We start from the raw sequence: 57063 nt of genomic DNA on the forward strand, positions 1-57063 counted from the left end.
CTGCCTCCACCTCGAGGCCGTGGCGTTGCAGATGGGCAATGACCCGATCGATATCGCCGACTCGAAAAGCGAGATGGCGCAGGCCGCAGGCTTCAGGTTGAGAAGGGCGGGCGGGGGGATTCGGGAAACTGAACAGCTCCAGCTGGCTGCCATCCGGCAGGGCCAGATCCAGCTTCCAGGATTGGCGGGCTTCGCGCAGGGTTTCGCAGATGATGGGCAGCCCCAGCACCTGGTGATAAAAGTGGCGCGAGCGCTCGTAATCGCTGGCGATGATGGCCACATGGTGGATGGCCTCAAACAGTGGCAAGGTCATGGTGACTCCTTGTCTGCGGGAATAAATAATCAACGGGCAGCCTGCGCTGCCCGTCTCGTCCTGTTAGTTGAAGAAACCACCGAACCACTCGTCCAGCGTGCTGCGCGGTGAGGGGCTGCTGGCGCAGCTGATCGGGGTGCCCAGAGTGGCGGTTTTGGCCGGCACCTGCAGGATGCCCGGGCAGTTACTGGCAACATGGGCGCCGCTGGCACGGGAGAAGTTGGCCCAGCTTACCCCTTCCGGCGTCTTCAGCCCCAGGCTGTTGACGCCGCGCTGGCTCATATAGCCACTGAACAGCTGCAGGGCACCGCTGGAGCCGGTCAGTCCCGCCGGAGTGTTGTCGTCGCGACCGACCCAGACGCTCACCAGCTCGTTGTTGTCCAGCCCGGCAAACCAGGAGTCGCGCAGCTCGTTGGTGGTACCTGTCTTGCCCGCCATGGTGGCACCGGGGAACCGGGCGCTGAGGGCCCGTGCCGTACCCTGGCTCACCGTCTTGGTCATGGCAAACAGGGTCAGCCAGCTTGCCTGGGGATCCGTCACCTGCTTGGCCCCCTCGTCATGGCGATAAATCAGGGTGCCATCCCCCTTCACCACGGCGCGGATGGCCGACAGCGGCTGGGTCAGCCCGCGGTTGGCGATGGGCAGGTACATCTGGTTCACCTCCAGCGGTGACAGGGCGACTGCCCCCAGCACCAGGGACGGATAGGGCTGGATCTCCTGCTCGACTCCCATCTTGTGCAGGGTATCCACCACTTTCTCCAGTCCCACCTGCAGACCGAGATTGACGGTCGGCACGTTGAGGGAGCTGGCCAGCGCATCCATCAGCGGCACGCTTTGGCGGAACTTGCGATCGTAGTTCTGCGGTGTCCACAGCTGGCCATCCTGGCCGCGAATGCGGATCGGCTGATCCTTGAGCGGGGTCGCCAGGGTCAGTCCGTTGGAGAGACCGGTCAGGTAGACCGCCGGCTTGACCAGAGAGCCTATCTGACGGCGGGCATCCAGCGCCCGGTTGAAGCCGGCGTAGCGGGGATCCCGGCCACCCACCAGTGCGACTACCTCGCCTTTATGCCAGTCGGAGACCACCATGGCCGCCTCCAGCTTCTTCTTGCCCCGCTGTTTCTCGATCTGGGCCAGGCCCGATTCGACCGCCCGCTCGGCGGCGTGCTGGGCGATGGGATCCAGACTGGTGAAGATCTTGAGGCCGGACTGCTTGAGCAGATCTGAGCCGAAGCGGCTCTGGATCTCCCGCTTGAGCAGGCCCATGAAGGCCGGGGTGCGGCCATAGCTCATCTGGCCCCGGGCGATGATACCAAGGGGCTGCTTGCTGGCCAGTTCATACTCGGCCTGGGTCAGGCTGCCGTGATCCATCAGCAGCTTCAGCACCAGGTCGCGGCGCGCCTTGGCCCGCTCCGGGAAACGCCAGGGATCGTAATAGGAGGGGCCCTTCACCAGGCCCACCAGCAGGGCGACCTGATCGATATCCAGCTCGTTGACCGGAATGCCGAAGTAGAAGTAGGAGGCGAGCCCGAAGCCGTAGACCCCTTGCGAGAAGTTCTGCCCCAGATAGACCTCGTTGAGGTAGGACTCCAGGATCTCGTCCTTGCTGTAGCGATAGTCGATCAGCACTGCCATGTAGGCTTCCTGCAGCTTGCGCCACAGGCTGCGCTCGCGGGTCAGGAAGAAGTTCTTGGCCAGCTGCTGGGTCAGGGTACTGCCCCCCTGCACGGTGCGACCCGCGACCAGGTTGGCAAACATGGCGCGCATGATGGCCACCGGCGAGACGCCGCCATGCTGGTAGAACTCTCGATCTTCCGTGGTGAGCAGGGTCACCAGCAGACTGTCAGGCACCTCGGAGAGGCGTACCAGCAGGCGATCCTCCCGATCCTCGGTGTTGAGGCGATCGAGCAGCACCGGGTCCATCTGGGCGTAGCCGAGCTGGCGCTGGTTCTCCAGCGACTGGATCTGCTCCAGACGGGGGCCGTTGAAGGAGAGGCGCAGGCCGCGGGCGCCGTCGGCGCCGTCATAAAACTCGAACGGGCGACGCACCAGCTCGATGCGATTGCCGTTGATGGTGTACTCGCCCGGGGTATGGGGCTGACGCACCCGCTTGTAGCTCAGCATGTTGAGCTCGCGCACCATCTGATCCCGCGACAGGCGCTGCCCCGGGTAGAGCTCCAGCGGTCGGCTGTAGACCATTACCGGCAGCTGCCACTTCTCGCCGTCAAACCGCTCGCGCACCTTGGTATCGAGATAGATACCGAAGACCACCATAAAGGCGGCCCCCACCAGGGAGAGCTTGAAGCCAAGCCAGAACAGCTTGCGCCAGATGGTGCGCTTGGGAGCCGCCGCCTTCTTGGGCGTGCGTTTGCGTCGTTGGGTTGCCATGAATCCTCTTTTACTTGTTATGTCGCCATTGCGGGGTCATGCCTCGCCGGCCTCTGTGGCCAAGCGGGCATGCTCCCTGCCATGAACTGATCCTGCTCGCCGGGGTAACACTGACTGCCCCGGCGCGTGGCCTGTCATCAGGCCGACATTCGCGGGCTACTCCTGCAGCCCCATCTTTTTCTTGGTGACCCTGGTCGGCATCGCTTCCAGCGGATTGTCCGGCCAGTAGTGGCGGGGGTAGCGTCCCTTCATCTCTTTTTTCACCTGCTCGTAGGAGCCGGCCCAGAAGGCGGCGAGATCGGCGGTGATCTGCAGCGGTCGCTGGGCGGGGGAGAGCAGCTCCACCACCAGGGGCACCCGGCCATCGGCCACGCAGGGGGTGGCCGCTTGACCGAACATCTCCTGAATGCGCACCGGGATCACTGGGGCCTGACCCGGTTGATAGCGGATCCGCACCCGGCTGCCGGTCGGCGCCCTGAAGTGGCTTGGCAGCGCCTCGTCCAGCCGTCTGGGCAGCGGCCAGGGCAGGGACTGGCGCAGGATCTCGGTCAGGTTGAGCTTTTTGAGCTGCTCCAGCCGGGTCATGCCGCTTACCGCCGGCAGCAGCCACTGCTCAAGGGTCGCCAGCAGACTCTCCTCGTCCATGGCGGGCCAGGCTTCATCCGGCAGCCAGTCGCGGGCGCAGCGCAGACGAGCCAGCAGCCCTTCGCTCCCCTCGTCCCAGGGCAGCACGTGCAGCCCCTTGCGCCGGATCCCCTGCAGCAGGCAGCGCCCCTTCTGCTCATCGGAGAGCTCGGTGAGCGGCCGCTGGCTAAGCACCAGTTCGCCGATCACCTGCTGGCGTTCGGCCCGCACCCGCTCTTCCCGCTCGTCCCAGTCAAACCACTGGCGCTCGCTCACCAGTTCCGGCAACTGGCGCACCAACTCCTCCAGCTCGACGGGTTCGGCGATGAAAATGCGGCTGCCGCGCTCGTTCTGCCCCATCTCGATGGCGATGAGTGCCCCTTGCCCCTGGCATGGATGACCTTCTACCAGATCGCAGCTCACCCCACCACTGAGTTGATAACGACTGGCGCTGCGCAGCTTGCCGATGCGATCCGGCCAGGCGAGGGCGCAGAGCAGCCCCAACCACTGGCCTTGCGCCTGTGAGGGCCTCGCGCCAAGCCGCTCGAACCAGCGAGCAGCGCCTTGTCGCAGGGCCCCCTGACGGCGATGGAACAGCACGGAGAGGCGCTCCGATCCTCGCAGATCCTCTTCCAGCAGCGCCACCAGGAAAGCGGCATCGGCGACAATCCCTGTCAGACCCTCGCGCTCCAGCTCGCGGGCCCGCAGCAACATGCGGGCGAGGCGCGGGTGCGTACCGAATGCAGCCATGGCGCGGCCGGCCGGGGTGAGTTGCTGCTCGCCTTCCGCCTTCATGGCGCCGAGGGATACCAGCAGCCGCTGGGCGCTGGCCACGGCGGCGGCCGGGGGCTTGTCCAGCAGCGGCAGATCGTCAACCTTGGCGCCCCACTGGGCGGCATCCAACAACAGACCGGTCAGCTCCTGGGTGAGGATGTCGGGCGGACTCTGTTCGGCGAGCCGCTCCTGCACCTCGCTGCTCCAGAGCCGGTAGCAGACGCCCGGGCCAAGACGCCCGGCCCGGCCGGCCCGCTGGGTGGCGGAGGATCTGGCGATCGGCCGGGTCTCCAGCCGGGTGATGCCGCTTTTCAGATCGAACGAGGCCCGTCGCTCCAGCCCGCTGTCGATGACCACCGAGATCCCCTCGATGGTGAGGGAGGTCTCCGCCACGTTGGTGGTGAGCACCAGCTTGCGGCGACCCGCCGGTGCCGGTGCGATGGCCGCCTGCTGCGTCGCCATGTCGAGGCGACCGTAGAGGGGGGCGAGCAGCACCTCTTCCGGCAGGCGTTCGGCCAGCCATTGCGCCAGTCGCTCGATTTCACCCTGCCCGGGCAGGAACACCAGCAGGCTGCCATCGTGAGCCGCCAGTGCCTCCAGCACCACGGCGCCCACCTGGGGTTCCAGCCACTGCTGGCGATTGGCGGGGCGGTAGTGGTAGTCGATGGGAAAGCCGCGCCCCTCGGAACGAACGACGGGGGCATCCGGCAGCAGGGTCTCGAGGGCCATGCCATCCAGGGTGGCGGACATCACCAGCAGCTTGAGATCGCCGCGCAACCCCTGCTGGCTCTCGATGGCAAAGGCCAGGGCGGTATCGGCATGGAGGCTGCGCTCGTGAAACTCGTCGAAGATGACCAGGGAGACGCCACTGAGCTCGGGATCCTGCTGCAGCATCCGGGTCAGTACCCCCTCGGTCACGATTTCGAGCCGGGTGGCGGCACTGGTGCGGCTCTCGCCACGCACCCGCAGGCCGATGCGCTCGCCCACCTTCTCGCCGAGCTGGCGGGCGAGAAAGCTGGCGATATTGCGCGCTGCAAGGCGTCTGGGTTCCAGCATGATGATGCGACCTGGCAGCCGGTGCTGGCGTACCAGCTCCAGCGGCAGCAGGGTCGATTTGCCCGCGCCCGGGGGCGCCTGCAGGATCACGGAGGCATGCTGGTCGATGGCGGCAAACAGTGCGGGCAGCACCGACTCGATGGGAAGCTGGGACAAAGCGATGAAAACCTTCTGTAGCACCTTCAAAACGGCGCCTATTCTGCCACAACCCCGGCCACTACCGTGAGCGCCTGTCGCCGGGACGGACATAGCTCGGCCGGACGCCGAGACAGGCGCCGCCCCGCTGCCATAGAATGGCCCCTCCATGAACGAGAAAAAGGCATCTATCCGCGCAATGGCCAAACTCTTCTTTGCCCTGCCCGTCGAGGGACTTGCTTCCGAACTCATCGCCTGGCGTGACCGGCTGCCCTGGCCAGGCCAACCGGTTCCCGGGGAGAACCTTCACCTGACCCTGGCGTTTCTGGGGGAGGCGGACGAGGTGACCACCCGTCGCCTCATCGCCGCCGTGGATCGCCAGCACTGTCCGCCGCTTGCCATTCACCTGAACGAGACCGGCTGGTTTGGCCGGGCCAAGGCGGCCTGGATCGGCCCCAAAGAGTGGCCCAACGATCTCAACGTGCTGGCCCGGGCACTGCGCCGTCACGGCGAGAAGCTGCGCCTTGGCAATGGCGAGCAGGGTTATCGGCCCCATGTCACCCTGTCGCGCAAAGCGAGCGAGGCGCCGTCCACCCTGCCGGCGCCGGATTTTGTGCTGCAGGCCGATCGCTTCTGCCTCTACCAGTCGGTTTCTACCCCGGATGGCGTGCGTTACGAGCCGCTCGCCTGCTGGCCGCTGCGCGCCCGGGTTAAAGAAGAAGAGAGAGGATGACCCCATGATATTTGAACCACCGCTGCAATCGGGCCAGCTGGTCGCCCGCTACAAGCGTTTCCTCACCGATGTCGCGCTGGATAACGGCGAGCAGATCACCATCCACTGTGCCAACACCGGCGCCATGACCGGCTGCGCCGAACCGGGCACCCGGGTCTGGTACTCCACTTCCGATAACCCCAAGCGCAAGTTGCCCCACAGCTGGGAAATTGCCGAGAGCCCGGCGGGACACTTCATCTGCGTCAACACGGCCCGCGCCAACCAGATCGCCCGCGAGCTTATCGAGCAGGGGGCCATAGCGCCGCTGGCCGGCTATGCCCGCCTGCGCACTGAGGTGAAATATGGCGAGGAGAACAGCCGTATCGATCTGTTGCTGGAAGATGATGAAAGGCCCAGTTGTTACATCGAGGTGAAGTCAGTGACCCTGCTGGACGAGCGGGAAGAGGCCGGCATGGGGTACTTCCCCGATGCGGTGACCGCCCGCGGCGCCAAGCACTTGCGTGAATTGATGGCCATGAAGGCGGCGGGGCACAGGGCCGTGCTGCTGTTTATGGTGTTGCACTCGGGAATAACCAGAATGAGGCCTGCAGCCCATATAGATCCGCACTATAGTCTGCTAATTGAGCAGTCAATTGCGGCAGGGGTTGAAATTTTATGCTATCGGCCCCATGTTGGGGTGCAAGGCATGGTGGCTCAAGGATTTATCCCGTTTGAAGCCAGCCACCTGCTACCCGAGGGGAGTTCATAAATATTGGAGTGGGTAACATAATTGGTACGGCTCGTTTGCTTACCCGTTACCCTTCTGCTATAGATGTCGCCCTCAATTTATGGATGGCACGGGTAGCGTGCTGAATTAGGAGACAGGGCATGCCAACAGGCGAAAACAGGAAATCTCTGGGCCCCCTGGCCATTGCGGGTGTCGCCCCTTACCAGGAAAAACCGGGTGAGGAGTACATGAATGACCAACAGAAGGCGCATTTTCGCAAGATCCTGGGTGCCTGGCGCAACCAACTGATGCAGGAAGTTGACCGCACCGTTGATCATATGAAGGACGAGGCTGCCAACTTCCCGGATCCCGTGGATCGTGCCGCGCAAGAGGAAGAGTTCGCTCTCGAATTGCGTACTCGCGATCGTGAACGCAAGCTGATCAAGAAGATCGAGAAGACCTTGCAGCTGCTTGAAGACGATGATTTCGGTTACTGCGAGCACTGCGGCATCGAGATCGGCATCCGTCGTCTGGAAGCCCGTCCGACCGCCGACCTCTGTGTCGACTGCAAGACGCTGGCCGAGATCAAGGAAAAGCAGATGGCCGGTTGATGGTGTCCGTCTGAACGATGAAAGGGAGCTTGCAGGCTCCCTTTTTTATTGAGCTTTTGGGTGGCGCCATCCAGAATGCAGCCTCAATGAGTTGTTTACCCGAATCGCCATGCCAGTGAATGCCCCTTTGTCATCCCAAACGCGCCCCTATGTCGGCCGCTTCGCCCCCTCTCCGTCGGGGCCGCTCCATTTTGGCTCCCTGATTGCGGCCCTCGGCAGCTTTCTGCAGGCTAGGGCCCGGGGCGGGCGCTGGCTGGTGCGCATCGAAGACATAGATCCGCCGCGAGAGATGACGGGAGCTGCCGACCTTATCCTGCAGACCCTTGAAGCGTATGGCCTTGAGTGGGATGGGGAAGTGATGTACCAGAGCCGGCGCCATGCCCACTATGACGAGATCATCGACCAGCTTTATCGGGTCGGCGATCTCTACTGGTGCCGCTGTACCCGGCGCGAGATCATGGCCAGCGGCGGTTTTTACAACGGCCACTGCCGCGAGCTTGGCCTTTCGGTGACAGGGGGGGCGCAAGGCTTCGCCGCCCGCCTGCGCCAGCATCACCCGGTCTATCACTTCGAGGATGGGTTGCAGGGACACATAGAGGTGCCTGCTGCTCTGGCGGAGGAGGATTTCATCGTCCGGCGCCGGGATGGGCTTTATGCCTACAACCTGGCGGTGGTGGTGGATGACATGGACTGCGGCATTACCGAGATAGTGCGCGGTGCCGATCTGCTGGAGCCCACGGTGCGCCAGATTGCCCTCTACCAGACTCTGGGGGCCAGGGTGCCCGACTGGGTGCATCTGCCACTGGCGGTGCTGGCGGATGGCAACAAGCTCTCCAAGCAGAACCATGCCCCGGCGCTGGCACAAGACGAGGTGCGTCCGGCCCTGTGGCGGGCCCTGCATTTTCTCGGCCAGTGCCCGCCGCCCGAGCTGATGGCGAGTCCGGTGGCGGAGATGATCCGCTGGGCCGTGGCCAACTGGCGGCTCGCACGCGTCCCCTCCTGCCAGAAGATCCCGCTGGAGACTGGCTGAGCGGGCCATTCGGTTTTTCATTTGATAAGTGCTGAGCTATGATAGGCCGCTATTTTTTGGCCTCCCGTCAATTTAGAAGTCATGAAGAGGTGTACCATTTTTTCCCAGATCGCAAACTTTTGCCGCAAGGTGCTCGGCAAGGAAGACGGCGAGCAGTCGGTGGAGTCCCCCATTCCGGCCCGTGTCGCCGGTCAACGTCGTACCTTGAGCCGTGATCAGCACCCGATTTCGCGCAAAGAGATCAGCGAAAATGCACTCAAGGTGCTCTATCGCCTGAACAAGGGAGGCTATGACGCCTACCTGGTCGGCGGCGGAGTCCGGGATCTGCTGCTCGGGAAGACGCCAAAGGATTTCGACATCGCCACCAATGCGACGCCGGAGCAGATCAAGGCACTGTTCAGCAACTGCCGCCTGATTGGCCGTCGCTTCCGCCTGGCCCACATCGTCTTTGGTCGTGACGTGATCGAAGTGGCCACCTTCCGGGGTCACCACCATCAGGTCAATACCAGCAAACATGTGTCGGCCCAGTCTGATGAAGGCATGCTGCTGCGCGACAACGTCTACGGCACCATCGAAGAAGATGCCGAGCGCCGCGACTTCACCGTCAACGCCCTCTACTACAGCGTCAAGGATTTCACCCTGCACGATTTCGAGGGCGGGCTGGAAGACCTGGCGGAGCGCAAGCTGGAACTGATCGGCGATCCCGAGACCCGCTACCGCGAGGATCCGGTGCGGATGCTGCGCGCCGTGCGCTTTGCCGCCAAGCTGGACATGACCATCAGCCCGCGCACCGCTGCCCCCATCAAGGAGTTGGCGCCGTTGCTGCAGGATATTCCGGCCGCGCGTCTGTTCGAGGAGACCCTCAAGCTGTTCCTGGCCGGCGATGCGTTGGCGACCTACAAGCTGCTGCGCGAGTACGGCCTGTTCCAGCAACTGTTCCCGCAGGTGGCCGCGCTCTTTACCCCGCACGGCAACTCCCCTTATGAGCAGTTTATCGAGCAGGCGCTGATCGATACCGATACCCGGGTGCGTGAAGAGAAGCGGGTTACACCCGCCTTCCTGTATGCCACCCTGCTGTGGGGCTGTGTCGAGGCCCGTGGTCGGGTGCTGGAGAACGAGAGCGGCCTGCCCTGGTATGACGCCTTCATGCTGGCGGTCAACGAGGTGCTGGACACCCAGGTGCGGATCATCGCCGTGCCCCGTCGTTTCACCACGGACGTGCGCGACATCTGGGCGCTGCAGCAGCGACTGACCCGCCGTCAGGGCCGCCACCCCGAGCGCACCATGGAGCACCCCAAGTTCCGTGCGGCGTTTGACTTCCTGTTGCTGCGCAACCGGGTCGAGCGGGGCCTCGGCGAGCTCTCCAGCTGGTGGGAGCGCTATGTGGCCTCCAATCCGGACGTGCGCCCGCAATTGCAGCGGGAAGCGACCCGCCGCCCGGCAAGCGGTGAGCGCGGTCAGAGCGGTGCAGCCCGTGGCGGTGATGGTGAGAAACGCAGCAGCAACAGCCGCAACCGCCGCCGTCCCCGCCGTCGCAAGCCGAAAGCCGCCGCCGAGTGACCACGGTCATGATGAGCGAGGTCTTCGTCGCCATCGGCTCCAACCTGGCTGACCCGCTCGGCCAGGCTCGCCGCGCCGTCTCTGCTCTGGCGGCATTGCCGGAGACTGAGTTGCAGCAGGCCTCGTCGTTTTACAGCAGCCGCCCCATGGGGCCGGCTGATCAGCCGGACTATGTCAATGCCGTGGCCCGGCTCACTACCCGGCTGGCGCCCCTGGCACTGCTGGACCAACTACAAAAAATCGAGCTGGAACAAGGACGTGTGCGCAAAGATGAGCGGTGGGGGCCAAGAACCCTGGATCTCGATCTGCTGCTCTACGGCGATCGGGTGATCAATCACGAGCGCCTCATCGTTCCCCATTACGGCATGCAGGAGCGGGAGTTCGTGCTCTTGCCTCTGGCCGAGATCGCACCCGCTCTGGTGCTGCCCTGCGGCACCCCGCTCGCCCAACTGGTTGCCCGCTGCCCGCGCAATGGTCTCGCCATCATTGCCTCCGGCGCAGACGAACAGGAGCCTTTATGAGCAAGATCACCACCGCCAGCCTGCTGAAGATGAAGCAGGATGGCCAGAAGTTCACCGCCATTACCGCCTATGATGCCACCTTCGCCAGGCTGTTCGATGACGAAGGGGCGCACGTCCTGCTCATCGGTGATTCGCTGGGCATGGTGCTGCAAGGGGGGCAGGATACCCTGGCGGTCAACATGGACGAGATGGTCTATCACACCCGCTGTGTCGCCCGTGGCGCCAGCCAGGCGCTGGTGGTGGCTGACATGCCGTTCATGAGCTATGCCACCCCGGAGCAGACCTACCAGAACGCCGCCCGCCTGATGGCAGCCGGTGCCCGCATGGTGAAGATGGAAGGGGGTGACTGGTTGTGTGACACCATTCGCCACCTGACCCGCAACGGGGTGCCGGTGTGCGGCCACCTGGGTCTTACCCCGCAATCCGTCCATGTATTTGGTGGCTTCAAGGTACAGGGGCGTGACGAGTTCCAGGCCCAGGAGATCTACCGTCAGGCCCTCGAGTTGCAGGCGGCCGGCATCCAGCTGCTGGTGCTTGAGTGCGTGCCCACTGCGCTCGCCGAGCGCATCACCAAGGCGCTGCGTATTCCGGTGATCGGCATCGGTGCGGGCCCGGCTACCGACGGCCAGATCCTAGTGATGCACGACGCCTTTGGCATCACCTCCGGCTATGTGCCCAAGTTCACCAAGAACTTCCTGGCCGAGACTGGGGATGTGCGTGCCGCCGTCCGTCTCTATGTGCAGCAGGTGAGCGAGGGGAGCTTTCCCGGTCCGGAGCACTGCTTCAACTGACCGGATATCGTATTGCCATGAGCGGGGGCCTGTGCCCCCGTTTCGCCATCTCTCTTTGGCTGATGTAACTCGTCTCTCTCTTTTGATTTGGAAGGTGAACTGCTGATGTTGGTCGTTAACAATCCCGTCGTTTTGCGTGAACAGATTAGCCAATGGCGTCGTGAAGGGCGTGCCATTGCATTCGTGCCCACCATGGGCAACCTGCACCAGGGCCATCTGACCCTGGTGAAGGAGGCACACGGCCACGCCGAGAAGGTGGTGGTCAGCATCTTCGTCAACCCGATGCAGTTCGACAAGGCCGAGGATCTCGCCAACTACCCGCGCACCCTGGAGCAGGACTGCGCCGCCCTGGAGGCCGCCGGTGTCGACATGGTGTTCACGCCGACCCCGGAGATCATGTACCCGCAGGGGCTGGCGAGTCAGACCTTCGTCGAGGTGCCGGGTCTCTCCACCCTACTGGAAGGTGCGCTGCGCCCGGGCCACTTCCGCGGCGTCAGCACTGTGGTCACCAAGCTGTTCAACCTGGTACAGCCGGACGTGGCCTGCTTCGGCCAGAAGGATTACCAGCAGCTGGCGCTCATTCGCAAGATGGTGGCCGACATGGCGATGCCCATCGAGATCGTCGGCGTGCCCACGGTGCGAGCCGAAGACGGGCTGGCGCTCTCTTCGCGCAACGGTTATCTGACCGCCGCCGAGCGCGCCATCGCCCCCGAGCTGGCGCGCACCATGAACTGGATTGCCGAGCAGATCGAGGCGGGAGATAGCTATCTGCCCTCCCTGGTGGCCCAGGCCAGCCAGCGACTCGACAACGCCGGTTTTCGCACCGATGCCATCGATATCGTCGATGCCGACACTCTGGAGTCCGCCACCGATCAGAGCCGCCAGATGGTGATCCTGATGGCGGCCTATCTCGGCAAGGCTCGCCTCATCGACAACCGTGTCGTCACGGTCAACTCCTGATCCCCTGACTTGAGCAAACCGGATATATAAAGAAGCCCGCAACTGCGGGCTTCTTTCATTCGGGGGCGAGGAGCTTATTCGGCGGAGACGGGGTAGCCGGCCCCTTTCCAGGCGAAGATACCGCCGGGTACCCGGTAGACTTGCTGATAGCCCTGGGTCACCGCCCAGGCGGCGGCGTTGTGGCTGCGGCCACATTTGACGAAGCCGCAGTAGATCACCACGGGGCGGGACTTGTCTTCACCCAGCAGGGCCTGGAACTGTTCGGGAGTGCCGTTGCCTTCCACGATTTCGCTCCAGTCGTCGCCGGACTTGGCTTCCTTCACGAAGACGAAGTTCTTGGCACCCGGGATGTGCTCCTTCTTGAAGGAGTCTTCATAGGGCATGGTATCGATGATCACCAGCTCTTCACCCTTATCCATCCGGGTCTTCAGCTCGGCCACGGTCAGAAGCTGGTAGCCCCCTTGCTGGGTCTCCTGGGAGAGCTGTACCGCGGCTTGCTCCAGCTTGACCTCCTGCTCGAACTGGTTGTCGCCGCAGCCGGCGAGGGTGAAGCTGGCGGCAATGACGGAAGCCAGCAGGGTACGGGATCGCAATGTCATCATGTGACTACTCCTTGATAGCAGGAAAAACGGGGCGGGAGGTACGCAACAGGGCGCCCGCAAGCGTCAGCAGCAGCAGATCCCGCAGGATGGCTTCCGGCAGCGAACTGAGATCCGCCTTGCCAAGACAGCCGCAAGAGATATCGAGCCCGATGGCGATGCCGTAACCCAGCACGGGGATAAACAGGGCAAGCAGGGCGATCACCAGCCAGAGTCCCCAGCGGCGATTGACTATCACCGCGAGCCCGGCGCACAGCTCCAGGGCGATCAGGCCCCAGGCGGCGGGCAGAATGAGCGGCGACCAGATCAACCCGAAGGCCGCGATCTGTTCGGCGAACAGGGCAGGGGACGCAAGCTTGAAACCCGCCGAGGCGATGAAGAATCCCCCCAGGGCCAGGTTGGCCAGCATGCGCACATAGGCAGGCATAGGGTACCTCTTTATAGAGAGGCTGGAATTGTAACAATTCCCGATTGAGCCGCAATGAGTTTGACGGTATCCGGGCGACCAATTTCCGTTTTTGTCGGACGGGGCAGCAATTGCCCGGTGTGATCGCAATAAAAAGGGCGCCCATGTGGGCGCCCCTTGAACGGTGCGAGCCAGCCACTCAGTGGCGCAGCCCGGTACCGCGGGAGATGAGCCACCAGGCCAGACCGTAGAGCGCCACGATAAAGCCGATGATGATGAGATAGGCGGTGCCGAGCGGCACGTCGGAGATGCCGAGGAAGCCGTAACGGAACGCGTTCACCATGTAGATGATGGGGTTCACCTGGGAGACGCCCTGCCAGAAGGGGGGCAGCAGGGTGATGGAGTAGAAGACTCCACCCAGATAGGTGAGCGGCGTCAGCACGAAGGTGGGGATGATGCTGATGTCGTCGAAGGTCTTGGCAAACACGGCGTTGATGAGTCCGCCGAGGGAAAACAGGATCGAGGTCAGCAGTACCGTGATGCAGACGCTGAACAGGTGATGGATCTGCAGCGGCACGAAGAACAGCGACACCAGGGTGACGATGAGGCCGACGCAGAGGCCGCGCGCCACGCCACCGCCCACGTAGCCGGCGATGATGACATAGTTGGGCACCGGTGCCACCAGCAGCTCCTCCACGTTGCGTTGGAACTTGGCGCTGAAGAAGGAGGAGGCGACGTTGGAGTAGGAGTTGGTGATGACCGACATCATGATGAGGCCGGGCACGATGAACTCCATGTAGCTAAAGCCCCCCATGTCACCGATGCGCGATCCTATGAGGTTGCCGAAGATGACGAAGTAGAGGCTCATGGTGATGGCGGGCGGCACCAGGGTCTGGATCCAGATCCGGGTGAAGCGGCTGATCTCCTTGGCCAGAATGCTCTTGAAGGCGATGTAATAGGTGGTCAGATTCATGCTTTTCTCCCCTCTTCGACCAGGCTGACGAACAGCTCTTCCAGCCGGTTGGCCTTGTTGCGCATGCTCAGCACCTGCACTTGCTGGCTCGACAGCTGATCGAACAGGCTGTTGAGGGACTGGCTCTTGTCCAGATCCACTTCCAGGGTGCGCTCGTCCTGCATCCGGCCATTGAACTCGGGCAGGTTCGGCACGGCGGAGCCCGGCGCCAGATCCAGCATGAAGGTCTCGCGTCCCAGCTTGGCCAGCAGCTTCTTCATGCTGGTGTGTTCGATGAGGCGACCCTTGTCGATGATGCCGATGTTGCGGCACAGCATCTCCGCCTCTTCCAGGTAGTGGGTGGTGAGTATGATGGTGACGCCCTGCGCGTTGAGCTCCTTGAGGAAGGTCCACATGGAGCGGCGGATCTCGATATCCACCCCGGCGGTCGGTTCGTCCAGGATCAGCAGCTTGGGTTCGTGCATCAGGGCGCGGGCGATCATCAGGCGGCGCTTCATGCCACCGGATAGGGTGCGAGCCGGCATGTCGCGCTTGTCCCACAGATCGAGCTGGCGCAGATACTTCTCGGCGCGGATTTTGGCCTCGGCCTTGGGCACGCCATAGAAACCGGCCTGATGGGTGACAATCTGGATCACCTTCTCGAACTGGCTGAAATTGAACTCCTGGGGCACCAAGCCGAGCTGGGCCTTGGCCTGCTCCAGTTCGGTGTCGATGTCGTAGCCGAACACCTTCACCTTGCCCTGGGTCTTGTTCACCAGCGAGCTGATGACCCCTATGGTGGTGGACTTGCCCGCGCCGTTGGGTCCGAGCAGGGCGAAGAAATCTCCCTGCTGGACAGTGAGATCAATGCCTTTCAGGGCTTCGACGCCCCCCTGATAGGTCTTTTTCAGGCCGCTTATTTCCAGTGCGTTCATTGCAACCTCTGTGATGACAGATGCCATCTCGATACAGAAAAGGCGGCCGAGGCCGCCTGTGCAGATGATGAAGCGGCGCAGGGCCACTTCATCCAGATATGACTGAGCCTGGCTTACTCCTGGGGTACCACTTTGCCGATGAACGGCAGATTGCGGTACTTCTGGGCGTAGTCGATGCCACAGCCCACCACGAATTCATCCGGGATGGCGAAGCCAATCCAGTCAACCGGTACCTGCACTTCGCGGCGGGACGGCTTGTCCAGCAGGGTGCAGATGGCCAGGGATTTTGGCTCGCGCAGGGAGAGGATCTCCCGCACCTTGTTGAGGGTGTAACCGGTGTCGATGATGTCTTCGACGATCACCACATCCTTACCCTTGATGTCGTCATCCAGATCTTTGAGGATGCGCACGTCACGGGTGCTGTGCATACCGGAGCCATAGCTGGAGGCGGTCATAAAATCCAGGGTGATGGGCAGTTGGCACTGACGGCTGAGGTCTGCCAGGAATACGCAGGAGCCGCGCAGCAGGCCGATCATCACCACTTCATCAGAGCCCTGATAACGGGCGGTGATCTCTTCACCCAATTTGGCGATCCGGGCGGCGACTTCGGCCTCGGAGATCATCACCTCGACAGTGTGTTTCATCACTTACTCCAATATGGCCAAGGGGAATTTGGCCGTTCATTAACGTCAAAACCGATGATTCTACCACTCGTTTCGGGAGGCGCTAGCGATAGATGGTGCTTTTATCAGCTTATTTTAATTGATAGAGTTAGCAGGCACTCAGGCATGATCAGTTAAAATACTATAAACACCATAATCAATAACTATTAGATGATAAAAACTATGGAACCACGCGCAGAAATAAGACGTCGTACCCGGCTGTCGCCGGAAGCCCGTCGAACTCAATTGATGGAATGTGCCATCGAAGTATTCTCCCGCCGAGGCATCGGTCGTGCTGGCCACGCCGAAATTGCCGAAGAAGCCAAGGTATCGGTTGCTACCGTATTCAACTATTTCAACACCCGTGAGGAGTTGGTTGATGAGGTGCTGGCCGAGATCGAACGCTTCATGACCCAGATGCTGTCACAGGCATACTCGGGCAATGACGCAATCCTGGACAAGATCAAACGCCATGTGACCCTGTGTGTCGATGCCGCCTTTGATAAGCCGGATTACGCCAGCATCTGGCTGGAGTGGAGTTCATCGGTACGGGAAGAGGTATGGCCCCGCTATACCCGTCTGCTCGATCAGTGTCTCGACCTGATCGCCAGCGAGCTGCAGTCCGCCATGGATGCAGGGGAGATCACCAGCGTGCTGTCGGCGCAGGATCTGGCCCGCTCCCTGAGTGGTTGTGGCTATGTGATGATGCAGATGATCAACCAGCCCCAGCGCCCCGCCCGTGAAGAGGTGACGGACTTCCTGTTCAAGTACGTGACCGCCCCTATCCAGGCCAGCTGATACGGTTTTGACAAAAACGGCGCCACTCGATGAGTGGCGCCGTTTTTTATGCCGTACTTTTGTCCTGACGGATCAGGTTTGGCCATAACCCCAGCGACGGGTCAGCTCGTGCTCTGTGCCCAGATGGTCAAGGATCCGCGCCACCATGAAGTCCACCAGATCCTCGATGCTTTTGGGCTCGTGATAGAAGCCGGGCGCCGCCGGCATGATGGTCACGCCAAGACGGGCGAGCTTGAGCATGTTCTCCAGATGGATGGCGGAGAAGGGGCTCTCGCGAGGCACCAGGATGAGCTGGCCGCGCTCCTTGATCACCACATCCGCCGCGCGCTCCAGCAGGTTGTCGGAGGCGCCGTTGGCAATGGCGGAGACTGTGCCCATGGAGCAGGGGCAAACCACCATCTGCTTGGGCGCCGCCGAGCCGGAGGCCACCGGCGAGAACCACTCCTCCTTGCCGCAGGCGACGATCTGCCCATCTTTGGCACCATACTGACTGCAGAGGTAGGCGGAGAGCTCTCTGGGCGAGCCAGGCCAATCCTGTTGCTGCTCGGTCTTGAGCACCACCCGGGCTGCCGAGGAGGCGAGCAGGTAGACCCGATAGTCCGCCTGCACCAGACACTGGAGCAGGCGCAGGGCGTAGGGGGCACCGGAGGCGCCGGTCAGCGCCAGGGTGATCGCTTTGTTCATAGTTGACCGTGGTAGTCCTTGAGGCGAGCAAGCAGCTTGTCATGGATGCCGCCGAAGCCGCCGTTGCTCATGATCAGAATATGGTCGCCGTCGCGGCACTCGGCCACCAGCCGATTGACCAGAGTCTCCAGATCGTTGAACACCTTGGCCGGGCGGGTCATGTGGGCGGTCACCTCACCCAGATCCCAGCCGATGTTGGGAGGCTGGAAGAAGAACACCTCGTCGGCGCCGTCGAAGCAGCCAGCCAGCTCCTCCTTGTGCACTCCCAGCTTCATGGTGTTGGAGCGCGGCTCCAGCACGGCCAGGATGCGGGCCTGGCCTCCGATGTGATCAACCCTGGCGCGAAGGCCGCCGAGGGTGGTCTCGATGGCGGTGGGGTGATGGGCGAAGTCGTCGTAGACGCTGATGCCCGCCACTTCACCCTTGAGCTCCATTCGCCGCTTGGGGGATTTGAACTGGCACAGGGCCGCGATGCCGTGCTCCACCATGACACCGGCATGGCGGGCGGCGGCGATGGCCATCAGGCCGTTGTTGACGTTGTGCTCGCCGATGCACTCCCAGCGCACCTCGCCCTGCTTCTCGCCATCCAGCCACACCTCGAAGGCGGAGCCGTCGTCGGCCAGCTTGACCGCCTTCCACTTGGCATCGTCCTGACCCACCAGCTCCACTTCGCTCCAGCAGCCCATCTTGCGCACGGCGGTGAGGTTGTCATCTGCCTGCGGGAACAGTACCCGGCCGTTGCTTGGCACGGTACGCATCAGGTGATGGAACTGGCGCTGGATGGCGGCGAGATCCGGGAAGATGTCTGCATGATCGAACTCCAGGTTGTTCATCACCAGGGTGCGTGGATGGTAGTGAACGAACTTGGAGCGCTTGTCGAAGAAGGCGCAGTCGTACTCGTCCGCTTCGATAACGAAGAAGGGCGCAGAGCCCAGGCGGGCGGAGACCGGGAAGTTGCCCGGTACGCCGCCGATGAGAAAACCGGGTTCGAGCTTGGCGTACTCCAGTATCCAGGCCAGCATGCTGGCGGTGGTGGTCTTGCCATGGGTACCCGCTACCGCCAGTACCCAGCGATCCTGCAGCACATGCTCCAGCAGCCACTGGGGGCCGGAGATATAGGGCAGATTGCGATCCAGCACATACTCCACGCAGGGGTTGCCACGGCTCATGGCGTTGCCGATCACCACCAGATCCGGCGCCGGATCGAGCTGGGAGGGATCATAACCTTCGGTCAGCTCGATGCCCTGCTGCTCGAGCTGGGTGCTCATGGGGGGATAGACGTTGGCATCGGAGCCGGTCACCCGGTAACCAAGCTGTTTTGCCAACACCGCCAGACCACCCATGAAGGTGCCGCAGATCCCGAGGATGTGAATGTGCATACCGCTTCCTTTTCCATTAAAGGGAGTGCGCATTCTAGCAAGATGGCAGCAATTTGGCAGACCCAAGGGGTGGCCGGACCGGAATAAGTCATGTGGCTTTATTTGAGACTTGCTTTCATGACGTACTTTCTTACAATTCCCGGGTTTTGTGATGGCGATAACAGATCTAGGATATCGCCCTTTTCCGAAGGAGACTCTTCATGGGCAAGTTCCTGCTTTGTTATCTGGTCGGTGGCCTGGTGGCCATCAGTTGGGCCGTCTTGCCCGCACACGGTCCCTGGGATGGCTGGGATCTCGCGATTTTCCATGGGGTGAATGGCTGGCTGGGGGAATCGGCACGCTGGGCCGATCTGGTGGCGATCATCAACAACCGGCTGTTCGATCTGGTGGTGCTGGCCTGCATGGGACTGATCCTGACGCGTTGTTTCGTCTCTCGCGATCTGGAAGGGCGTCGCCAGCTGGTGGCGATGGGACTCTTGATGCTGCTCACCGCGCTGGTCGTCAACCAGATCGGCCACCAGTTGCCGGTAGAGCGCCCCAGCCCGACCCTGACGGTCAGCGATGCGTTGCGCGTCACCCACATCAGTGCCATTCCAACCAAGGACTCTTCCGGTGACAGCTTCCCGGGGGATCACGCCCTCTTCCTGATGATCTTCGCCGGCTTTGCCCTGCGCTACCTGCCCCGCTGGGCGGGGGTCTGCGCCGTGCTGATGGTGCCGCTCTTCTCTGCGCCACGGATCTTCTCCGGGGCCCACTGGTTTACCGATGTCTATGTCGGCGCCCTGGGGCTGGCTACCCTCTGTCTGCCCTGGCTGCTGCTGACGCCGCTTTCGGATCGCCTCATTGCGCGAATGGTTCCTTATATGGCGCGCCTGCCGCTGCTGCGCAGCCAGGCCTGCTGATGGCACCATGCAAAAAAATGCCCTGACACTGCGTCGGGGCGTTTTTTTATCCGGGTTTGAATGCCATCAGGCCTGGTAGCCGTTCGGGTTGTTGCTTTGCCAGCGCCAGGTATCGATCATCATCTGCTCCAGCCCCCGCTCGGCCTGCCAGCCCAGCTCCTCGCGCGCCTTGTGCGGCTCGGCCCAGCACTCGGCGATGTCGCCCGGGCGGCGCGGTTTGATCTGGTAGGGAATAGTGCGCCCGCTGGCCGCCTCGAACGCCTTGACCATCTCCAGCACCGAATAACCCTGGCCGGTGCCGAGGTTATAGGTGAAGACGCCGGTGTCGCTGGCGATGCGTGCCAGTGCCTTGAGGTGGCCGATGGCAAGGTCCACCACATGAATGTAGTCGCGCACCCCTGTGCCATCCGGGGTGGGGTAGTCGTTGCCAAACACCCCCAGCTCCTTGAGCTTGCCGACACCCACCTGGCTGATATAGGGCAGCAGGTTGTTGGGGATACCGTTGGGATCTTCACCGATGAGGCCGCTCTCGTGGGCGCCGACCGGGTTGAAGTAGCGCAGCAGCACGATGGCCCAGCGGGGATCGGATTTGGCGAGATCCCGCAGTATCTCCTCCACCATCAGTTTGGAGCGGCCATAGGGGTTGGTGGCGCTGGTGGGGAAATCTTCCCGCAGCGGTACAGACGCCGGGTCGCCATAGACGGTAGCCGACGAACTGAACACCAGGCGGAATACTCCCGCCCTGGCCATCTCCTCGCACAGCACCAGGGTGCCGCTGATGTTGTTCTGGTAGTAGGTGAGCGGGATCTGGCTCGACTCCCCGACCGCCTTGAGGCCGGCGAAGTGGATCACCGACTCGATCTCGTAGTCGGCGAACAGGCGCTGCAGGCAGGTTCGGTCGAGGATATCCCCCTCGACGAAAGTGACCGTCTTGCCGGTGATCCGTTCGACCCGCTTGAGGGACTCGGGGGAAGAGTTGGAGAGGTTGTCGAGCACCACTACCTGCTGTCCGGCGCTAAGCAGCTCGACCAGGGTGTGGGAGCCAATATAGCCGGCGCCCCCTGTGACCAGAATTGTCATTGTCTATCCCGTGTTCTGATGAAACTGGGGGAAGTTTACCCGCCCAGCCTCAGCGGGAAAAGCATGAGGTACCAATGACTCCATCAATAGTCGACGCTGACATCCCCCCTGGCGGTGCAGGAGCAGGCCAGGGCGACCCCGCTTTCGAGATCCTGGGGGCTCAGGGTCATGATGCTCTGGCGTTCGATCTCCCCCGTGGTGGTGCAGCGGCAAGCCCCGCACACGCCGGCGCGGCAGGCAGCCATCATGGTTTCACCCGCCCCTTCCAGCGCTGCGAGCAGGGTCTGGCCCGGCAGTATCTTCACCTTCTTGCCACTCTTTTTCAGGGTCAGCCAGAAGTGGTCGCTGGTGGCGGGGGCAGACTCGGCGGGCGGCAATCCGAAAGACTCCTGATGCAGTTGCTCGGCGGGCAGCCCGAGCTCTGCCAGCATGGTGCTGACCGCCTCCATATAGGGGGCTGGCCCGCACAGGTAGACGTGGCGGCCGAGCAAGTCCGGCGCCAGCTCTTTGAGCATGGCGGGGGTGAGGCGCCCAGCCCAGGGGTGATCGGCCGGGGCCTGTTCCAGTACCAGCGCATGACGCAGGCCTTCGTGAGCCTCGACCAGGGCGTTCAGTTCACGACCGAAGATGACATCTTCCGGTGAGCGGGCACTGTGAATAAAGCGGATATCGGCGTCCGGTCGCTTGGTCAGCTCGTCCCGCAGCATGGCCCACATGGGGGTGATGCCAGAGCCGGCGCTCAAAAGCAGCGGCCGCTCGCACGGCAGTGCGCTCAGGTTGAAATCGCCGAAGGGGCCATCCACCCGGATCTCGTCCCCCACTTGCAGCGTCTGGTGCAGATGGTGGGAGACCAGCCCCACATCCTTGATGGTGACCTGCCAGAAAGGATCCTGCGGGCTGGAGGATAGGGTATAGGCACGGCAGTGGGGCTGGCCGTCGATGAGGGTGTGCAGGGTCACACACTGGCCGGCCAGCACGGGGGGCAGAGAGCCTTCGAAGGGAACGAACTGCCAGCTGACCACATCATGGGTATCCGCGTGGCGGGCGGTGCAGGTGAGGATGAGAGAGGTGGAGGTCATCGCAAGGCTCCTCGGTTCTATTAGTAAAAGGCATGAGCAAAAGGCATGAGCAAAAAAGGCGAGCCGGGCGGCTCGCCAAACGCTTACAACATGACGGGTTGTCAGGCCGCCAGGATCTCGGCCAGATCCGCTTCGGCACTGGTGGTGCCCTTGAGACCGAACTGCTCCTCCAGCACCTTGAGCAGGGCCGGGGTGAGGAAGGCCGGAGCCGTCGGGCCGGTGCGGATGTCCTTCACGCCGAGCGCCAGCAGGGTGAGCAGGATGACGATGGCTTTCTGCTCGAACCAGGAGAGCACCAGGGTCAGCGGCAGATCGTTGACACCGCACTCGAAGGCATCGGCCAGCGCCAGGGCGAGCTGGATGGCGGAGTAGGCGTCGTTGCACTGGCCTACGTCCAGCAGGCGAGGAATGCCGCCGATGTCACCGAAATCGAGCTTGTTGAACTTGTACTTGCCGCAGCCCAGGGTGAGCAACAGGCTGTCTTGCGGCACCGCCTTGGCAAACTCGGTGTAGTAGGCGCGCTCGGCGCGATCGCCATCGCAACCGCCCACCAGGAAGAAGTGGCTGATTTCCCCTGCCTTGACCTTGTCGATGACGGCCGGAGCAGCCTGCATCAGGGCGTTGCGGGCAAAGCCGATGGTGATGAAGTGCTCAAGCTCTTCATGCTTGAAGCCATCCAGCGCCTGCGCCTTCGCGATAACGGCGGAGAAATCCTCCCCTTCCAGATGGGTCACGCCCGGCCAGCCGACAATGGAGCGGGTGAAGATGCGATCCGCATAGTTGCCCACATTCGGGTCGATGATGCAGTTGGAGGTCATCACCACAGCGCCCGGGAAGTTGGCGAACTCTTTTTGCTGGTTCTGCCAGGCGGAGCCGTAGTTGCCCACCAGGTGCGGGTACTGCTTGAAGAAGGGGTAGGCCAGCGCCGGCAGCATCTCGCCATGGGTGTAGACATGGATGCCGGTCCCCTTGGTCTGCTCCAGAATGAGCTTGAGATCCACCATGTCATGGCCGGAGACCAGAATGCACTTGCCCGGCACCGGGGTGACGCGCACCCGGGTCGGCTCGGGGTGACCAAACGCAGTGGTCTCGCCGAGGTCCAGCATCTCCATGATTTTGAAGTTGAGCAGGCCGATATCCATGGCGCACTTGAACAGGGGATCCAGATCGCTGGGATCCGTGCTGAGCCAGCTCATGATGCGGTGGAATTCTGCCGCCACCTCGCTGTCTTGCTGATCCAGCACCCGGGCGTGCTCCATGTAGGCCGCGGCCCCCTTGAGGCCGTAGAGGCAGAGCAGGCGCAGCCCCATGATGTCTTCGTTCACTTCGCTCTTGCCACGGTTGACCGCGGTTTGCGGTGCATGAGCCAGCTGTGCCAGCAGCTCGGCACCCGGCTCGAAGCTGGCTGCGGCAGGCAGTCCGGCAACCTGCACCGCGCGTTCGGCCAGATGGTTGGCCAGCTGGTGGCGATAGGTCAGGGTCTGGTTGACGTAGCCAACGATACGGGCGGAGTCGAAGTTGACGTTGGTGAGGGTGGCGAAGAAGGCCTTGGGGACGAAGGCATCGATCTCGCTGTCGATGATGCCGTGCTCGCGGGCGGCCAGCGCCCAGGCGCTCAGCCCCTGCAGCGCATAGATCAGCACATCCTGCAGATCCGAGGTCTCGGCAGTCTTGCCGCACATGCCCTGGGCATAGGCGCAACCGTTGCCAGCGGGGGTACGAATTGTCTGTTCACATTGCACACAAAACATCATGTCTCTCCTAATTGGACATTTCAGTTGTCTGTTTTGTGCCGATTCTATGCCTCTCGGGAAAAACTTAATAGGCATTCAATTTGCCAATTCATTTTTCATTGATGCAGATCAAAAACAAAAAAGCCGCCCATCAGAGGGCGGCAAGCGGGGGGATAAACAGGAGAGACTATTCAGGGTTCACAACTCAACGGGTTACAAAACGGCTCAGGCCAGGTAGGCGCGCAACATCCAGACCAGTTTTTCCTGCTGCTGTACATAGTCAGAGAGGATGGAGGCTGTGCCCTCGTCACCGGCGTCGGCGGCCTGTCCCAGAATGCGGCGCTGGGCGATCAGCAATTCGCGGAAGCTCTCCAGCAGGGATTCGACACAGGCGCGGCCGTCGTGCATGTCTTTTTGCTCGGCAATGGCCGACACCTTCAGGTAGTCGCTGAAGCTGTGCATGGGCACGCCATCCAGGGTGAGGATGCGTTCGGCCAGGGCATCGACTTTGAGCAACAGGTCGTTGTAGATCTCTTCGAACTTCAGGTGCAGCTCGAAGAACTGGTTGCCGCGGATATTCCAGTGGAAACCACGGACGTTCATGTAAAGGATCTGGTAGCTGGCCAGCAACTTGTTCAGTTCTGCAGCCAAGGCTTGTGATTGAACGCTATCAAGACCAATCGGGCTTTTCATCTTTCACCTCCAGATTTGGAAACGTATTTCGGAACGGAGTCAGAGTACCGCCATACAAAGTGGAGGGATAATCGCTAGTGTCTAACTGATTGATAGCGAATGGCTATCGAATGGCGGCTCGCGGGATTAGCTGCCGTACTTTTCCAGCAGGGCCATCAGGATGGCCTGGCTCTCGGGATCGGGTTCGCTATCGACCCGGGCCGGGCGAAAGTGGAGTTGAAAGGCGCGCATGACGGCCCGGCTCTGGGCATCCCACTCTCCGGTGATTGGGAGGCCATAACCGTAACGAGCCAGTTGTTGCTGCCAGGTAGCGATGTTCCAGTGCGGCAAGGGGGCGGCAAGCAGCTCGGTGACCCGCTCTTCATCGGGCCAGGCTCCCACCCCGTATTCCAGATAGAGCTGGCGCCAGGGAAAGCGGGGACCGGGATCCTGCTTGCGCTCCGGGGCCACGTCGCTGTGAGCCAGTACCTGGGTCGGCGGGATCTGGTAGCGTTCAACAAGATCCCGGGTCAGGGCGCCGACGGCGGCGATCTGGGTTTGGGTGAAAAGTTGCCAGCGCCGCTCATGGGGGGGCAGGGACTCCTCTTCCCGGGGATAGCCCAGGTTGACGATCTCGATGCCGAGGGAGCTGGCATTGAGCCCGGCATATTGCCGCCAGCGGCTGAGCCCCGCATGCCAGGCGCGCTGGCTGTCCGGCACCAGCTGGTAAACGGGCAGCGGTGTCTCATCGCTGTCGCGGGGGACCAGATAGTGGGCGCTCACCTTGTGCTCGGGTTCGGTCAGCAGGCGCAGAGAGTTGTCATCGTCCTCGTCCGTGTAGTGCAGGATCAGAAAAGCAATGCGCTCGTTCTGGCTGGCGCTCTGGTAACGGGTGGATAGCTGGTAGTCGGTTGGAGTGCAGCTGCCCAGCAGGAGAAGCGGGAGTAGCAGAAGCGGGCGCCATCTCCCGGGTGTCCACAAGCAGGACGGGAGGGAGGAGAGGCGCACCGGCATGGGAAAGATCCTGGTCCTAGCCGCGATACTTGGCGGTCAGACCGATGAGGAAGTTGCGCAGGATCTGATCCCCGCAATCCTGGTAGTGCTTGTGATCCTTGGCGCGGAACAGGGCGCTCAGCTCGGACTTGGAGAGGTTGAAGTTGGCCAGCTTGAGGGTGCCCAGCATGTCTTCCTCTTTGAAGTTGAGGCCGATGCGCAGCTTGCGCAGGATCAGGTTGTTGTTGATCCGGTTCGGGATCACCTGGGGCGGCGCATCTTCCCGCACGCCGCGGCGGGTGGCGATGAAACCGTCGAGGAACTGGCTCAGGGCCGAATCGGGACAGGCGGCAAAGGCCGGATCCTGCACTTCTCCCTCTTCGGCTTCTTTCAACAGCCAGCCGTGCAACTGGGCGTGGGTGACGGTCAGGTTGCCCTTGGCAAACATGTCGACCATCTGATCGTTGCTGATGCTGAGGGCGTAGCGCAGGCGGCGCAGAATATCGTTATTGGTCATGCTGACTCCTGTGAAAACGGCGCAACTGTACCATCTGGCGTGCCCCGCGTCAGAAAAAGCGGGGATCTACAACCAAAACCCTGGGGCTCACGCCAGATAGCGGGGGGCCTCCTGGCGCACCAGCGCCAGCGCATCCTGCAACTCCAGCAGCTCGGGTTCCAGCTCGCTGACCGGCACGCCGTCGCGCAGCTGCTGCTCGAGTTGTGAGAGCAATCGCTGCAGACCGGGCACTCCGGAGTAGGCACAGCCACCGTTGAGACGATGGATCTGGGCCAGCACCTCATCATCTTCGACGCCACCATTTAGCGCAGATTCCAGCACAGGTTCAACCTCGTCGAAGCTGGCCAGCAGCATGGTCAGCATCTCCCTGGCCAGCGCCTCCTTGCCGGCGGCCTGGCGCACCGCCAGCGACCAGTCTATCTGCTGATCACCGTAGTTCTGGTGGCGGCGATGGGCAAAGTCGGCGATGAGCTGGGCCAGCATGCTCTCGTCGATGGGCTTGGCCAGATAGTCGTCCATTCCCTGGCGGATCAGTCGCTCCCGCTCGCCTGGGATGGCGTGGGCGGTGACCGCGACGATCGGTGTGCTGGTGTTGAGGGACTGGCTGCGGATCGCCTGGGTTGCGCTGATGCCATCCATGATCGGCATCTGGATATCCATGAAGATGATGTCAAACGGCTGGCTCTGGGCCTGCTTGACTGCCTCCTTGCCGTTCTTGCACACCACCACCTGGCTCACCATCTCCTTGAGCATGGCGGCGATCAGTTTGAGGTTGGCGGCATTGTCATCCACCGCCAGCACCTTGATCGGCTGCAACTGGCGCGGACTGGGCTGGGCCGGCAATAGCTGGTGGTTCGCCTCCGGGGTGAGCAGGGCGTGCAGCAGCTTGCGATGGTTGACCGGCTTGGAGAGACAGTGCTGGGCTCCGTGGGCCTGCATCGCCTCATAGAGTGCCGGATCGTGGCTGCTGAGCAGCACTATGGTGTTCTGGCGCCCATCGAGGGCATCGAGGCGAGTAAGCACCTGCTGCGGCGTGTGCAGGGTGCTGCTGCCGATGATCACCATCTCCTGGCTGCTCATCTCGGGCCAGGGGGCGTCATGTGCCAGCAGCTGGACATCCAGCTGCCATTCGGCCAGCAGGGCGCGCAGGGAGGCCTGGGCAAAGGGATCCGGCTCCAGCAGCCAGAGTCGTTTGCCGCGGATGCGATCCAGCGGCAGAGAGTCGGCCTGGGGCAGGGGGGAGACCTCCACATCCAGACTGAACGAGAAGACCGAGCCTTTGCCGAGTTCCGATTCGAAGCGGATCTGGCCGCCCATCTGCTGCACCAGCTTCTGGGTGATGACGAGACCGAGGCCGGTGCCGCCATAACGGCGGGAGATGGAGGAGTCGGCCTGGTTGAAGGCCTGGAACAGCTGGCGCTGCTGCTCTTCCGAGATGCCGATGCCGGTATCGCGGATCTGGACGTTGAGCCTCACCTTGTGATGGCTGCTGCCGATCTGCTGGATGTGCACATCCACGTTGCCCTGCTCGGTAAACTTGATGGCGTTGCCGGCGAGATTGGTCAGTACCTGCTGCAGGCGCATGGGGTCGCCGGTCAGGTAGTCCGGCACCTCGGCATCCACTCGCAGGGAGAGCTCCAGCTGCTTGTCGTGGGCGCTGGGGCCGAGCAGATGCATGGTCTCGTTGAGGGTGTCGCGCAGGCTGAAGGGGATATGCTCCAGCTGCAGCTTGCCCGCCTCGAGTTTCGAGAAGTCGAGGATGTCGTTGATGATGCCGAGGAGGTTGCGCGCCGACTTCTCGATGGTCTGCATGTAGTCGGTCTGGCTCGGGGTCAGGCTGGTTTTCAGCAGCTGGCGGGTAAAGCCGATGACGCCGTTGAGTGGGGTGCGCAGCTCGTGAGACATGTTGGCGAGGAACTCGGACTTGACCCGGGCAGCCTCCTGGGCGCGCTTCTTGGCCATGTCGAGTTCGACGTTCTGGATCTCGATCTGCTCCAGGGTTTCACGAAGGTCCGAGGTGGCCTGATCGATGTTCTGCTGCATCTCCTCGTGATATTCGGAGAGCGCCTTGGCCATGGCGTTGATGCCGTTTTTCAGCATGTCCAGCTCGCCGGTGAGCTGGCCGTTGACCCGGGTGTCGAGGCGCCCCTCCCTGATCTTGTGCACCGCCTGCACCATGTCGGTGATGGGCTGGGTCACGCTCTTGACCAGGCGGAAGCCAAACAGGGTGCTGAAGGCCACCCCGATAATCACCATGATGACGGCGAAGAAGGTGTCGCGATAGTGAAGCAACATGGCGCGATCTGTCGTTATCTGCATGGAGATATAACCGATCATCGGTGGCTCCACATCGCTTGGCAGCGGGAAGCCGTCCAGGCTGGTTTCGGCCTGGATCGGGGTGCGCAATATGATGTCATCCCCCTGGAAGGTGACGCTGGTCAGCTCCGGGATGGGCTGGCCGTCGGGCAGCCGCAGCCGGGTAAAGTCCCTGTGGTAGTTGGAGGTGACAAACAGCTGGTTGTCCTGGGTGAAGACGGCGATGGACTTGATGAGCGGCGAATTCTTGCGATGGGTCAGCCCTATCAACCGTTTGAGCGACTCCCTGCTGTGCTGGGTCATGCCATATTCGCTGGCGATGGCGAGGGGTTCGATGATGTTGATGCCCTGATCGATCAGGTTGTTTTCCAACTGCTGATAGCGGTGGAAGGTGAAGTAACCGGCCATCAGGCCGCCGATGAACAGGGTAGGCAGTATGGTAAAGGCGAGAACGCGTGCTCTCAGGCCATATTTGGTCATACGAACAGGCCACCAGTAAACGGGGTTGGCGATAGGGTGAACGGCAATGCACGGGCTCTGTGGCCGTATTTGGTCATACTATTATTCTTGTGGGACAATACCCGGCTGCAGATTCCACAATCATGACATAGCCACCTATAGGCACCAAGTTTTATGGCCCAGTTTTTCAAGCCCCAAAAGAAGTCCACCCAGCCCCAACGTATTGAATTTACGATAGACACTCTGGACCACCACTGTGTCGGCATCGGTCGCCACCAGGGCAAGGCGATCTTCGTCGAAGGGGCGCTGCCCGGTGAGACGGTTAAGGCCCGCATCACCGAAGAGAAGAAGCACTATGGCCATGCGGCGCTGCAACAGGTGGTGACGCCGGCGGCCAATCGCATCGCTCCGTTTTGCAGCCACTATCGCGAGTGCGGCGGTTGCAGTGCCCAGCATATGTCGGTGGATGATCAACAGGCCGCCAAGGCGGCCGGGCTGGTCAGCCTGTTCGAACGCCTTGGCAACATCAAGGCCCCCGCCCTCGAGCCTGTGCTGAGCGGCGAAGATAGGGCCTATCGCCGGGTCTGTCGCCTCGCCATCAAGTTTGACAAAAACGGTCGCTGCACCCGGGTCGGTTTTCGTCGCCGCAATACCAATGATCTGGTCGAGATTGAGGGGTGCCCCGTGCTGGCCGCACCGCTCTCGGCTCTGATCACCCCGCTGCGTGCCTGCCTCAATCGCCTCAAGAGTCAGCGTGAGCTGGGCCATGCGGAGCTGATCCAGTCAGAGCAGGGGATCATGCTGCTGCTGCGCCACACCGGACGCCCCAACGAGACCGACCGCGCCCTGCTGGTGGCGTTTGCCGCAGAACAGGGGATCGACCTCTATCTGCAGGCGAACGACGAGCAGATAGAGCCGCTGCATCAACAATTCGAACCCTCCTACTCGCTCGATGGCCTGTCTCTTGCATTTGCTCCCGGTGACTTTATCCAGGTCAACGGCCCCATCAACCAGAGCATGGTGGCCCAGGCGTTGGCCTGGCTCGGGGCGACCAGGGATGACAAGGTGCTGGATCTGTTCTGCGGCATCGGCAACTTCACCCTGCCGCTGGCCCGGCAGGCCCGCGAAGTGGTGGGGGTGGAAGGGGAGCTGGCCATGGTGGCCCGCGCCGAGGAGAACGCCCGTCGCAATGGCATCGACAACGCCCGTTTCTACAAGGCGGATCTCAGTGGTGACATCGTCGGCATGTCCTGGGCACGGGAAGGGTTCGACCTGGTGCTGCTGGATCCGGCGCGCCCCGGGGCCCTGGAAGTGATGGGACACGTGGCGAAACTTTCTCCCAAGCGGGTGGTCTACGTCTCCTGTAATCCGGTGACCCTGGCCCGTGACAGCCAGGTGCTGGTGAAGGGCGGCTACCGGTTGGCCCGATTGGGGATGCTCGACATGTTCCCCCACACAGGCCACCTGGAGTCCATGGCGCTGTTTGTGCGGGAGTAAACGCTGCAGGGCTCCCTCGCCACGGGGATCGAGAGGGGGCCCATGACGCCCGCTTTTCTCTTGTTCTTTCGCCCCCATGGCGCTGTCTGAGCAGGAGTGAATGGGGTAATCTAACCCCTCGGTACGTAGGCAGGGCCTGCTGGAGAACACATCTGCCTTTGGGCGGTGCGCCTTGAATAGTTCTCCGGATATCCCCATTTGAAGCAGTCATCATCAGATGAGGGGGGAGGAAGCGTCAGCTTTCGGCCCAACAATTTAAAGGATTGATACCATGGTTGCGGTTCGCGATATTCATTTGAAAGACAACTTCACCCTGGAGGAGTGGGTCGGCTCGCTCTCCTTAAGTGACAGTGACAAGGATCAGCTGCGAACCGTCTACCAGTATTGTCTGACGCTCGGTGACGAGGCGCTGACCAGCAAGTTGCTGGTGCGCGGCATCGAGATGGTGGGCATCCTGCTGATGCTCAGCATGGATATCGCGACCCTCAAGGCCGCCATCATCTATCCCTTTGTCGAAGCCGGTCTCATCAGCCAGGAGCGGATGGACGAGGACTTCGGGCCCAAGATTGCCAAGCTGGTGGAAGGGGTGCTGGAGATGGAGGCCATCCGTTCCCTGCAGACCCTGCATCGCAGCGAGACTTCGCCTGAACAGGTCGACAATGTGCGGCGCATGCTGCTCGCCATGGTCGAGGATGTGCGCGCCGTGGTCATCAAGCTGGCGGAACGGATCGCCTGCTTGCGGGAGGCGAAGAAGGCGGATGAAGAGACCCGGGTGCTGATGGCCCAGGAGATCACCAACATCTACGCGCCGCTTGCCAACCGCCTCGGCATCGGTCAGCTCAAGTGGGAGCTCGAGGATCTCGCCTTCCGCTACCTGCACCCGGACACCTACAAGCAGATCGCCAAGCAGCTCGACGAGAAGCGCCTCGATCGGGAGCGCTACATCCGCGAGTTCGTGCAGTCCCTGCGCGATGCCCTGAAAGAGGCGGGGGTCGAGGCCGAGGTCTATGGCCGGCCGAAACACATCTACAGCATCTGGCGCAAGATGCAGAAGAAGCACCTCGAATTCAACGAACTGTTCGACGTGCGCGCGGTGCGGGTGGTGACCAAGCGGCTGCAGGATTGCTATGCGGCGCTTGGCATCGTTCACACCCACTTCCACCACATCCCCCGTGAGTTTGACGACTATGTCGCCAACCCCAAACCCAACGGCTACCAGTCCATCCATACCGTGGTGGTGGGGCCCGAGGGCAAGACAGTGGAGATCCAGATCCGCACCGACCAGATGCACCAGGATGCCGAGCTCGGGGTTGCTGCCCACTGGCGCTACAAGGAAGGGGCGCAGGCCGGCGGCAAGGGGGGCAACTTCGAAGACAAGATCGAGTGGCTGCGCAAGCTGCTCGCCTGGCAGGAGGATCTCTCCGAGAGTGGCTCACTGCTCGAGGATCTGCGCAGTCAGGTATTCGAGGACCGGGTCTACGTCTTCACCCCGAAAGGGGATGTCATCGACCTGCCGGCGGGAGCCACCCCCCTCGACTTTGCCTATCACGTCCACAGCATGATCGGCCACCGCTGCATCGGCGCCAAGATTGACGGCCGCATCGTGCCGTTCACCTATGCCCTGCAGACTGGCGATCAGGTGGAGGTGATCACCCAGAAGGAGCCGAACCCGAGCCGCGACTGGATGAACCCCAATTCCGGCTTCCTGCGCTCCAGCCGGGCGCGGGCCAAGGTGGCCACCTGGTTCAGAAAGCTGGATCGGGACAAGAACATCGTTGCCGGGCGCGAGCTGTTCGACAAGGAGCTGGATCGCCACAACCTCAGCATGGCCAAGATCGACAAGGGCAGCATGCTGCGCCGCTTCAATCTGGAGAGCACCGACGATCTGCTGGCCGGCATCGGCAGCGGCGACATTCGCATCAACCAGGTGATCAACTACCTGGACACCTGCTACAACAAGCCGACGGCGGAGGAGGAAGATCGCCGCCTGCTGGAGAAGCTGGAGCAGAAGGCCAACGCGCCGTTCCGCCACAAGCCCAAGGATCACATCGTGGTGGAAGGGGTCGGCAACCTGATGACCCATATCGCCCGCTGCTGCCAGCCGATCCCCGGGGATGCTATACAGGGCTTCATCACCATGGGCCGTGGCGTCTCCATCCACCGGGAGGATTGCGAGCAGTTGAAAGAGCTGTCACGGCGCAACCCGGAGCGGCTGATCGATGCGGTATGGGGGGAGAACTACTCCGGCGGTTACGGTCTCACCATCCGCATCCTCTCCAACGACAGATCCGGTCTGTTGCGCGACATCACGACCGTGCTCGCCAACGAGAAGATCAACGTGATGGGGGTGCGCTCACGCTCCAACGTGCGCGAGCAGACCGCCGAGATCGATATGGAGCTGGAGATCTACAACATCAACGCCTTCAACCGGGCATTGGCCAAGCTGAGCCAGCTCAACGATGTGATCAGCGCCAAGCGCCTCTGATACCGAGTGACCGGCCCCTGTGGCCGGTCACTGTTTTATCCCCCTGTTGCACGAAGAAAAAGCGAATAGCCCATGTCTCAACGTTACGACCTGCCTCAACTGCTCGATATCATGTCCAGCCTGCGCGACCCGCAAAACGGCTGCCCCTGGGATCTCAAGCAGAGCTTCAAGACCATAGTGCCTCACACCCTGGAGGAGGCCTACGAGGTGGCCGACGCCATTGAGACCGAAGATTGGCAGGGGCTGAAAGGGGAGCTGGGGGATCTGCTGTTTCAGGTGGTCTTCTATGCCCAGCTTGGCAAGGAGCAGGGATTGTTCGACTTTGCCGACATCGTCGATACGGTGAGCGAGAAGCTCATTCGCCGTCACCCCCATGTCTTCTCCGATGCCGATCTCGGCGACGAGCAGGCGGTCAAGGCAAACTGGGAGGCGGAAAAGGCCAAAGAGCGGGCGGCGCTAGACAAAGAGAGCGTGCTCGACGACATCCCCCTCTCGCTGCCGGCCCTGACTCGAGCCGCCAAGATCCAGAAGCGCTGCGCCACCGTCGGTTTTGACTGGAAGACCCTGGGCCCCGTGGTGGACAAGATCCATGAGGAGATTGACGAGGTGATGGAAGAGGCGCTGATGGCCGATGTGGATGAGGCGCGGGTGAGCGACGAGCTTGGCGACCTGCTGTTTGCCACCGTCAACCTGGTGCGTCATCTGGGCAAGGATCCGGAACAGGTGCTGCGGGCCGCCAACGCCAAGTTCGAGCGACGGTTTCGTCAGGTTGAACAGTTTATCGCCGCGGAAGGGCTGAAAATGACCGACTGCTCACTGGAGAAGCTCGATGCCGCCTGGGATAGAGCCAAGGAAACCGAGCAAAGTTGATTTGGCGCAAGACGGGGCGGCGAGGAGCCTGATAGATTTTTGCTCATTGTTTGGGAGAGGGGTTTTTGGTATACTGTTTCCCCGTCCTGCTTCATCCCCGAAGCACCCCTTAAAATTCCCTAAACTTCTTTCAGGTTCAGCATGACGACAAAATATATTTTTGTAACTGGTGGCGTTGTTTCATCCCTCGGCAAAGGCATTGCCGCAGCTTCTCTGGCAGCCATTCTGGAAGCCCGTGGTCTGGATGTGACCATCATGAAACTGGACCCCTATATCAACGTGGATCCGGGCACCATGAGCCCGACCCAGCATGGTGAAGTGTTCGTAACCGAGGACGGGGCCGAAACCGATCTGGATTTGGGCCACTACGAGCGTTTCATCCGCACCAAGATGACCCGTCGCAACAACTTCACCACCGGTCGCATCTACGCAGACGTGCTGCGCAAAGAGCGTCGTGGTGACTACCTGGGCGCCACCATCCAGGTGATCCCGCACATCACCAACGCCATCAAGGAGCGGGTGATTGCCGGTGCCGAAGGTCATCAGGTTGCCATCGTCGAAGTGGGCGGTACCGTGGGCGATATCGAGTCCCTGCCGTTCCTTGAGGCCATTCGTCAGCTGGCAGCTGAAGTGGGCCGCAACAACGCCATGTTCATGCACCTGACTCTGGTTCCTTACCTGGCCGCCGCCGGCGAGGTGAAGACCAAGCCGACCCAGCACTCCGTCAAAGAGCTGCTCTCCATCGGTATCCAGCCGGATGTGCTGATCTGCCGCTCCGACCGTGCCATTCCGGCCAACGAGCGTGCCAAGATCGCCCTGTTCTGTAACGTACCGGAGCGCGCCGTCATCTCCATGAAGGACGTCGACTCCATCTACAAGATTCCGGCACTGCTGAAATCCCAGAGCCTGGACTCCTACATCACCGAGCGCTTCGGCATCGAGTGCAAAGAGGCCGACCTGGCCGAGTGGGAACAGGTTATCTACGAAGAGGCCAACCCGACTGCCGAAGTGACCATCGGCATGGTGGGCAAGTATGTCTCTCTGCCGGACGCCTACAAGTCCGTCAACGAGGCGCTGAAGCACGGCGGTCTGAAGACCCGTCTCTCCGTCAACATCAAGTACATCGATTCCCAGGACATCGAGACCCGTGGCGCCGAGCTGCTGGAAGGTCTGGATGCCATTCTGGTGCCGGGCGGCTTCGGCGAGCGCGGCGTAGAAGGCAAGATCCTGGCCGCCAAGTATGCCCGTGAGAACAAGATCCCGTACCTCGGCATCTGCCTCGGCATGCAGGTTGCGCTGATCGAATACGCCCGCAACGTAGCGGGCATGGAAGGGGCTCACTCCTCCGAGTTCAAGAAAGAGTGTCCCTATCCGGTGGTTGGCCTCATCACCGAATGGGTAGATGAAGAGGGCAACGTCGAGACTCGTACCGAGAAGTCCGATCTGGGTGGCACCATGCGTCTGGGTTCCCAGCTCTGCCACCTGGTCGAAGGTTCCAAGGTGCGTCAGATGTACGGCAGCCCGACCATTTACGAGCGTCACCGCCACCGTTATGAAGTTAACAACAAGCTGCTGCCGCAGATCGAGGCAGCAGGCCTGAAGGTGACCGGTCTCTCCGCCGACAAGAAGCTGGTGGAAATTATCGAGATCCCGGATCATCCTTGGTTTGTCGCGGCCCAGTTCCACCCGGAGTTCACCTCGACTCCCCGTGATGGCCACGCCCTGTTCGCCGGTTTCGTGAAGGCGGCAGGTGAGTACCAGAAGCGTAATTTGAAGTAATTGAAAATAAATGCGGTTGGGGCACTGTGCCACAGCCGCTTTTTTTGGCATATTTTTGTTGTTTTTTTACGAAACCTGAGGAAATACACATGTCCAAGATCGTTAAAGTGATCGGTCGTGAAATCATCGACTCCCGTGGTAACCCGACCGTTGAGGCCGAAGTTCACCTGGAAGGTGGTTTTGTTGGTATGGCAGCCGCTCCGTCTGGCGCGTCCACCGGCTCCCGCGAAGCGCTGGAACTGCGTGACGGCGACAAGAGCCGTTTCCTGGGTAAAGGCGTGCTGAAAGCCATCGAAGCCGTAAACGGCCCGATCGCTCAAGCTCTGCTGGGTAAAGATGCCAAGGACCAGGCCACTGTCGACCAGATCATGATCGACCTCGACGGTACCGAGAACAAATCCAAGTTCGGCGCCAATGCCATCCTGGCTGTTTCCCTGGCCAACGCCAAGGCTGCTGCTGCTGCCAAAGGCCTGCCGCTGTACGCCCACATCGCCGAGCTGAACGGTACCCCGGGTGTTTACTCCATGCCGCTGCCCATGATGAACATCATCAACGGTGGTGAGCACGCCGACAACAACGTCGACATCCAGGAGTTCATGATCCAGCCGGTTGGCGCCAAGACCCTGAAAGAAGCCGTTCGCATGGGCGCCGAAGTGTTCCACAACCTGGCCAAAGTACTGAAGGCCAAGGGTTACAACACTGCCGTTGGTGACGAAGGTGGTTTCGCTCCTAACCTGAAATCCAACGCCGAAGCACTGGAAGTGATCGCCGAAGCCGTTGCTGCTGCCGGTTACAAGCTGGGCACCGACGTGACCCTGGCCATGGACTGCGCTGCTTCCGAGTTCTACGACGCAGAGAAGAAAGAGTACAACCTGAAAGGCGAAGGCCGTGTCTTCACCTCCAACGGTTTCTCCGACTTCCTGGAAGAGCTGACTGCCAAGTTCCCGATCGTCTCCATCGAAGATGGCCTGGACGAATCCGACTGGGAAGGCTTCGCCTACCAGACCCAGAAACTGGGCAAGAAAATCCAGATCGTGGGTGACGACCTGTTCGTAACCAACACCAAGATTCTCAAGCGCGGTATCGACAACGGCATCGCCAACTCCATCCTGATCAAGTTCAACCAGATCGGTTCCCTGACCGAAACTCTGGCTGCCATCAAGATGGCCAAAGACGCTGGCTACACTGCCGTCATCTCCCACCGCTCCGGTGAGACCGAAGACGCGACCATCGCCGACCTGGCCGTTGGTACCGCTGCTGGCCAGATCAAGACCGGTTCCATGAGCCGTTCTGACCGTGTTGCCAAGTACAACCAGCTGATCCGTATCGAAGAAGCGCTGGGTGAGAAGGCTCCGTTCCGCGGTCTGAAAGAAGTTAAAAACCAGGCTTGATTTGCTGGTTAACCAGCCTTGGCTGGAATGAAAAAAACCGGAACCCTTGGGTTCCGGTTTTTTTTCGTCTGCAGATTGCGCCGAGTCTGCCACCCGTGCCGATTGCGGAATGTCTGCCTAGCCCTTATGCAGGAAGGCAAGAGTAGGGCAGGGCACATTGGAGTACGGCGATCATGGCCTGCCCCTGCCAGAAGGTTGTATGGGGGGCCGGGGGCGCGTGCGCTCCGAGCTTGCTGCGGGTTTGAAAAGTGGCCAGCGGCCAAAGCCATGATCTTGTTAACAGTCACTGATAAATAAGTCTTTTATGATATCCAGCAAACGCTTGCACAAAGGATGTCTACGCAGATGAAACACCTCTCCATCAGGGGCAAGACCCTGACCCTGGCCATAGTCCCCATTCTGATGATGGCCCTGCTGCTCAATGTCGGGATCTGGTGGCGCGCACAGCAGTCCCTGACGGATCAGCTCGATCGTTACCGCACCAGTGCCCTCGAGCAGAAGAAGGTGGCGCTGGCCGAACACGTGCTGATGGCCAAGACCGCCATCGCTCATCTGCTCAGTCAGGACAGTCCCGAGGCCCGCGAGCAGGCCAAGGGCATACTGCGCACCCTGCGCTATGCCGAGGACGGCTACTTCTACGTCTACGACACCAGGGGGATCAACATCGCCCATGGCATCAAGCAGGCGCTGGAGGGCAAGGATCTCTCCGGCATGACCGACAGCGAAGGCAACAAGGTGATCCTCGATATCATCAAGGCGGCCGAGAGTGGCGACGGCTATTCGCGCTTTATCTGGGACAAGCCCTCCAAGGGGAGCGAGCAGCCCAAGCTCGGCTATGCCGTGCTGCTGCCCCAGTGGGGCTGGGTGCTGGGCACCGGTTTCTATATCGACGACATCGACGATGCGGTGGCCAGGGCCCGCGAGGAAGGGGAGGCCGAACTGGCCATCACCATGCGCGATACCCTGCTCACCTCGCTGCTGCTAACCCTGCTTGCCATCGTTGGCGGCCTCTGGGTGTCGCGCTCCATTACCCGGCCGATCCAGACCCTGGTGGAGAGTTTTCACGATCTCGCCCACGGCGAGGGGGATCTCACCCGCCGCCTCAAGCTGGAGCAGGGGGATGAGCTGGGCGATCTCGCCCGCAGCTTCAACGGCTTTATCGAGAAGATCCACCATCTGGTAGAGCAGGTGACATCGGCCTCGGATCGGGTCTACCAGTCGGTTGAGACCCTGCAGCGCCAGTCCGGCGACTATCTCTCTCGCATGGGTTCCCATCACAGGGAGACGGAGCAGGTGGTGGCCGCCATGACAGAGATGAGCTCCACCGCCCACAGCGTGGCGGGCAACGCCGGCGATGCGGCGGCCGCCACCGGCAGTGCCGACAACCTGTCACGCCAGACCCGGGTGGTGATCACCCGCGCCATGGATGGCATCGACACCCTGATCACCGACCTTAACGCCATCCACGAACAGATAGGCACCCTGACCCGGGAGACGGATCAGATCCAGAACGTGGTGGGGGTTATCTCGGGGATTGCCGATCAGACCAACCTGCTGGCGCTCAATGCCGCCATCGAGGCGGCCCGGGCCGGCGAGCAGGGGCGCGGTTTTGCCGTGGTGGCCGACGAGGTGCGCCAGCTTGCCTCCCGCACCCAGCAGAGCACGGTCGAGATCGGCACCATGCTGCAGCGGCTGCAACAGATGGTGACCACAGCCGGCTCCCTGATGAGCGAGAGTCAGGCCCGCCACAGCAATACCCTGGCCGAGACCGGCGCCCTGGTGACCAACCTCGACGAGATGAGCAGCGCCATTACCACCATCAACGACATGAACCTGCAGATCGCCAGCGCCGCCGAGCAGCAGCACGCGGTAACCGAGGAGATCAACCGCAATCTGGTGGCCATTCAGCAGATCGTGGCCGAGCTGAGCGAGGGGGCCGATGCCACCCGCCATACCTGCGCGGAGCTGGCCGACTCGGGCCGTACCCTGCATCGGTTGGTGGAGCGATTCCAGATATAGAACGAAAAAGGAGCCCGGTCGGGCTCCTTTGCTATGGCCAGGAGAGCAAGCTTGGCGGCTTGGTGCTACCGGGATGTCGCCCGCCCTGCGGGAGTGGGGTGGTGGGTAACGGGGTATTGTGGGGTAGGGTGCAATAAGCGCAGCGCATTGCACCGGGGAGTTGGAGGCTGCGTTGTCGCAGAGTGACACCCTTCCCTGCCAAGGAGAGGATTGGGGTGGGGGTCTTCTGCGATGGCTTTATCCTTGCGAAGGCGCTCGCCTGTTCAACGGGGCGAAGCTGGCTGACCTTTCGCCCCTGTGGTGACCATCACGGCACTACTGACCCGCTCAACTCGCCTCAGCGGCTTGCAGGGGGTCGCAATACCGTGCCCGCCCTCGTCTGATAGGGAAGATTCACTACGCGGCGCTCATAATGGTGGGTGTCCTAATTTCTTTAACCTTAAATACTAAACGCAACGCATAGCAAAAATGCCAAGCGTTGCGAATCGCTCTTAAACAGATTGTTAGCTTTAATAACTCGTTGTACTCATTAGTACCAAATCATTGTTGCTAAATGTAAAAAACATACGAAGAGATTTGTAGCGTAAAACGTAGATTTCTTCTCCAGTCCCAGACACCCTTTCAACGTCTGATCTTTGTCTAAATGTCTGAGGGTTTAAACTAGATAAAATCTTTGAAACTTCATTAACCGAAACATTAAACTTGTTACTTTTTAACTCGTTAGCACATTGTTCAGAAATTAGTAAATTCATTTTGTTTTAACCTTTAATTCCTTAAGCAAATCTGTAGCGTTAATCAGGTTTGCTTGTTGAGGGTCATTCTTAACGAGTGCAGCAAAAGCATCAAGCTTCGTTTTTCTGATGTAACCGATACAGTGTGCATCATCGGTGAACTTGAGGATATTCTCATCATGCTTCAGAAACGCTACATGTATATAAACCCAAGTACCACTGAGCAGTAGCAATACCCAAAAGGAAACAGCATCATTCACTAGCTTATAGTTAATTTCTCCACCAGGTGCAATCTCCGTAGCCAACAGGCTCGAAAAAACTCCTATCAGGATAGTTAATAACAATGTTATCGCCAATCGAACCCTAGGAGAGCTCATAATTTTTTCCATACTTAGTTTTCCATATTAGAGCTAACGCTGCATTAAGGTGTGAGCAACGCTACCACTAAACTCAACCATACCACTGTAAACACTGAACTCAACGATGGAATGAAAAATGCCAAGCGTTGAGAATCACTCTTAAATGCTTTGTTATAACCCTACTATTCAAATATCCTAAAATCCAATCTTCTTGAGGGGTAATAATCCTCGATTTTTAGTTCATTTAGAATTCTATTTTTCTTGATATTGCTATATTTATTCCACTCAAAAGGTGAAATGAACCAATCGTCTGTGCCATAAATCATCCAAGACTCAACGAATAAAATAACATCTTTATCATTCGTATATTTTGAGAATTCTTTTCTAAAGCACTGCTCAAATTCACTATTATATGAAAATATCAAAGTCGTTTTATCATCTGATGGAAACAGAGATAAATGAACAGTATATTTCTTTCCATCTGTCTCAAATTCGCTTTTCCCCGCAATACATAATGGAAGTGAAACATCAATTTCAACTAACATAACTCGTGTTAGATCTTCTTTGCCTGATAAAGTCATTACATATGGATAAAAGTCTTCATTGTGTACTTTTGCTATCATATAATCGATTAGGGACAACTGTGCATCTATATGCTTTGTCACTTCATCAGCAATTTTTTTAATTGTGATTGGGCTAGGTCTAAGGGCATTTATTTTGTCGAGATGGTAAGCATAGTAATCGAAGATTTCTTTCTCATACTTGACTTTCGCCTTTTCAAATGATCTTTTTACACTTAACCATCTATTGTAATACTTACAGATGACACGAAAGTTCTGCAAAACGATTGATTCGTCTCGATAGTCACCACTTTTTTCAAACCCATCAAAATCTCTTTCATGTAATGTACAAAAACCCGGAAATACAGATGCTTGATTTATACTTATTCTATCTTCCGTATATTCTTTGCCTCTAAATTTTGGGGTAATCACATAACCTTCGCTATCTGCGATTTTGCCTAGAGTTGCAGATTTTGGTATTGAATGTGACAGAATTGGTTTCTTGTTACACCCAGGGTACATACACTTAACTTTTTTCTTTAGGCTTTGCTCTCTATCTTTTATATATCCATAGTGATAATTAATAAAATATTTTTCATCCATGTGTAGTGGTTTCCCATACTCATTGAATAATTCATTCGGTCCGTAGTCAAATAACTGCTGAACTAAATTTTCCAAAATACCTCCTAGGGTTATAACAGTGATTAGATGGAAGGCGGTACTAACACATTAATACCGACTTCCATCTAACTCCGCACCTGTCTGATATGGGATGCGAAAAATAATATTTTAAATCAATCGCTTACCTTTACTCCTTTGAAGTTGAACGTATTCGCTTGACCTCTTCTTTTTGTGCAACATTACGACTGTATAGAAAACAGTGAGGGTGTTGACCATGATTATCGCCAGCAAGGCTACCGCCCCTGAATGACAGCCTCCAGTCTGCTGTTTTTAACCTGCGCTGTTGGGTTGGCCAGGCTCATGGGTGACTCCGAGAGGCAGTTGCCAAACGGCTATGTTAGCGAGCGAAGCCGGGGAGAGAAGAGTGGGATGATGGTTTCCTGAGCAGGATCAATAAATTAATCGATAGGGTGAGGTGAACGATGGCGGGGTGGGGACTCGGGGGATGAGCTTGCCAGATCCCTGGATGGTGAGGGGTCATAATCAGCTTGAGTCGGCATAAAACACTTTGTTATTGTCGACTGCCCCGTAAAACCTGGTTTATTTACATATAAATCAACAGGATAGTTTGTGTTTGGTGCTGTAGTTGGGGGAGGCGCAGACACATTGTCTATCGCAAAGGAGTCTTATGACATTGCAGCGAAAAGCAGTGGCGCTCGCCATCTTGACCCTGTTTGGCACCCAGGGTTGCAGTACCCCGGATACCGCCCATGCAGCAAGCAAGTCCCAGCCCGTGCTGGCCGTCTCTTACGAGCGTAGCCCCATAGTGCCTGTCACCATCGCCGGTGAGCAGTACCAGTTTCTGCTCGATACCGGCGCCAGCATCACCGTGCTCGATCGCCGCATTGCCAGCCGCTTCAAGGCGCTTTCCCTGAGTCAGTTGCCCCGCGCCTACCAGGCCGATTTTGCCAATATGGTCAGCGTCTCGGGCCAGATTGAGAGTGAACATTTCGGGTTTGTACAGCCGGTGCCCTTTTCGGTTGGCTCGGTCACGATCGATGACAGTGATCTGTGGGGCACCATGGATTTTTCGCTCATCTCCCAATCCCTTGGCACGCGCATCGACGGGGTGCTCGGGATAGAGGTCATACGTCGCTTCAACTGGGTGTTTGATCAGGAGCAGCACCAGATCAGCGCCTGGTCGTCGGCCCCCTCGGCGGCCGGGTTCGAGCGCTGCATCGGTTATGACGACAGCTACAACCGTTCACCGGCGCTCTACCTGACCCAGGGCGAGGGCAGCCTGCGAATGCTCCTCGATACCGGGGCCGATCAGAGCTATGTCGATCGCAGCTTTATCGGCCATATGGCCGAGCAGCAGGCGCTGTTGAAGGATGGTTCGACGCCGATGAAGGGGGTCGATGCGAGCGGCATGCAGGATCTGGGCGATCATGTTATCACCGGCCTGCATTTTGACGGCCGTCCCCTCGGTCAGCTGCGGGTGTCGGAGAATGACAACGACAAGTATGCCCTCGGCATGGACTTTGTGAGCCGCTTCAAGCGCTTTGCCATCATCCCTGGGCGCATGATGTTCTGCTATGACGCAGAGACGCTGGCGCAGCAGGTGCAGCCAAACCTGCGCCAGATTGCGGTGCGCTTCGACGGTCAGCATCTGCAGGTCTACTACAACGACGAGCGGGATCTGGCGCCGTTTGGCCTGAAAAATGGCGACGTCATCGAGCAGATCAACGGCGTGCCCTATCACCCGATACAGATAGACAGGGTGCGGGATCTGCTGAACCAGAGCAAGGCGGGGTCCCTCAAGGTGCGGGTGGTGCGGGAAGGCAAGGCGCTGGATATCGCCATCTAGCACATAACGGGGCCGGCATCGTCAGGGTGAAACGGTGGCCGGCCCCCAGATCGCGTTATTTGCCTTGCGCCGTGCTCACCTTGCAGGCGAGCGCCGGCTGGCCGAAACGCTCCAGTCTGGCCTCGTCCCCCTTGGTAAACAGGCTGATGTTCTGCCCTTCATAGCGGGCGCCGCTGGCGCTGGGTTCCTGATAGGCGATGGTCTGCAGTGGCGGGCGATTGCCTTCACTCAGGTTGAGGACGGCCACCGGTACCTTGGCATCCTGATAGAAATAGGTCTCCAGCATGAGCTGGTCGCCGCAGCGGTAGAAGACGGGAGCCGTGACCATCAGTTGGCCACCGGTGACCTGCAGCTCGGCGATCCGCAGCTTGTAGTTATCCTCGACGCACTGGCGCAGATCCTGCCCCTTCCAGCACTCGTTGCGCCCCTTGATCCAGCCACGCTGGGTCGCCTGCTCCGTCTTGCGCTGCTCGGGGGAGAGTTGGGTGATCGCCTTGTGATAGAGGTCGGCCAGTTCATTGTCCAGCGCCGTCAGTTTCGCATCCTTGCAGATAAGCGTCTCGACCGCTCCCGAGGCCTTGTGACAATCGAACGAGGGGGTTGCGGCACTGGCCAGCAGGGGCAAGAGTGCCAAGGGGGCAAGCAGCAGAGTCTTGAGCGGGGTCATCGAAGCGGTTCCTGAAAAGAGAGATACCGCTTCACTAAAACACAAAAGCCCTCATGCCGCCGAGCGCTTTTTTGGCGCTGACGGCATGGGTTGGCGCGTAAAGCCCGGAGCCTGGGGTCAGGCCAGCACCAGCTGCTGGCGGGCACGCCACAGCCGCTCGTGGAAGAAGAAGACGACTGTGTTGATGGTGGGTTCGATCATCGCCATCACCCCGCCGGTGAGCAGTTCGCCGCTCAGCAGGAAGGCGACGCCGAAGGCCACGGAGAAGTGCACCAGGGCGAAGCTGCTGGTCTTGGCCTGCAGGCTGTGACTGGGCTTGAACTTGTGCCAGGCGACATCGTGAAAGTAGAAGGCGACCGTGTTGACGGCGGGTTCGATGAGGGCGATCAGGCTGGCGGTCAGCAGCTCGCCGGTCAGCAGATAGGCCAGGGTAAAGGCAACGGTGAAGTGCAGGGCGGCAAAGCTGATGGTCTTTTTCATGATGGCGGCTCCCTCTGGTGATGCTGGCAGTATCGCCCGGAATGCCATTAAATGAAAACTATTCTCATCTAATGGTTGGATAGGGAATGCCTATCAAATGTCTTGTTGCCAGACTGGGGCTTGCCTTGAACTGTTGCCGCGCTAAAGTGATGTTTTGCCATGAAAAAGGAGCTTTCATGCATATGAATATCAACGCCACCCTGCTGGGACAGGGCATACTGTTGCTGATGATCATCGTGGGGGGGATGGCCTATTGGCTGGCCCGTCGCAGAAGCGAGCGTCCCGCCCTGATCGCCACTCTCTGCGCTCTGCTCTCCCTGTTTCCGCCCTTGGGTCTGCTGGCCCTGCTGTTGCTGGTCTTGCACCTGGACAGACCCACCGGCCCCTGATTGCCAGCCATGGCATCCGTGCAGCCCGCCGATCCTGCCAATAAAAAGGGCCTGCAATGGCAGGCCCTTGTCGGTTTTCCTGTTTTTCAGGCGGTTACTCTTCCACCTTGTTGAGCCACTCCACCTTGTACTGGGCACCGGCGCCCTGGGCCAGCTTGGCGCACAAGGGTTTCAAGAAGGCTTCAATCTGCTCATCCAGCATCCAGGGGGGGCTGATGATCAGCATCCCTGAGCCATTCATACCCCAATCGCTGGTTTGGCCGGCCACTTCCAGCTCGGCCACCAGGACGTTACCGAAGTTCTCCCGCTTGATGGCGCGCAGCATGTCGCGGGATTTGTCCGCCTCCTGCCCCAGGATGGGATACCAGAGCGCGTAGATGCCGGTGGCCCAGCGTTTTTGCGCTTTTTTCAGAGTATCGACCACGGCGAAGTAGTCTTCTTTGAGCTCATAGGGCGGGTCGATCAGCACCAGGCCGCGGCGCGGGGTAGGGGGCAGCAGGGCTACCAGCCCCTCGAAGCCGTCGCGGTGGTGAACGGCGACGCGCGGGTCGTACCCCATGTTGGCGCGCAGATCCTCCACCTCGTTGTTGTGCAGCTCCATCAGCGCCAGCTTGTCCTGCTCGCGGGTGAGGCGGCGCGACAGCTCGGGGGAACCCGGGTAGTAGCGCAGCTGACCATCGACATTCATGTCGGCGATGACGTCCAGATAGGGTGCCATGGCCGGCCACTGGGCCCGCTCGTTCCACAACCGACCGATGCCGTCGGCATATTCCGCCTTCTTCTGGGACCAGTCGCCGCGCAGGTCGTAGAGACCGCCGCCGGCATGGGTATCCAGCACGATGAAGGGTTTTTCCTTCTTCTTGAGGGACTCGATGATCAGGGCCTGGACGGCGTGTTTCAGCACGTCGGCATGGTTGCCGGCGTGAAAGGCGTGGCGATAGCTCAGCATATTAGATCTCTGAGGGGGCCCTGCTGGGCACCCAGTAACGATAGATAGTTCAACAAATTGTGGCTCTTGCCCCGGTAGAGGGAAAGCTCGCGCAGGGTTTGCAGCAGCACCCCCTGCTGCAGCCGCTCCAGCTCAAGCTCGTGGGCCAGCATGGCCTGATACTCCTGCTCGCCGACTCGCGCTTTGGCGCTTTTGCGCAGGGCGCGCCAGGGGGTCAGCACCGCCTCGGTCTGCACCAGGGCTGGTTGCAGGTCGGTGAGATCGACCGGGATCCCGCATTGATCGAGCCGATGCAGCAAGAGCGCCAGATTGACGCAGCCCCCCAGCTCCTGCACCTGGAGCCAGTCCTGGCTGCGTGCGCCATAGACCTCGCCGCTCCAGTGCCAGAAATCGAGCGGGCCCGGCAGTTCGTGTTCGGCGACCGCGTCGTTCGCCACCAGTGACAGATTACGCAAGGAAGGCTTGCTCCATGGTTTCCAGCTCCTCGGAGAGGCTCATCCACTCCATCTCGACGTTTTCCAGCTCCTCCTTGATGGGGCCCTGGGACTTGAGCAACTCGGACAGCTTGCCCTTGGCGCTCTCTTCGTAGATGGCCGGATCGGCCAGCCGGGTCTCGATCTCGGCAAGCTTGCCCTGCAGCTTCTCCATGCTGGTTTCGAGCTTCTCCAGCTTCTGGCGCAGCGGCCTGGTCGCTTGCCGGAACTCCGCCTCGCGCCGCTTCTGGTCTTTGCGCGCCACCGCCGAGTTGGCGGCTGCGGGGGCATCAGTCGGCTTGGCGTTGGCCTCTTTTTCCTGCTCGCCGAGCCACTTGTGGTAGTCGTCGAGATCGCCGTCGAACGGCTCGACCCGGCCACCGTGCACCAGATAGAAGTCATCCGTGGTGGTGCGCAGCAGGTGACGGTCGTGAGAGACCACCACCATGGCCCCCTCGAACCCTTGCAGCGCCATGGTCAGGGCGTGGCGCATCTCCAGATCCAGGTGGTTGGTCGGTTCATCCAGCAGCAAGAGGTTGGGCTTTTGCCAGGTGATGAGGGCCAGCACCAGTCGCGCCTTCTCGCCACCGGAGAAGGGGGCCACCTTGTCGAGCGCCTTGTCGCCGTGAAAGCCGAAGCTGCCCAGATAGTTGCGAAGCTCCTGCTCGGTCTTGTCCGGGGCCAGGCGCACCAGGTGATCGAGGGGGCTGTCGTCCAGGCGTAGAGTCTCCAGCTGATGCTGGGCAAAGTAGCCGATGCTCACCCCGGCGCTCACTTCCAGCTTGCCCGAAAGCGGCGGGTTGGAGCCTGCCAGCATTTTGATAAAGGTGGACTTGCCGGCGCCGTTGCGACCCAAGAGGCCGATACGGGAACCCGGTACCAGGTTGAGCTTGATCTTCTCCAGGATCACCTTGTCGCCGTAACCGGCGCTGAGGTTTTCCATGGCAATCAGCGGGGTCGGCAGGGCCGAGGGTTCGCGAAACTCGAAGCTGAATTCGGAGTCAGCGTGGGCGGGCAGGATCTTCTCCATCCGCTCCATGGCCTTGAGGCGGCTCTGGGCCTGACGGGCCTTGGAAGCCTTGTAGCGGAAGCGGTCCACATAGGATTGCATGTGGGCCATCTCGCGCTGCTGCTTCTCGTACATCGACTGCTGCTGGGCCAGGTGCTCGGCGCGTTGCAGTTCGAAGTCGGAGTAGCCGCCAGTGTATTCGTTGAGCTTGCCGTTCTCGATATGGATGATGCGGCCCACCACAGAGTCGAGGAAGTCGCGGTCGTGAGAGATGAGCACCAAGGTGCCCTGATAGCCCTTGAGCCACTTCTCCAGCCAGATGACGGCGTCCAAATCCAGGTGGTTGGTCGGTTCATCGAGCAGCAGCAGATCGGAGCGGCACAGCAATGCCTGGGCGAGGTTGAGACGCATGCGCCAGCCACCGGAGAAGCTGCGTACCGGCGAGGCGAGCTGCTCGTCACCAAAGCCGAGGCCGTGCAGCAGCTCGGCTGCGCGAGCGCGAATGCTGTAAGCGCCTATGGTGTCGAGCTTGCTGTGCAGCTCGGCCACCAGCAGGCCGTTGTCATCCTGCTCGGCCTGGGCCAGCTGGGCTTCCAGTGCGCGAAACTCCCTGTCACCGTCGATCACATAGTCGAGGGCCGAGCACTCCAGCGCCGGGGTCTCCTGGGCGACCCCCGCAATTTGCCAGCCGGCGGGCAGGCTGAAGGTGCCGCTGTCGATGGCCAGCTCCCCCCGTACCAGTGCAAAAAAGGTGGACTTGCCACAGCCGTTCTTGCCCACCAGGCCCACCTTGTGGCCCGGGTGTATGGTGGCGGACGCGTTGTCCAGCAGCTTGCGGCCGCCGCGGATCAGTTCGATTTGACTGGCAACTATCATGGGTGGGATCTGCTTGCTCAAAAATGGAGGAGAAAAACTGGCGCGGATCTTACGTGAAATGGCGCCGGTTTGCACTTGAGGTGCGGGCCTGCTACTGGCTGGCGCCGCAAAAACATGTCATAACAGAACTATCAATCAGGATGGTGGAGGCTAGCATGCTGCATATCAGGGACATCATGACGACCCGGGTCGCCACCGTCTCCATGGATGACAGGCTCGGGGTCATCAAGGATATCTTCGAGCAGGCTCACTTTCGCCATCTGCTGGTGCTGGAGGAGGAGGAGCTGGTCGGCGTCATCTCGGACCGGGATCTGTTTCGCGCCATCAGCCCCTATCTCGACTCCGAGGCCGAGATGAGCCGCGACACCGAGACCCTCAACCGCCGTGCTCACCAGATCATGAGCCGCCAGCTGGTGACCGTCGCCCCCAACCTGCCGCTGCGGGACGGCATCAAGCTGATGCTGGAGAAGAACGTCTCCTGCCTGCCGGTGCTGGAAAACGGTGCCCTGGTCGGCATCATTAGCTGGAAGGATTTCTTGAAATCCGTCCTCGACCATGACGGCCTCGGCTAAATTTGGGCCGTGATGCAAAAAGAGCTGCCTCGGCAGCTCTTTTTGTTTTCGGGTTGAGGTGGACATGGCCCGCAGATGTCAGAGCAGACCGGGCCCCTTGGGGGAGAAGGGGCACTCATCCTGGCGAATGAGGCGGCTCTGCTGGCCCTGGGCATCCTGCCAGTGCAGCGCCAGCTTGCCCAATCTGCCCAGATGGCGCAGCTCGAATTCGTAGCGCAGGCAAGGGGTGTCCAGCGGCAGGCTCGTCATGCCCACTGGCAAACGGTAGTCGTAGTGAAGGAGGGGGCCGTCCTGCAACTGGCTGCGGATCGGGATCAGCCCCTCGGTCGTTGGATGAGGGGCGCCCAGGTAGCGGCGCAGGCTCAGGGGGGCATCGATCGCCTTCTGGTAATGGAGGCCGTTCATGGCCGCCAGCTCCTCTTCCAGTCGGTTCAGCTCCCCCTCCAGCCCGTCCAGCGCCGCCCCCAGTTGTTGATGGGCGGGTGAGGCGCAGCCTCCCAGCAGCAGGGTGATGAGCAAGAGCGGGGCGCGAAACGGGTGCATGGACTCTCCTTGGTGATTGGGCCGACTGTTGGATGCAGGCCCACTATAGCAGGGGATTGGTGGGCGGTGTGCCTCGCAGCAGTTGGGCCAGCCGCTCCAGACCCTCGGCGACGCGGGCGTCGGTGGCCGGTTGGCTGAGGCTCAGGCGCACCCCTTGCGGGGCGGCAAACTGGCCGGCGGCGAAGTGCTCCCCGCTCGCCACCCCGACATCCAGGGCGTTGGCGGCCTCGGCGAACTCCTGGCTGCGCCAGGGCTCGGGCAGCGGCAACCAGGCATGCATGGATCCCGCCTGCCAGCACGCCCCCGGCAACAGGTGGCGCAGCAGCTCGCCGCGTCGTGCCAGGATCTGCCGCTGCTGTTCGACCAATGGCATGATCTGGCGTTGGCTCACCAGCTTGCAGGCCAGCTCGATGAGCAGCGGGCTCACCATCCAGCTCGACAGGCGCATCGTCTGGGCGAAGGCGCTGCGCAGGGCGCCTGGCACCAGGGTGAAGCCGACCCGCAGGCCACCACAGGCGATCTTGGCCAGGCTGCCGAGATAGATGACCCGCTCCGGCGCCAGATTGACCAGCGGCGTCACCGGCGTCTGGGGCAGCAGGCCATTGACGTCATCCTCGACGATCAGCAGATCGTGGCGGCGGGCGATGGCGACGATGGCCTCGCGCCGGGCCAGGCTCATGGTGGCCGTGGTGGGGTTTTGCAGGGTCGGGGTGAGGTAGAGCAGCTTGGCACGGCGGGTGCGACAGGCCGCCTCCAGCGCGGCGGGGATCAACCCCTCTTCGTCCATCGCCAGCCCCACCACCTGATTCTTCAGCTGGCGGGCGTTGCCCAGCATGCCGGGATAGCTGAGCCCTTCACAGAACAGGGTCTCCCCCACGCAGCCGGTGGCCAGCAGTGCCAGCGTGATGCCGTGCTGGGCGCCGTGGCTGAACAGCAGGCGATCCTCACTCCCCGCTACGCCCTGTTCTGCCAGCCAGTCGATAAACAGCTGGCGCTGGCCGGGCTGGCCCGCTTCCTTGTCATAGCCGAGCAGGGCGTTGAGATCCCCGCCGGCCAGCTCTTCCAGCATGGGGCGGATGATGGCGGCCCGATCCAGTTGCACCGGCAGGTTCTGCCACAGCTCGATGCGATGCCCCTCCTCCTTGCGGATCACCCAGGCGTTGGCCGGATCCTCATTGTCCCCCTTGACCCAGGTCCCGTGCCCCACCCGGGCGGCCAGCAGGCCGCGCCGCTCCGCCTCGCCATAGGCGCGGGTGATGGTGCCAACCGTCACCCCCAGCCTGTCCGCCAACGCCCTGTGGGTGGGCAGGCGGGTCTGCGCCGGCAGGGTGCCGTTGGCTATGTCGCGCTCGATGGCCTTGACCAGCTTGAAGTAGAGGGGGCCGTCGAAGGTTGTGATGTCCGGGGTCCAGATTGTCATGGTGACAATAAATCCATTGATCGAAATGTATCGGCAATATAGCGTGAAATTCAACCTAATAACAATCAATGACGGCAAATTGTATCGATACAATTTGCCGCAATTCAGGAGTACAAAGATGACAATGGAATGGTATGTCACCCTGTTCGGGTTTGCCCTGCTCACCTGCGGCACGCCGGGCCCCAACAATCTAATGTTAACTGCTTCCGGTGCCAATTTCGGGGTGCGTCGCACCCTGCCACACCTGACCGGGGTTGCGGTAGGACAACCCGTGCTGCAACTGGTGCTGGCGCTGGGGCTCTATCCCCTGTTCGAGAGCTGGCCGCCGCTGCGGGTGGGGCTGCAGATCTTCGGCAGCCTCTATCTGCTGTGGCTGGCCTGGCGCATCGCGGTGGCCGGCGCCCCCGGCGATCCGGCCGGGCGCTCCCGCCCCCTGACCCTGCTGGAGGGGCTGGGCTTTCAGTTTCTCAACCCCAAGGCGTGGATGATGGGGATCTCCGCCATCAGCCTGTTCAGCCTGCCCGGTACCAGCTACTGGCCGAGCCTGTGGGGGATCATGCTGATCTTCCCGCTGGTGGGGTTTCCGATCTGCTTTGTCTGGGTGCTGTTCGGCCATCAGCTGAGCAACTGGATCAGCACGGAACGGGGCTGGCATCGCCTCAATGGCTCCCTCGGCCTGCTGACGGCGCTCTGTGTGGTGATGCTCTGGTATTGACTCTCTGGCGCCTTGGATCTCTGTGCCAGGCGCGCATAAAAATGCAAATAAGTGCGTTGGTGCCCTTGTCGCCGCTGGGCCGGCTCTGCATATTAGGAGGCTTGCTCCATAACGGATGTGTTGTATCACCAAGAGGTTGAGATGGATCTGAACTGGTTACTGCCCCTGGCGGGATTTGCCCTGGTTACCTGCGGCACGCCGGGCCCCAACAACATGCTGCTCACCAGCGCCGGCGCCGCCCAGGGGTTTCGCCGCACCCTGCCCCTGCTGGTGGGGGTGGTGGGGGGGATCAATTTGATGATCCTGGCCACGGCGCTCGGCCTTGGGGTCATGTTTGAAAAGGTGCCGCTGCTGCACGACGGCCTCAAGCTCATCGGCTCGGCCTACCTGCTCTGGCTGGCCTGGAAGGTGGCGACCGCCAGTGGCCCGGCGGAGGGCAACCGGCCGCTGATCCCGGCCCATCAGGGGGCCATGTTGCAGTTGCTCAATCCCAAGGCGTGGATGATGGCGCTCTCCGCCATCAGCGGCTTCACCCTGGCGGGGGAGGGCTACTGGCCGTCCGCCCTCTGGGTGCTGGCCATCTTCTTTATTACCGGCCTCTACACCGGGGCTTTTTGGGTGCTGTTCGGTGCCCAGGTGCGCCGCCTTATCCGCACCGCCCGTGGCTGGCGTCGTTTCAACCTCGGCATGGGGCTCGCCACGGCGGCCTGCGTGCTGATGATCTGGATTTAGGTCTGATGGCCTTTACCGTCTGTCTTGTTGGCCCTTCGGGGCCTTTTTTATCGCGATGGCGGCCGCCGTGCTGCGCTCGGATCGCATAAGGAGTTCCCATGAAATGTATCGGTCTGCTGGGTGGCATGAGCTGGGAGTCCACCGTCAGCTACTATCAGGCGCTTAACCGGGGGGTAAAGGCGCGCCTCGGCGGTCTGCACTCGGCGCGGGTGCTGCTTAGCAGCGTCGATTTTGCCGAGATAGAGCGGCTGCAACACGCAGGTGATTGGCCCGCCACCGCCCGTCTGCTGGCGGAAGCGGCTCGCAATGTGCAGGCCGGTGGCGCCGATTTTCTGCTGATCGGCACCAACACCATGCACAAGGTGGCCCCCGAGATTGAGGCGGCCATCGACATTCCGCTGCTTCATATCGCCGATGCCACCGCCCACCAGTTGTTGGCAGATGGGGTGAAAAAGGTCGGGCTGCTCGGTACCCGTTTCACCATGGAGCAGGACTTCTACAAGGAGCGGCTGCAGACGCGTTTCGGGCTGGAGGTGCTGGTTCCTCCAGAGGTGCAGCGGGAGCGGGTGCACCGGATCATCTATGACGAGCTCTGCCAAGGCCAGATCCGCGAGCCGTCGCGGGCCGAGTATCTGGCCATCATCGAGGGGCTGGCGGCTGCCGGGGCCGAGGCCGTTATTCTCGGCTGTACCGAGATTGCCCTGCTGGTGGGGGAGACGAAAGCCGCGGTGCCGCTCTACGACACCACAGCCATCCATGCCGAGGCGGCGGTTACGCTGGCACTGGGCTAAAGCAAAGCGTCCGGGTGGCAAGCTGGCGAGCCGGGATAATAAGACACGTCTGTGTATCAGCCCTTGACCTTGCCATTGGGCGCTCATCTAGGCTGAGAGTCTGTCTCAGACCAGAAGGATTGATCCATGCAGCGTCGCGATTTTCTGAAACTCTCTACCGCACTCGGTGTGGCCAGTGCCTTGCCCTGGTGGAACCAGGTATTGGCGGCCGAACGTCCCGTCCTGCCGATTCCCGCCCTGCTTGCGCCGGACGAGCAGGGGGTGATCCGGCTCAATGCCCAGCCGGGCCAGATGCAGTGGCGGCGTCAGCTGACCCGCACCTGGGGCTACAACGGCAATCTGCTGGGGCCGACGCTGCGGGCGCGGCAGGGGCAGTCGCTGACGATGCAGGTCAACAACCAGCTCTCCGAGACCACCACGATCCACTGGCACGGCCTGGAGGTGCCAGGCAGCGCCGATGGCGGCCCCCAGGCCACCATTGCCGCTGGCAAGCAGTGGCAGGCGGCATTTCGCATCGAGCAGCCGGCGGCCACCTGCTGGTATCACCCCCATACCCACGGCCGGACCGGCCATCAGGTGGCGATGGGGCTGGCTGGACTCTTCATCCTCGACGATGAGGAGAGCCAGCGCTTGCCCCTGCCCAGCCGCTGGGGCCTGGATGACATTCCGGTCGTGCTGCAGGACAAGCGGCTCGATGGCCAGGATCAGGTCGATTACCGGCTGGATGTGATGAGTGCGGCGGTCGGCTGGTTTGGCGATCTGATGCTGACCAATGGCGCCGAGTTCCCGAGCCATGCCGCCCCCAGGGGCTGGTTGCGACTGCGGCTGCTCAACGGGTGCAATGCCCGCTCCCTCAAGGTGGCGACCAGCGACGGGCGATCCCTCTATGTGATTGGCAGCGATGGCGGCCTGTTGGCGGAGCCGGTTGTGCTTGAGAAGCTCGAGCTGCTGCCGGGGGAGCGCTTCGAGGTGATGGTGGATGCCCGCAATGGCAAGGCGTTCGATCTGGTTAGCCTGCCTGTACGCCAGATGGGGATGACGCTCGCCCCGTTCGATGCCGCGCTGCCGCTGCTGCGGATCCAGCCCTCCCTCATCGAGGGCAAGGGGCGGCTGCCGGACAGCCTGGCCCGTCTGCCGACCTTGCCCGCATTGGAGGGGATAACGAGCCGCACCCTGACCCTGTCGATGGATCCCGAACTGGATCGCCTGGGGATGCAGGCGCTGATGGAACGCTATGGTCACGGCGCCATGGCGGGCATGAGCATGGCGCACGGCGATGCCAGCAAACAGAGCGCCATGAAGATGGAGGGCATGGAGCACGGCGAGATGGCCAAGATGCAGCACGATGGTATGGCCGATATGAAAGAGGCGTCCAAGCCGCTGGATCTGCATACGGGCAACCGGATCAACGGTCAGGCATTTGTCATGGACCAGCCGATGTTTGCGGTCAAACAGGGCTGGACCGAGCGCTGGATCATCTCGGGAGAGGGGGACATGATGCTGCACCCTTTCCATATTCACGGTACCCGTTTCCGGATCCTGCGGGAGAACGGCCAGGCGGTGGCGCCCCATCGTGCCGGCTGGAAGGACATGGTGCGAGTAGAGGGAAATCGCAGCGAGGTGCTGGTGCGCTTCGACCATCCGGCCCCGAAGGAGCGCGCCTACATGGCGCACTGCCATCTGCTGGAGCACGAGGATACCGGCATGATGCTCTCCTTCACCGTGGAGGCCTGACCCCGGATGGCCTGCGGGCCATCCGTTCATTTTACTGGTCAGATCTCACTATCTACGTCCACCTCATACCCCTCGCCATAAAAGTGTGTAAAATTGCGCCCTGATTTTTTCCCGGCCAACTCGGGTTGGCCGTGCCCCCCTAGCATGCAAGGCTGACATTGTGACTGAAGTAGATAGATTCGCGGACATTCGCCCTTACCGTGATGAGGAAGTGCCCGCCGCCATCGAACGGCTGATCCAGGATGATGAGTTCGTCGGTGCCATCGCCAAGTATCGTTTTGGCTCCCTGATGAGCTGGCTGGGCTGGGCCATTCGCCCGCTGATCCGCCAGGTATTGCGCTACAAGTGGTCCAAGGTGACCACGGTACATCAGGTGCAGATGGGGGTGACCCAGTACATGTCCCGCATGATCGCCACCTCCACCAAGGGGGTGACCTTCTCCGGGCTCGAGCATCTGAAGAAAGAGCAGGGCTATCTGTTTGTCTCCAACCACAGGGACATCGCCATGGATCCGGCGTTCGTCAACTGGGGTCTCTATACCCATGGTTTCGATACGGTGCGTATCGCCATCGGTGACAACCTGCTGCGCAAACCCTGCGCCACCGAGCTGATGAAGCTCAACAAGAGCTTTATCGTCAAGCGCTCCGCCAAGGGGCCGCGGGAGATGATGAAGGCCCTCGGTGAGCTGTCGGCCTATATCGGCCAGTCGGTGCACGAGGGGCACTCCATCTGGATCGCCCAGAAGGAAGGGCGTGCCAAGGATGGGGATGACAAGACGGATCCGGCCATCCTCAAGATGTTCTACGTGGACGGCAAGAAGCAGAAGATCGAGTTTGCCGACTACATGCGCAGCCTCAATATCGTGCCGGTGAGCATCAGCTACGAGCTGGATCCTACCGACAAGGCCAAGGCGCGCGAGCTCTACGAGAAGTCGGTCAACGGCAGCTACGAGAAGGGCGAGTTCGAGGATATCGAGAGTATCGTTGCCGGCATCGTCGGCATGAAGGGGCGGGTACATGTCTCCTTCGGCGCTCCCATCACCGAGGGGTTCAGCGATCCGGACGAGTTGGCGGCGCTGATCGACAAGGCGATCTGGGGCAACTACCAGCTCTTCCCCAGCAACTACCTGGCGGCAGATGTGGCCGGCCACGCCAATACCATAGAGCAGGCCGCCTTCCTGAGTCGCCAGTCCGAGGTGCCCGAAGAGCACAAGGCTATCTGGCGAGCCATGTATGCCAAACCGGTGGAAAACGCCGGCAAGGTTTGAACGAAACCGATTACCTGAAAAAAACGGGAGCTGATGCTCCCGTTTTTGCGTCTGGTCAAAGCCGATGGTAAAAGGGTGGTGAATAATATGGTTTCAGCTGGTACGATCACTGCGCAATTGGGTGCCATGGCCTTGGCAAGCACAGGACGAGTGTGTAACAGTGCACCCATAAAGAGACAACGAGCAAAAGCTCTAAACCGGTTTGCACGGATCGCAGACGGCATTATCGAAGGACCTGACACAGGTCCTTTTTCATTGGCGGGCAAAGATGCCGCGCAGATACACCTAACAGGAAAGACGCGCCATGATCACCGGTAGCCTGAACACTCTGCACCGCACCCCGCTGCCAGCGCCGCTCGCCCGCATCATGGCTGACGTGGTGAAAAGCGTCGCCCACTGGCGCGATGCCCCCGTCGGCAAGCAGGAGATAGACGGCCTCACGCTGTTCTGTCTGGTGAGCGAGGATCTGACCGAGCCGGCCCCGGATCGCCGCGGCGAATTTCATGAGCAGTACCTCGATATCCAACTGCTGCTGCGCGGTGAAGAGTGGATCGGTGTGGGCCCCCACGACTATGTGAGTGAGGGCGCCGACCATCCCCATCCCGATCTCTGGTTCGTCGACGACGAGCAGACCAGCTATCTGGCGCTGCAACCGGGAGATTTCGCCATCTTCTGGCCGGGCGAGCTGCATCGCCCGCTCTGTACCTTCAAGCAACCCGCCCAAGTGAAGAAGCTGGTGGTCAAGGTACACAGGGATCTGCTGGTCAACATCTGACGTTATCGAATCAAGGCGTGCGTTGCACGCTGTCTGAACTTGAGTGCTGCGCACCGTTTGCAATCAGTGCCATGCACGACCCGAATTGAAAAATTGGACGCACCCTCCTGCGACCATAAGCCCCCGGCAGGGGAATCCCATCCTCTTTTGGATGACACGACACTGTCGGCATAAAGCCGAAGCACAGGAAGATGTAGAAAATGAGCAAGTTGGTACTGATCCTTAACTGCGGTAGCTCTTCCCTGAAATTTGCCGTAATGGACGCCGAAACAGGTGAGGACATGCTGTCCGGCCTGGCCGAATGCTTCAATCTGGATGATGCACGTATCAAATGGAAACTCCACGGGGTCAAGGGCGAAGCCATGCTGGGAGCGGGTGCCGCTCACCAGGAGGCCCTCGACCACATCGTGGGCCACATCCTACCGCAGGATCCCACTCTTGCCGGGCAACTGGTTGCCATCGGCCATCGCATCGTACATGGCGGTGAGCAGTTCTCCCGCTCCGTGCGCATCGATGACAGCGTGATTGCCGGCATCGAGGCGGCCATCCCGTTCGCGCCGCTGCACAACCCGGCGCACCTCATCGGCATCCGTGCCGCGCTGAAGGTATTCCCGGCTCTGGCCGAGAAGAACGTGGCCGTGTTCGACACCGCCTTCCACCAGACACTGCCGCAAGAGGCCTACCTCTATGCGCTGCCCCACAAGCTCTATCGCGAGCACGGCATCCGTCGCTACGGCGCCCACGGCACCTCCCACCGCTTCATTGCGGAAGAAGCTGCCAAGGAGCTGGGCAAGCCGCTCGAAGAGCTGAACATCATCAACTGCCATCTGGGCAATGGTGCCTCCGTTTGCGCCATCAAGAACGGCGAATCCGTCGATACCTCCATGGGTCTGACCCCGCTGGAAGGGTTGGCGATGGGCACCCGCAGCGGTGACATCGACCCGGCGGTCGTCTTCTTCATGCACGATCAGCTCGGTTACAGCGTGGATGAGATCAACAAGGTGCTGACTCGCGAGTCCGGCCTGCTGGGTCTGACCGAGGCGAGCAGCGACTGCCGCTATGTGACCTCCAACTATGCGACCGACGCTGGTGCCAAGCGTGCGCTGGATGTCTTCACCTATCGCGTG

General features: G+C 60.9%; 52 protein-coding genes (2 of these 52 running past the window's edge). 26 read left to right on the plus strand and 26 right to left on the minus strand.

Annotated features, from left to right (window positions below; translation table 11 throughout):
* The 3 genes from ACB028_RS10855 to hrpB form a co-directional block, all read right to left on the minus strand.
* Positions 1-313 carry the 5' portion of a VOC family protein gene (locus tag ACB028_RS10855; protein ID WP_042026944.1) on the minus strand. The gene continues 89 nt to the left of window position 1, outside the view, so the window shows 313 of its 402 coding nt (coding positions 1-313); its start codon is at positions 311-313; the stop codon falls past the left edge of the window.
* A 63-nt stretch (positions 314-376) separates the two neighbouring features.
* Positions 377-2698 (minus strand): penicillin-binding protein 1B, encoded by a 2322-nt coding sequence (gene mrcB, locus ACB028_RS10860; protein WP_026456953.1) that lies wholly within the window; start codon positions 2696-2698, stop codon positions 377-379.
* A gap of 156 nt (positions 2699-2854) precedes the next feature.
* Positions 2855-5308: an ATP-dependent helicase HrpB gene (hrpB, locus tag ACB028_RS10865; RefSeq protein ID WP_371144266.1), complete on the minus strand. Its 2454-nt coding sequence runs from the start codon at positions 5306-5308 to the stop codon at positions 2855-2857.
* Between the two features lie 178 nt (positions 5309-5486).
* On the opposite strand from hrpB, the gene thpR reads away from it, so the two are divergent.
* The 8 genes from thpR to panC all read left to right on the plus strand — a co-directional run bounded on the left by thpR (position 5487) and on the right by panC (position 12199).
* On the plus strand, positions 5487-6020 hold the full coding sequence (gene thpR / locus ACB028_RS10870) for an RNA 2',3'-cyclic phosphodiesterase (RefSeq protein WP_216994135.1): 534 nt from the start codon (positions 5487-5489) through the stop codon (positions 6018-6020).
* A gap of 4 nt (positions 6021-6024) precedes the next feature.
* Entirely contained in the window at positions 6025-6768 is a 744-nt protein-coding gene (sfsA, locus tag ACB028_RS10875) for a DNA/RNA nuclease SfsA (RefSeq protein ID WP_042026939.1), read from the plus strand.
* A 119-nt stretch (positions 6769-6887) separates the two neighbouring features.
* The gene (gene dksA / locus ACB028_RS10880; protein WP_005335644.1) at positions 6888-7337 is read left to right on the plus strand and encodes an RNA polymerase-binding protein DksA; all 450 of its coding nucleotides are present in this window, start codon (positions 6888-6890) and stop codon (positions 7335-7337) included.
* Positions 7338-7446: 109 nt separating this feature from the next.
* Positions 7447-8367 (plus strand): tRNA glutamyl-Q(34) synthetase GluQRS, encoded by a 921-nt coding sequence (gluQRS, locus tag ACB028_RS10885; RefSeq protein ID WP_371144267.1) that lies wholly within the window; start codon positions 7447-7449, stop codon positions 8365-8367.
* 81 nt (positions 8368-8448) lie between these two features.
* A complete protein-coding gene (gene pcnB, locus ACB028_RS10890; RefSeq protein WP_338611197.1) occupies positions 8449-9927 on the plus strand; it encodes a polynucleotide adenylyltransferase PcnB in 1479 nt (492 codons plus the stop codon).
* Positions 9928-9938: 11 nt separating this feature from the next.
* Complete coding sequence (gene folK / locus ACB028_RS10895; RefSeq protein ID WP_026458410.1) at positions 9939-10448, plus strand: 2-amino-4-hydroxy-6-hydroxymethyldihydropteridine diphosphokinase; 510 nt, start codon at positions 9939-9941, stop codon at positions 10446-10448.
* On the plus strand, positions 10445-11239 hold the full coding sequence (gene panB / locus ACB028_RS10900; RefSeq protein ID WP_201941615.1) for a 3-methyl-2-oxobutanoate hydroxymethyltransferase: 795 nt from the start codon (positions 10445-10447) through the stop codon (positions 11237-11239). The genes folK and panB overlap by 4 nt, the downstream gene beginning before the upstream one ends.
* A gap of 105 nt (positions 11240-11344) precedes the next feature.
* Positions 11345-12199 (plus strand): pantoate--beta-alanine ligase, encoded by an 855-nt coding sequence (panC, locus tag ACB028_RS10905; protein ID WP_371144268.1) that lies wholly within the window; start codon positions 11345-11347, stop codon positions 12197-12199.
* A gap of 74 nt (positions 12200-12273) precedes the next feature.
* Here the strand turns inward: panC and ACB028_RS10910 are convergent, their stop codons facing one another.
* The 5 genes from ACB028_RS10910 to hpt all read right to left on the minus strand — a co-directional run bounded on the left by ACB028_RS10910 (position 12274) and on the right by hpt (position 15735).
* Positions 12274-12801 (minus strand): rhodanese-like domain-containing protein, encoded by a 528-nt coding sequence (locus ACB028_RS10910; RefSeq protein WP_371144269.1) that lies wholly within the window; start codon positions 12799-12801, stop codon positions 12274-12276.
* 4 nt (positions 12802-12805) lie between these two features.
* A complete protein-coding gene (locus tag ACB028_RS10915; protein ID WP_216993740.1) occupies positions 12806-13225 on the minus strand; it encodes a MauE/DoxX family redox-associated membrane protein in 420 nt (139 codons plus the stop codon).
* Positions 13226-13403: 178 nt separating this feature from the next.
* On the minus strand, positions 13404-14177 hold the full coding sequence (locus tag ACB028_RS10920; RefSeq protein WP_026457884.1) for an ABC transporter permease: 774 nt from the start codon (positions 14175-14177) through the stop codon (positions 13404-13406).
* Entirely contained in the window at positions 14174-15091 is a 918-nt protein-coding gene (locus tag ACB028_RS10925; RefSeq protein WP_201941611.1) for an ABC transporter ATP-binding protein, read from the minus strand. Before ACB028_RS10925 ends, ACB028_RS10920 begins: the two co-directional genes overlap by 4 nt.
* 113 nt (positions 15092-15204) lie before the next feature.
* Positions 15205-15735 (minus strand): hypoxanthine phosphoribosyltransferase, encoded by a 531-nt coding sequence (gene hpt, locus ACB028_RS10930; protein WP_026456183.1) that lies wholly within the window; start codon positions 15733-15735, stop codon positions 15205-15207.
* A gap of 201 nt (positions 15736-15936) precedes the next feature.
* Between hpt and ACB028_RS10935 the strand changes: the two genes are divergently transcribed.
* The gene (locus tag ACB028_RS10935; RefSeq protein ID WP_026456182.1) at positions 15937-16551 is read left to right on the plus strand and encodes a TetR/AcrR family transcriptional regulator; all 615 of its coding nucleotides are present in this window, start codon (positions 15937-15939) and stop codon (positions 16549-16551) included.
* A 72-nt stretch (positions 16552-16623) separates the two neighbouring features.
* On the opposite strand, the gene ACB028_RS10940 is transcribed toward ACB028_RS10935, so the two are convergent.
* Positions 16624-17235 (minus strand): flavin prenyltransferase UbiX, encoded by a 612-nt coding sequence (locus ACB028_RS10940; protein WP_371144270.1) that lies wholly within the window; start codon positions 17233-17235, stop codon positions 16624-16626.
* Complete coding sequence (gene mpl, locus ACB028_RS10945) at positions 17232-18614, minus strand: UDP-N-acetylmuramate:L-alanyl-gamma-D-glutamyl-meso-diaminopimelate ligase (protein ID WP_268855455.1); 1383 nt, start codon at positions 18612-18614, stop codon at positions 17232-17234. The genes ACB028_RS10940 and mpl overlap by 4 nt, the downstream gene beginning before the upstream one ends.
* Positions 18615-18814: 200 nt before the next feature.
* Between mpl and ACB028_RS10950 the strand changes: the two genes are divergently transcribed.
* Positions 18815-19516, plus strand: a complete 702-nt coding sequence (locus ACB028_RS10950; RefSeq protein ID WP_201941605.1) for a phosphatase PAP2 family protein — start codon at positions 18815-18817, stop codon at positions 19514-19516.
* 66 nt (positions 19517-19582) lie between these two features.
* Here the strand turns inward: ACB028_RS10950 and galE are convergent, their stop codons facing one another.
* From galE to barA, 7 genes are all read right to left on the minus strand, one after another.
* Positions 19583-20596: a UDP-glucose 4-epimerase GalE gene (gene galE, locus ACB028_RS10955; protein WP_268855456.1), complete on the minus strand. Its 1014-nt coding sequence runs from the start codon at positions 20594-20596 to the stop codon at positions 19583-19585.
* An 83-nt stretch (positions 20597-20679) separates the two neighbouring features.
* The gene (locus ACB028_RS10960) at positions 20680-21675 is read right to left on the minus strand and encodes a 2Fe-2S iron-sulfur cluster-binding protein (protein ID WP_371144271.1); all 996 of its coding nucleotides are present in this window, start codon (positions 21673-21675) and stop codon (positions 20680-20682) included.
* Between the two features lie 101 nt (positions 21676-21776).
* The gene (hcp, locus tag ACB028_RS10965; RefSeq protein ID WP_371144272.1) at positions 21777-23426 is read right to left on the minus strand and encodes a hydroxylamine reductase; all 1650 of its coding nucleotides are present in this window, start codon (positions 23424-23426) and stop codon (positions 21777-21779) included.
* 207 nt (positions 23427-23633) lie between these two features.
* A complete protein-coding gene (locus tag ACB028_RS10970; RefSeq protein WP_026456176.1) occupies positions 23634-24101 on the minus strand; it encodes a Dps family protein in 468 nt (155 codons plus the stop codon).
* A gap of 126 nt (positions 24102-24227) precedes the next feature.
* The gene (locus ACB028_RS10975) at positions 24228-25094 is read right to left on the minus strand and encodes an N-acetylmuramoyl-L-alanine amidase (RefSeq protein WP_371144273.1); all 867 of its coding nucleotides are present in this window, start codon (positions 25092-25094) and stop codon (positions 24228-24230) included.
* Between the two features lie 16 nt (positions 25095-25110).
* Positions 25111-25590 carry a DUF1456 family protein gene (locus ACB028_RS10980; protein WP_124240719.1) on the minus strand — a complete coding sequence of 160 codons (480 nt, stop codon included), beginning with the start codon at positions 25588-25590 and terminating at the stop codon, positions 25111-25113.
* Positions 25591-25677: 87 nt separating this feature from the next.
* Positions 25678-28386, minus strand: coding sequence for a two-component sensor histidine kinase BarA (gene barA / locus ACB028_RS10985; RefSeq protein ID WP_371144274.1), 2709 nt, complete (start codon positions 28384-28386; stop codon positions 25678-25680).
* Positions 28387-28539: 153 nt separating this feature from the next.
* Here barA and rlmD point away from each other — a divergent pair, with 153 nt between their 5' ends.
* The 6 genes from rlmD to ACB028_RS11015 all read left to right on the plus strand — a co-directional run bounded on the left by rlmD (position 28540) and on the right by ACB028_RS11015 (position 38406).
* A complete protein-coding gene (gene rlmD, locus ACB028_RS10990; RefSeq protein WP_371144275.1) occupies positions 28540-29862 on the plus strand; it encodes a 23S rRNA (uracil(1939)-C(5))-methyltransferase RlmD in 1323 nt (440 codons plus the stop codon).
* 271 nt (positions 29863-30133) lie between these two features.
* Entirely contained in the window at positions 30134-32347 is a 2214-nt protein-coding gene (gene relA / locus ACB028_RS10995) for a GTP diphosphokinase (protein ID WP_042026921.1), read from the plus strand.
* A gap of 72 nt (positions 32348-32419) precedes the next feature.
* Positions 32420-33217, plus strand: coding sequence for a nucleoside triphosphate pyrophosphohydrolase (mazG, locus tag ACB028_RS11000; protein WP_371144276.1), 798 nt, complete (start codon positions 32420-32422; stop codon positions 33215-33217).
* Between the two features lie 141 nt (positions 33218-33358).
* A complete protein-coding gene (gene pyrG, locus ACB028_RS11005; protein WP_026458419.1) occupies positions 33359-34996 on the plus strand; it encodes a glutamine hydrolyzing CTP synthase in 1638 nt (545 codons plus the stop codon).
* Between the two features lie 89 nt (positions 34997-35085).
* The gene (eno, locus tag ACB028_RS11010) at positions 35086-36387 is read left to right on the plus strand and encodes a phosphopyruvate hydratase (RefSeq protein WP_042026918.1); all 1302 of its coding nucleotides are present in this window, start codon (positions 35086-35088) and stop codon (positions 36385-36387) included.
* 345 nt (positions 36388-36732) lie between these two features.
* Positions 36733-38406, plus strand: a complete 1674-nt coding sequence (locus ACB028_RS11015) for a methyl-accepting chemotaxis protein (RefSeq protein WP_371144277.1) — start codon at positions 36733-36735, stop codon at positions 38404-38406.
* A 748-nt stretch (positions 38407-39154) separates the two neighbouring features.
* Here the strand turns inward: ACB028_RS11015 and ACB028_RS11020 are convergent.
* Entirely contained in the window at positions 39155-39526 is a 372-nt protein-coding gene (locus ACB028_RS11020) for a hypothetical protein (protein ID WP_371144278.1), read from the minus strand.
* Positions 39527-39678: 152 nt separating this feature from the next.
* Entirely contained in the window at positions 39679-40734 is a 1056-nt protein-coding gene (locus ACB028_RS11025; protein ID WP_371144279.1) for a hypothetical protein, read from the minus strand.
* A 631-nt stretch (positions 40735-41365) separates the two neighbouring features.
* Here ACB028_RS11025 and ACB028_RS11030 point away from each other — a divergent pair.
* The gene (locus ACB028_RS11030) at positions 41366-42544 is read left to right on the plus strand and encodes an aspartyl protease family protein (protein ID WP_371144280.1); all 1179 of its coding nucleotides are present in this window, start codon (positions 41366-41368) and stop codon (positions 42542-42544) included.
* A 55-nt stretch (positions 42545-42599) separates the two neighbouring features.
* On the opposite strand, the gene ACB028_RS11035 is transcribed toward ACB028_RS11030, so the two are convergent.
* Positions 42600-43211, minus strand: a complete 612-nt coding sequence (locus ACB028_RS11035) for an MliC family protein (RefSeq protein WP_371144281.1) — start codon at positions 43209-43211, stop codon at positions 42600-42602.
* 117 nt (positions 43212-43328) lie between these two features.
* Complete coding sequence (locus ACB028_RS11040) at positions 43329-43691, minus strand: DUF2061 domain-containing protein (protein ID WP_026456048.1); 363 nt, start codon at positions 43689-43691, stop codon at positions 43329-43331.
* Between the two features lie 182 nt (positions 43692-43873).
* On the opposite strand from ACB028_RS11040, the gene ACB028_RS11045 reads away from it, so the two are divergent.
* The gene (locus ACB028_RS11045) at positions 43874-44080 is read left to right on the plus strand and encodes a hypothetical protein (RefSeq protein WP_371144308.1); all 207 of its coding nucleotides are present in this window, start codon (positions 43874-43876) and stop codon (positions 44078-44080) included.
* A 94-nt stretch (positions 44081-44174) separates the two neighbouring features.
* Here the strand turns inward: ACB028_RS11045 and ACB028_RS11050 are convergent, their stop codons facing one another.
* Genes ACB028_RS11050 through ACB028_RS11060 form a run of 3 tightly spaced genes read right to left on the minus strand, consistent with a single transcriptional unit; the run spans position 44175 to position 47387 of the window.
* Positions 44175-45029, minus strand: a complete 855-nt coding sequence (locus tag ACB028_RS11050) for a 23S rRNA (adenine(2030)-N(6))-methyltransferase RlmJ (RefSeq protein WP_371144282.1) — start codon at positions 45027-45029, stop codon at positions 44175-44177.
* Positions 45023-45484: a DUF2390 domain-containing protein gene (locus ACB028_RS11055; protein ID WP_223379006.1), complete on the minus strand. Its 462-nt coding sequence runs from the start codon at positions 45482-45484 to the stop codon at positions 45023-45025. Before ACB028_RS11055 ends, ACB028_RS11050 begins: the two co-directional genes overlap by 7 nt.
* Entirely contained in the window at positions 45477-47387 is a 1911-nt protein-coding gene (locus tag ACB028_RS11060; protein ID WP_371144283.1) for an ABC transporter ATP-binding protein, read from the minus strand. The genes ACB028_RS11055 and ACB028_RS11060 overlap by 8 nt, the downstream gene beginning before the upstream one ends.
* A gap of 155 nt (positions 47388-47542) precedes the next feature.
* Between ACB028_RS11060 and ACB028_RS11065 the strand changes: the two genes are divergently transcribed.
* Positions 47543-47959 (plus strand): CBS domain-containing protein, encoded by a 417-nt coding sequence (locus ACB028_RS11065; RefSeq protein ID WP_371144284.1) that lies wholly within the window; start codon positions 47543-47545, stop codon positions 47957-47959.
* Positions 47960-48037: 78 nt separating this feature from the next.
* Here ACB028_RS11065 and ACB028_RS11070 read toward each other — a convergent pair whose 3' ends face one another.
* Positions 48038-48502, minus strand: coding sequence for a hypothetical protein (locus ACB028_RS11070; protein ID WP_371144285.1), 465 nt, complete (start codon positions 48500-48502; stop codon positions 48038-48040).
* Between the two features lie 43 nt (positions 48503-48545).
* The gene (locus tag ACB028_RS11075; RefSeq protein ID WP_371144286.1) at positions 48546-49922 is read right to left on the minus strand and encodes a PLP-dependent aminotransferase family protein; all 1377 of its coding nucleotides are present in this window, start codon (positions 49920-49922) and stop codon (positions 48546-48548) included.
* A gap of 118 nt (positions 49923-50040) precedes the next feature.
* Between ACB028_RS11075 and ACB028_RS11080 the strand changes: the two genes are divergently transcribed.
* The 7 genes from ACB028_RS11080 to ACB028_RS11110 form a co-directional block, all read left to right on the plus strand.
* A complete protein-coding gene (locus ACB028_RS11080; RefSeq protein WP_371144287.1) occupies positions 50041-50637 on the plus strand; it encodes a LysE family translocator in 597 nt (198 codons plus the stop codon).
* Positions 50638-50778: 141 nt separating this feature from the next.
* Positions 50779-51369 (plus strand): LysE family translocator, encoded by a 591-nt coding sequence (locus ACB028_RS11085; protein WP_042071285.1) that lies wholly within the window; start codon positions 50779-50781, stop codon positions 51367-51369.
* 98 nt (positions 51370-51467) lie between these two features.
* The gene (locus ACB028_RS11090) at positions 51468-52160 is read left to right on the plus strand and encodes an aspartate/glutamate racemase family protein (protein ID WP_371144288.1); all 693 of its coding nucleotides are present in this window, start codon (positions 51468-51470) and stop codon (positions 52158-52160) included.
* Positions 52161-52286: 126 nt separating this feature from the next.
* Positions 52287-53894 (plus strand): multicopper oxidase CueO, encoded by a 1608-nt coding sequence (cueO, locus tag ACB028_RS11095; RefSeq protein WP_371144289.1) that lies wholly within the window; start codon positions 52287-52289, stop codon positions 53892-53894.
* 160 nt (positions 53895-54054) lie between these two features.
* The gene (locus ACB028_RS11100) at positions 54055-55161 is read left to right on the plus strand and encodes a 1-acyl-sn-glycerol-3-phosphate acyltransferase (protein ID WP_026456055.1); all 1107 of its coding nucleotides are present in this window, start codon (positions 54055-54057) and stop codon (positions 55159-55161) included.
* Positions 55162-55465: 304 nt separating this feature from the next.
* Positions 55466-55936 carry a YhcH/YjgK/YiaL family protein gene (locus ACB028_RS11105; protein WP_042026893.1) on the plus strand — a complete coding sequence of 157 codons (471 nt, stop codon included), beginning with the start codon at positions 55466-55468 and terminating at the stop codon, positions 55934-55936.
* Positions 55937-56136: 200 nt separating this feature from the next.
* On the plus strand, positions 56137-57063 hold the 5' portion of the coding sequence (locus ACB028_RS11110) for an acetate kinase (RefSeq protein ID WP_042071296.1). It continues 273 nt past the right edge of the window; 927 of the gene's 1200 nt are visible here — the first part of the coding sequence; it begins with the start codon at positions 56137-56139; its stop codon lies beyond the right edge, outside the window.

The sequence above is a fragment of the Aeromonas sp. S9(2024) genome, assembly GCF_041403185.1.
Lineage (GTDB): Bacteria > Pseudomonadota > Gammaproteobacteria > Enterobacterales > Aeromonadaceae > Aeromonas > Aeromonas enteropelogenes.

Excerpts from the sequence above, each read along its gene's own strand:
- mrcB (WP_026456953.1), bottom strand. The coding sequence starts at position 2,698 with ATGGCAACCCAACGACGCAAACGCACGCCCAAGAAGGCGGCGGCTCCC.
- thpR (WP_216994135.1), top strand. The coding sequence starts at position 5,487 with ATGGCCAAACTCTTCTTTGCCCTGCCCGTCGAGGGACTTGCTTCCGAA.
- sfsA (WP_042026939.1), top strand. The coding sequence starts at position 6,025 with ATGATATTTGAACCACCGCTGCAATCGGGCCAGCTGGTCGCCCGCTAC.
- dksA (WP_005335644.1), top strand. The coding sequence starts at position 6,888 with ATGCCAACAGGCGAAAACAGGAAATCTCTGGGCCCCCTGGCCATTGCG.
- gluQRS (WP_371144267.1), top strand. The coding sequence starts at position 7,447 with ATGCCAGTGAATGCCCCTTTGTCATCCCAAACGCGCCCCTATGTCGGC.
- pcnB (WP_338611197.1), top strand. The coding sequence starts at position 8,449 with ATGAAGAGGTGTACCATTTTTTCCCAGATCGCAAACTTTTGCCGCAAG.
- folK (WP_026458410.1), top strand. The coding sequence starts at position 9,939 with ATGAGCGAGGTCTTCGTCGCCATCGGCTCCAACCTGGCTGACCCGCTC.
- panB (WP_201941615.1), top strand. The coding sequence starts at position 10,445 with ATGAGCAAGATCACCACCGCCAGCCTGCTGAAGATGAAGCAGGATGGC.
- panC (WP_371144268.1), top strand. The coding sequence starts at position 11,345 with ATGTTGGTCGTTAACAATCCCGTCGTTTTGCGTGAACAGATTAGCCAA.
- ACB028_RS10910 (WP_371144269.1), bottom strand. The coding sequence starts at position 12,801 with ATGATGACATTGCGATCCCGTACCCTGCTGGCTTCCGTCATTGCCGCC.
- ACB028_RS10915 (WP_216993740.1), bottom strand. The coding sequence starts at position 13,225 with ATGCCTGCCTATGTGCGCATGCTGGCCAACCTGGCCCTGGGGGGATTC.
- ACB028_RS10920 (WP_026457884.1), bottom strand. The coding sequence starts at position 14,177 with ATGAATCTGACCACCTATTACATCGCCTTCAAGAGCATTCTGGCCAAG.
- ACB028_RS10925 (WP_201941611.1), bottom strand. The coding sequence starts at position 15,091 with ATGAACGCACTGGAAATAAGCGGCCTGAAAAAGACCTATCAGGGGGGC.
- hpt (WP_026456183.1), bottom strand. The coding sequence starts at position 15,735 with ATGAAACACACTGTCGAGGTGATGATCTCCGAGGCCGAAGTCGCCGCC.
- ACB028_RS10935 (WP_026456182.1), top strand. The coding sequence starts at position 15,937 with ATGGAACCACGCGCAGAAATAAGACGTCGTACCCGGCTGTCGCCGGAA.
- ACB028_RS10940 (WP_371144270.1), bottom strand. The coding sequence starts at position 17,235 with ATGAACAAAGCGATCACCCTGGCGCTGACCGGCGCCTCCGGTGCCCCC.
- mpl (WP_268855455.1), bottom strand. The coding sequence starts at position 18,614 with ATGCACATTCACATCCTCGGGATCTGCGGCACCTTCATGGGTGGTCTG.
- ACB028_RS10950 (WP_201941605.1), top strand. The coding sequence starts at position 18,815 with ATGGGCAAGTTCCTGCTTTGTTATCTGGTCGGTGGCCTGGTGGCCATC.
- galE (WP_268855456.1), bottom strand. The coding sequence starts at position 20,596 with ATGACAATTCTGGTCACAGGGGGCGCCGGCTATATTGGCTCCCACACC.
- ACB028_RS10960 (WP_371144271.1), bottom strand. The coding sequence starts at position 21,675 with ATGACCTCCACCTCTCTCATCCTCACCTGCACCGCCCGCCACGCGGAT.
- hcp (WP_371144272.1), bottom strand. The coding sequence starts at position 23,426 with ATGTTTTGTGTGCAATGTGAACAGACAATTCGTACCCCCGCTGGCAAC.
- ACB028_RS10970 (WP_026456176.1), bottom strand. The coding sequence starts at position 24,101 with ATGAAAAGCCCGATTGGTCTTGATAGCGTTCAATCACAAGCCTTGGCT.
- ACB028_RS10975 (WP_371144273.1), bottom strand. The coding sequence starts at position 25,094 with ATGCCGGTGCGCCTCTCCTCCCTCCCGTCCTGCTTGTGGACACCCGGG.
- ACB028_RS10980 (WP_124240719.1), bottom strand. The coding sequence starts at position 25,590 with ATGACCAATAACGATATTCTGCGCCGCCTGCGCTACGCCCTCAGCATC.
- barA (WP_371144274.1), bottom strand. The coding sequence starts at position 28,386 with ATGACCAAATATGGCCTGAGAGCACGCGTTCTCGCCTTTACCATACTG.
- rlmD (WP_371144275.1), top strand. The coding sequence starts at position 28,540 with ATGGCCCAGTTTTTCAAGCCCCAAAAGAAGTCCACCCAGCCCCAACGT.
- relA (WP_042026921.1), top strand. The coding sequence starts at position 30,134 with ATGGTTGCGGTTCGCGATATTCATTTGAAAGACAACTTCACCCTGGAG.
- mazG (WP_371144276.1), top strand. The coding sequence starts at position 32,420 with ATGTCTCAACGTTACGACCTGCCTCAACTGCTCGATATCATGTCCAGC.
- pyrG (WP_026458419.1), top strand. The coding sequence starts at position 33,359 with ATGACGACAAAATATATTTTTGTAACTGGTGGCGTTGTTTCATCCCTC.
- eno (WP_042026918.1), top strand. The coding sequence starts at position 35,086 with ATGTCCAAGATCGTTAAAGTGATCGGTCGTGAAATCATCGACTCCCGT.
- ACB028_RS11015 (WP_371144277.1), top strand. The coding sequence starts at position 36,733 with ATGAAACACCTCTCCATCAGGGGCAAGACCCTGACCCTGGCCATAGTC.
- ACB028_RS11020 (WP_371144278.1), bottom strand. The coding sequence starts at position 39,526 with ATGGAAAAAATTATGAGCTCTCCTAGGGTTCGATTGGCGATAACATTG.
- ACB028_RS11030 (WP_371144280.1), top strand. The coding sequence starts at position 41,366 with ATGACATTGCAGCGAAAAGCAGTGGCGCTCGCCATCTTGACCCTGTTT.
- ACB028_RS11035 (WP_371144281.1), bottom strand. The coding sequence starts at position 43,211 with ATGACCCCGCTCAAGACTCTGCTGCTTGCCCCCTTGGCACTCTTGCCC.
- ACB028_RS11040 (WP_026456048.1), bottom strand. The coding sequence starts at position 43,691 with ATGAAAAAGACCATCAGCTTTGCCGCCCTGCACTTCACCGTTGCCTTT.
- ACB028_RS11045 (WP_371144308.1), top strand. The coding sequence starts at position 43,874 with ATGAATATCAACGCCACCCTGCTGGGACAGGGCATACTGTTGCTGATG.
- ACB028_RS11050 (WP_371144282.1), bottom strand. The coding sequence starts at position 45,029 with ATGCTGAGCTATCGCCACGCCTTTCACGCCGGCAACCATGCCGACGTG.
- ACB028_RS11060 (WP_371144283.1), bottom strand. The coding sequence starts at position 47,387 with ATGATAGTTGCCAGTCAAATCGAACTGATCCGCGGCGGCCGCAAGCTG.
- ACB028_RS11065 (WP_371144284.1), top strand. The coding sequence starts at position 47,543 with ATGCTGCATATCAGGGACATCATGACGACCCGGGTCGCCACCGTCTCC.
- ACB028_RS11070 (WP_371144285.1), bottom strand. The coding sequence starts at position 48,502 with ATGCACCCGTTTCGCGCCCCGCTCTTGCTCATCACCCTGCTGCTGGGA.
- ACB028_RS11075 (WP_371144286.1), bottom strand. The coding sequence starts at position 49,922 with ATGACAATCTGGACCCCGGACATCACAACCTTCGACGGCCCCCTCTAC.
- ACB028_RS11080 (WP_371144287.1), top strand. The coding sequence starts at position 50,041 with ATGACAATGGAATGGTATGTCACCCTGTTCGGGTTTGCCCTGCTCACC.
- ACB028_RS11085 (WP_042071285.1), top strand. The coding sequence starts at position 50,779 with ATGGATCTGAACTGGTTACTGCCCCTGGCGGGATTTGCCCTGGTTACC.
- ACB028_RS11090 (WP_371144288.1), top strand. The coding sequence starts at position 51,468 with ATGAAATGTATCGGTCTGCTGGGTGGCATGAGCTGGGAGTCCACCGTC.
- cueO (WP_371144289.1), top strand. The coding sequence starts at position 52,287 with ATGCAGCGTCGCGATTTTCTGAAACTCTCTACCGCACTCGGTGTGGCC.
- ACB028_RS11105 (WP_042026893.1), top strand. The coding sequence starts at position 55,466 with ATGATCACCGGTAGCCTGAACACTCTGCACCGCACCCCGCTGCCAGCG.